The sequence below is a fragment of the Alcanivorax hongdengensis A-11-3 genome, from assembly GCF_000300995.1.
Taxonomy (GTDB): Bacteria; Pseudomonadota; Gammaproteobacteria; order Pseudomonadales; family Alcanivoracaceae; genus Alcanivorax; species Alcanivorax hongdengensis.
The window spans coordinates 1-41,024 of the sequence record NZ_AMRJ01000029.1; the positions used below are offsets into that span (position 1 = coordinate 1).

Consider the following 41,024-nt stretch of genomic DNA (forward strand, 5'->3'; position numbering starts at 1 on the left):
GGGGTAACCCCCGATAGACCGGGACATCCGGGAAGAATTCCGGTACAATGCATGCCCCTTTCTGCGCCAAAAGCGCAGCCAATACGACTCTTTAGACGAATGAGGAGTGCATGTCCGATATCAGCCTTTCCGACCGCGTACAACGCATCAAGCCGTCTCCTACCCTGGCCATTACCGCCAAGGCCGCAGAACTGCGTGCCCAGGGGAAAGACATTATTGGGCTGGGTGCCGGTGAGCCGGATTTCGATACCCCGGATCATATCAAACAGGCCGCCATCGAGGCGATCAACGCCGGTAAAACCAAGTACACCCCGGTGGACGGCACTCCTGGTCTGAAGAAAGCCATTATCGACAAATTCAAGCGCGATAACGGCCTGGATTACGAGCCGGGCCAGATCCTGGTCTCCAGCGGCGGCAAACAGAGCTTCTTCAACATGGCCCTGGCCCTGCTGAACGACGGCGACGAAGCCATCATCCCGGCCCCTTACTGGGTGAGCTACCCGGACATGGTACTGGTTGCCGGCGGCGTGCCGAAAATCATCGAAACCGACGTCAGCAGCCGCTTCAAGATCACCCCGGAGCAGCTGGAAGCGGCAATCACGCCGAAAACCCGCCTGTTCGTGATCAACAGCCCGTCCAACCCCTCGGGCATGGCCTACTCCATCGAGGAACTGGCCGCCCTGGGCGAAGTGCTCAAGAAGCACCCGGACATCATGATCGCCACCGACGACATGTACGAGCACATCCTGTGGACCGGCAAGCCGTTCGTGAACATCGTCAACGCCTGCCCGGAGCTGTACGAGCGCACCGTGGTGATGAATGGCGTCTCCAAGGCCTACTCCATGACCGGCTGGCGCATCGGCTACGCCGGCGGCCCGCAGAAGCTGATTGCCGCCATGAAGAAGGTGCAGTCCCAGTCTACCTCCAACCCGGCTTCCATCAGCCAGGCCGCCGCGGAAGCCGCGCTGGCGGGCGATCAGGGCTGCGTGGACGAGATGGTCAAGCACTTCAAGGAGCGCCACGACTGGCTGACCTCCGCCCTGGACGCCCTGCCCGGCGTGACTTGCGCCAAGGGTGACGGCACCTTCTACGCCTTCCCGGACTGCTCCGAGGCCATCGGCAAGCTGGACGGCATCGACAACGACACCGATCTGGCCGCCATGCTGCTGGAAGTGGCCGAAGTGGCCGTGGTACCCGGCTCCGCCTTCGGCGCCCCGGGCTGCATCCGCCTGTCCTTCGCCGTCGGCCTGGACACGCTGAAAGAGGCAGTGAGCCGGATCGAGAAGGCATTGGCTAAATAAGCAACAAACGAACCCCCGGGGTGTTGACGCACCCCGGTCACCCCCCTAATATACGCGCCCACAGACATTCCGCCTTAGCTCAGTTGGTAGAGCAAATGACTGTTAATCATTGGGTCGCTGGTTCGAGCCCAGCAGGCGGAGCCAAATAGAAAGGGCCTACCCATCGGGTAGGCCCTTTTTCTTTGCCCCAATGATTGGTCGCCCTGCGGTCGACAGTTAATCATTGGTGAATTCAGCGAATTCACCTAGTTCGAGCCCAGCAGGCGGAGCCAAATAAGAGAAGGGCTTATCCATCGGGTAAGCCCTTTTTCTTTGCCACAATGATTGGTCGCCCTGCGGTCGACGGTTAATCATTGGTGAATTCAGCGAATTCACCTAGTTCGAGCCCAGCAGGCGGAGCCAAATAGAAAGGGCCTACCCATCGGGCAGGCCCTTTCTATTCTCAATCGTTGAATGCCCTCCCTGATCATCTCTGAGCCAACCATTACCCCCTCACACCAAACCGTGAGACCACAACGAAATTGTGGACACCGCAGAGCATGATAGAATCTGTCAGCTTCACCTCAGAAAGGTCCGATGGAGACTGGGCTTGTCATTATCCACAAGAAATGAACTGAACATGCAGCAGGAACACATCAACATAAGCCCATCCCGCCACAATCGCTGGTACGAGCAAATCCTGCTCAACCCTTTGTTTGGCCACTTCTGGGCTTTGACGGCCATCATTCTCGGTGCGCAACTGATCAGCTATCAGGCCTGGCCTCAGAATGAAAACCAGAGCATGACCCTCGGACTGTTAGGGCTATGCTATGTGATCGCTGTTTACCTCGGAAAAAATATTACCAAGTTTGCAGGCGGCAAGGCCCTGACTTACATCCTGGCAACCACCCTGATTTCTGTTGCCGTAGTGCTGACACTCGTACTTTTTATGCGGTTAAGCTATGCCCGAACCTCATTGTTTGCCGGTGTATCGATACTGCTGGCCACGCAAACATTAGCTCTTTTCATCAACAGGCGTTTTCGCAACCTCAAACTGGCATGCATTCCCACAGACGGTATTGAAGAGATCATGCCCAACAGCTCCAAAAATCTCGAGTGCAGAATGCTAACCAGCCCCGACCTGGGCGCAACCCGCTATGACGGCATAGTAGTCGATATGGATGCCAAGCTTGATGATCAATGGATCCGGTTTATCAGTCACTGCAACATTGCCGGACTGCCGGTTTTTAATGCCCGGAAAGTGACAGAATCTATCCATGGAAAAGTAAACCTGGCTACCCTTCAGAGCACCGACCTTGCAAATCTCCAACCCCAACCGGTTTATCTGGCAGCAAAGCGTGCATTTGATATTGTGATGACGCTTGCGGCCGCTCCGCTGCTTATCTTGATCTGCCTGGTAGTTGCCCTTCTGATCAAACTTGATTCCCCTGGCTCTGTCATCTTTGTCCAGCATCGAATCGGCAAAGGAAACCAGGTTTTCCGCATGTACAAGTTTCGATCAATGCGGCCCCAGAGTGAAAACGAAACATCGCCGCAGTTTGCTGATAAAGATGCCCACCGCATCACTCGCCTGGGCTCCTTTATCCGCAAATTCAGGGTTGACGAATTACCGCAATTTTTCAATATATTGAAAGGTGACATGAGTCTTATTGGTCCGCGTCCTGAACAACCTGAATTCGTAGAGCAATTTGAAGATGAAGTCCCCTATTACAGCTATCGCCATATTATTCGCCCCGGAATCACTGGCTGGGCGCAAGTAAACCATGGATATGCAACCAACACGGAAAGCACCCGGGAGAAAGTAGAGCATGACTTTTACTACATTAAGCACATTTCTCCTGCGCTGGATTTCCTGATTGTCATGCGAACCTTGAAAACCATGGCTACGGGCTTTGGTGCATTATGAAAGGCGCAGAACCCTCACTCTCTCCGTCCGTTAGTGTCTATATTCCCACGTACAACCGCCCCGCCATGCTGAAGCGAGCCGTACTATCCGTGCTTGCACAAACTCATAATAATATTGAAATCCTTGTTGTTGATGACGGCTCAAGCATCGAAAACCAGGGAGAAATCAAAAAACTAGCGGAGCAACTGGGGTTTTCCGTTATCACTAACGAAAACAGTAAGGGCGCATGCGGAGCGAGGAACACCGCGATCAAATATGCCAGGGGTGATTATATTACCGGGCTCGACGACGACGATGAATTTCAACCGGAAAGAATCGCTGAACTCATTGAACGTTTTCAGCCTGCTCAATACTCATGTATTGCCACCACATCATCGGTGATTACCTGCACTGGCAAGATCATCAGAAATGCAGACTCCGGAGAAATCAGTCTCGACTCGTTACTGCATTACAACAAGATTGGCAATCAGGTCTTTACCCTCACCGAGCGATTGCGGGGAATCAACGGGTTCGACGAAGCAATGCCCGCCTTCCAGGACTATGACACCTGGGTAAGACTGGTGCATAAATATGGTCCGGCCCTGAAAATCAAATCCCCAAGCTACATTACCCATACCGAGCACGAACAAAGAATATCCAGCTCCAGCACCAAAAGAGTTCAGGCAGCAGAGCGTTTTCTTGGCAAACACAAGCACCTGATGTCGAAACAGCACCTCAAATCATTTCAACTGATAATGATGAAGCTTAGCGGAGAGAAACCTTCAGCCACCTCCCTATTAAGGGTGGTTTCCCGTGAAAACTGGAAATCCGCACTGACTTTTTATATGGACAGCTATTTCCAGAGGCCGGCAAATGTCCTGAGAGCCATCCTAAGCAGAGTGAGTGGCAGACTATGAAGCCAACAATCACTCTCGCTGTTAGCACTATAGGCGACAAGATAGACACAGCCCTCGAGCTGCTAGAGCCATTTCGTGACGAAGAAGGCCTGGAGCTTATTGTGCTTGCTCAAAAATCACCCAACCGACTAAAAACTCAAATAGATACTATCAAGTCGGAAAAAAATATCAGGCTGATCCCACTTGACTCCGTCGGCTTGAGCAAAAGCCGCAATGCGGCAATAAAGGCAGCAACCGGTGATTATATCTGGATTCTTGACGACGATGTCTCTATCGAAAAACATCATATCCAGATCATCAAGGATGCATTACACGACAAGCCTGACCATATTCATATCGGCCAGATTGAATGCTCTGACTGCAAAGGTTTCTACAAAGACTACTCCAGGTCCCGCAAAGGCAGACTCGGCTTACTCCGAATCAGCTCCATTGAGATACTCGCTCCGACGAGAAAAATCCGCGAGTACGGAGTTGTGTTCAATGAAAGTATTGGGTTAGGCACATCGCTGCCCTCTGGAGAAGAAAACGTATTTCTGCTTGATTGTCTTAATGCCGGGATTCCTTTCAATTTCATCAATAAAACCATTATCGGTCACCCCTGCAACATCGAAGAACGGCAACCCCGGCATGCATGGAAAAACCCTGCCCAACTTCAGTCAAAAGGCAACATCGCGAGGCATGTTGGAGGTTTCAGCGGTCTCGCCCTGCTAGCGCTCTGGGGCTCGAGAGCCTTGATTTATACCAAATCAATCAAAGCCATTTACTCGATATTGAAAGGCTATACATCACCACCTTCAAGAGTGTCACAGGACAGCCCGTGAAGATCTCGCCTACCGTAAGTATCATTACTCCCTGCTTCAACGCAGAAAAGACACTGGAAAATACAGTAGCTTCAGTTCTGGCTCAAAGCTACCTGGAGTGGGAACTCATACTCATTGACGACCATTCAACCGACACCACCTATACTCAAGCAATGCGTTATGCAGAGGCAGACCCTCGCATTAAGGCCGTCCGCATGGAAACCAATGGCGGAGCAGCTAAAGCACGAAACCGTGGCATCGAAATGGCTCAAGGGCGATATATCGCTTTCATAGATGCGGATGATCTATGGCACACAGATAAGTTGAAAACCCAAATTGCGCTAATGGAAGCCAACAACTGGGCATTGAGCTTCACAAGTTACAAGAGAATTGATGGTGTCGGAAAACCATTAAGCAATGTAGGCGTACCTCACAAGGCAACGTATAAAAAGTTGCTAAAAACCAACTACATTGGCTGCTCCACTGCAATCTATGACAGTAAGATTGTTGGAAAAGTGTTAATGCCTGATATCAGAAAAAGGCAAGATTTTGCACTTTGGCTAAAACTGTTAAAAATATGTGAATTTGCTCATGGCATAAGGGAACCTCTCACCACATATCGAGTCCATAAGAACTCGCTTTCTTCTAACAAAGCGAACAGTGCTCGCTACAACTGGCATATATACCGAAATATTGAAAAGTTAGGTCTCCTGAGAAGCTGCTATTACTTTGCTCATTATGCCACGAGAGGATTCCTCAGAAGCAAAATGCCAAATATTGCATTGCTGCTAGGTTTTCTTCATCGAAGCTCACATCAGGGGTAACCCCTTTCCTCCAACAGAAGTGGAGCCAAATGCAATCGAACCAAACCACCATCTCCGTCATTATTCCTGCGTACAACGTTGAAAACTACATCGCCGAATCTCTTAAATCTCTGGTAAACCAAACCGTTTACCCTGATGAAGTGATCATTATTGACGATGGCAGCACTGACTCGACACTGAAAATTGTCGAGTCATTCGAATTTCCATTCAAATCCACTGTTATTTCCACGGAAAACAGGGGCCAAGGCCAGGCACGCAACCTTGGAATGGAGAAGTCCGAATCAGACTATCTGTATTTTTTTGATTCCGATGACATCCTGGACTCAAGATTTATTGAATTTGCCAAGGAGAAATCCTCACGCTCCCCTTCGCCGGACCTCCTCCTTTTTTCGGGAGAGGTATTTCACGATGGTGAAGACCTTATGGGAACACGAATTTCAAGCTATAAAAGGGGGTTTTCCGGTGACGGACTCAGTGCCGAACAAACTCTTTCAGCATTTCTGAATGAGGGCAGATGGGATGTGGGGGCAAGCCTGTATATGGTGAAGCGGGAGTTAATGACGAAGAACGGCCTTTCCTTTCATTCTTGGCACCATGAAGACACCCAGATTTTCTATCAACTACTTTCACTGGCAAGTCGGGTCACGGTAAGCAATGAGGTATTCTTCTATCGAAGAATAAGAAGAAACTCCATCATGACGATGGGTTTTAATAAAAAACACGCAATCGGGTCAAAACTACTCATTGAATCTCTGATCGAAATTGCAAATGCACGAAACAGCACCAACTGGAAAGATTTCATTACACGATCGATGAAGCTTTCTATTGAGCCCTATATCAGGTCTTGCCGATATTCAGGAACAAAAATCGACCTCAGCATTATTATGAAAATGCTATCCCAAGCCAAAAGTCCCAAGCTTTATTTATGGACGACTCTTATTTTAATTAACAAAGATGCCATCAATATCATCAGAAAAATAAAAAAATAGTAGCCCGAATTACATTCTTCCGAAAACCCAGGATTTAACACCGAGATATTTATAAAGCAGGTAGAAAAGCAAAACATTCCAGACAAGCAGGCCTACGGAAACGCCAATTGCTGCACCAACTGAACCATAAGACGGTATCAGGGCAATACAAAGAAGGATGTTGATCAACAATGAAGCAGCTTGCCCTATAAGCGTTATTTTTTCATGGCCAGTCATAGAGAGGAAAAGACCGACCTGGCCAAAGAAAACATTAAATAGCTGACCGATCGTCAATATCACCAGTGGTGCATAGGAAATGGCGCCATATTCAAGACCAAAAACCAGGTTGACCAGCTCTTCGCCATAGAAGATAAACGCCAACGCGCAAGGAAATGACAACAGCAATGCGCCCTGGGAAGATCTCGTTGCCAAGCGCTGCAGCGAGGCTTTATCTGAATTACTCCAGGCCGCAACCACATAAGGTGCCATGACCAAGCCGATCAGAACCAGTGGTAAATTAACGAGCTGAGCGCCCTTATCCGCCACTCTCATCGCTGCCACCGACTCGTTCTCTCCCATCACCCCCAGCAGGACAATACCGACATTAGAGTTGAGCACACTGACAATGTTTATAAGTGAAAATGGCACAAGTGCCGCCAACCATTGTTTCCGCTTGAAAAAGGCGTGAACGCCGCCAAGAACGGAAGGCTGCTTCCTTTTCAGGATTGCTGTTGAAAACAGAAATATGATCAGAAGCGCTGCAGCTTGAGAAAGCATGACATGCTCTTTCTCAAGCGCTCCTGCAAATAGCAGGATTGTCACCCCCATTAATACAATCAGAGGCTGTAGAACCTGGCTTGGCAGGATCGCCCAGAACGGTTCCTTCAACCCTCTGAACGCCCCGTCCCTCACGGCATTCAGCCCAACCAGTGGCACCAAAAGAATCACATAGGGAAGTAAACCCCACTTTTCTTCAGAAGGAATCCACCCCGCCATGGCAAGGCATAGGTAAACAACAACCAGTACAGTTGAAACGAGAATGACCCACTGATATGCGGATAACATTACTCCTTTGTACAAAGGCCAATTTCCAACGTGCTTATTGGCTGCCACCTCCCGGGTAAGCAGCGCGGTGACCCCGCCGGACACCGGTAAGGCCAACAGAGGCACCAGAGCCATTGCAAAGGAGTATTGCCCAAAATCGTTGGCCCCCAAAAGCCGGGCAAGAATCACGCTAATGGCAAGGGCCAACGGAATCGAAAGCGCCTTAACAAGCCCGACCTCTAACAATTTCTTGATAAAAGGGCGTTTAAGAATTTTCTGTACGTCCAAGAGCGCCTCTTCCGGTATTCAGACTACTAGGCACAACAACGCCATCACCGTTTTCTGGGGAAAGCCGCCAGTATCAGGCATATCCATCAGGGTTCTGATGCTGCCAGCGCCAATGATCCGCACACATGTCCTCAATACCGCGCTTGGCTTTCCAACCCAAAACCTGCTGGGCAAAGGCGGGATCTGCATAGCAACTCGCCACATCCCCCGGTCGACGCTCAACAATGCTATGGGCTACAACGCGTCCGGAAGCGGCGGAAAATGCATTTACCATCTCCAACACGCTGTAACCGCGCCCTGTACCAAGATTCGTTGTTACCAGACCGCCCTTCGATTCAAGCGCCTCCATGGCAGCCAGATGCCCCTCTGCCAAGTCCATCACGTGAATATAGTCCCGGACACCGGTTCCATCCTTGGTGGGATAGTCCCCACCAAATACATTCAGCTTTTCCCGTTTCCCTACCGCCACTTGAGCAATGAACGGCATAAGGTTATTCGGAATGCCGTTGGGGTCTTCCCCTATTTCACCGCTTTCGTGAGCCCCAGCAGGATTGAAATAGCGAAGCAGTGCAAGCCGCCAGGAGTCGTCACTCTGATACAAATCGCGGAGCATATCTTCAATATGCAGTTTGGTCGCACCGTAGGGATTGGTGGCACTCAGAGGAAAATCCTCACGGATAGGCACACTGGCCGGATCACCATAAACCGTTGCCGATGAGCTAAATACCATGGTCCGCACACCCGCATTGTCCATGGCTTCCAGCAACCTGAGCGTGCCGGTGACATTGCAATCGTAATACCGCAGGGGCTGCGCCACGGACTCCCCCACCGCCTTGAGGCCAGCAAAGTGAATCACCGACGAAATATCATGCTCGTTGAACAGCTGCTTCAAACAGCCACTATCGCGGATATCGCCTTCAATAAATTCCAGAGACTTGCCTGTCAGCCTCTCCACTCTATTAAGGCTTTCCCGGCTGCTATTACTCAGGTTATCCAGCACAACCACCGAATAGCCTGCTTCCAGCAAAAGCAGCACTGTATGAGAACCGATATAACCTGCACCGCCGGTGACCAATACTGATGACATAGTACCTCCAGGAAGTTATCGCCAATCGAAAATCACTTCCGCCTTCTTGATGTTCTTCTAGTCTGTCACCTCTGACAAAGCAACAGATTCAAGGGTAACCAAACCACAGAGAGCCCCAGTGGGGCCCTCTGTTTGAGAAAATGCATGCGCATTGCTATGCAGACGCCATCGCCTCTTTCACATTCTTCTCGAACAAGTCACGAATTCGCGCCAAGGCATCTTCATTCACGGCCTCGTAGCGCAAGACCAGCTTGGGCGAGGTATTGGACGCCCGACACAGACCCCAGCCATCCGCATAGTCCATACGAATGCCATCAATAACACGGCGCTCGCCCTCGCCGAAGTCCGCATTGTTCTGCAGATATTCCACGATACGGAATTTGTTCTCGTCCGTCACATTGATATTGATTTCCGGGGTAGTGCAAAGCACCGGGTAGCGGCCAAATAGTGCCTCCGCCCCCCCATCCGTCCGGCTGATGATACCCAGAATCCTGGCAGCTGCGACCAACGCATCATCAAAGCCATACCAGTCTTCCGCCAGGAAGATATGGCCACTCATTTCCCCGGCCAGCAAGGCACCGGTCTCCTTCATGCGGGCCTTGATCAGGGAATGGCCCGTGCGCCACATTTCCGGCTCGCCGCCAGCGGCCTTGATGACATCAAACAGGGCTCCGGTACACTTCACATCGAAGATAACCTTGGCGCCCGGGTGCCGGCTGATCATGTCTTCGGCCAGGGCCATCAACAGGATATCCGGGTAAACCACCTCCCCCGCTGGCGTCACTACACCAACGCGATCACCATCACCGTCGAACGCCAGCCCAAGATCAGCTTTCTCGGCTTTTACACTGGCGATAAGATCCTGAACATTCTTCAGATCACCCGGGTCCGGGTGATGATTCGGGAAGGTACCATCCACTTCGGTATACAACGGCACTACCTCACAGCCCAGCGCCTCCAGCGCCTGCGGCGCCTGCACACCGGCAACCCCATTGCCGCAGTCAACCACCACTTTCAGCGGACGTGCCAGTGAGTGTGCCGCCAGGAATGCCGACTGGTAAGCCTCGAGAATCTCCCGCTCCTCATAGGCTCCCTCGCCGCTTAGTAGATCACCGTCCACAATACGCTGATACAGCGCCTGGATGGTGTCTCCGGACAAGGTTGTACCATTGATGACAATCTTGAAGCCGTTGTAATTAGAGGGGTTATGGCTACCGGTAAGCATTACCCCGGAATTGAGACCTTCCAGATAGTGTGCTGCGAAATACAGCGCCGGGGTGGGCACCATGCCTACATCCACCACGTTACAACCAGCAGCACGGATGCCATTACTCAGAGACTGAGCCAATGCAGGCCCGGACAGTCGGCCATCGCGGGCCACGGCAATACTGCGCTGCCCCTGGGCCAGTACTTCAGAGCCGATTGCCCGACCGATCTGAAAAGCTATTTCATCGTTCAACGTGTCGTTATAAATACCGCGAATATCGTATGCCCGAAAAATCGAGGCAGGAATAGGATGGCTCATGGCGAATGTCGTCCTGATTTATAACGCAATGGGTAAGAGGCAATCATACGTGAAACGGGGAGGTGTAGCAGTTACCCGGTAGAGGGGAAAGAGTGCGAAAATATTAAGGCACTGACAGCGTGTCTCTGGGTGGGGCTTGATCTCCATGCTCCAGCATACAGAGACTTGCCAAGCCGACCTACGACCTGACGTCCCTACTGCTGTTTGCCCGAAACATGCCGTGCAAGGGCTAGCGAAGATGAATCAAGATTAGCCCCAGACTCAGGGTGCCTCAGTACCTCCAGCATGTCGGTCGCAATAATTTTGCCCATTTCCACACCCCATTGATCAAAGGGATTAATGCCCCAGATCACCGCCTGAACAAAGACTTTGTGCTCATACATTGCCAGCAAAGCCCCCAATACCCGAGGGGACAACTCATCGAGTACCAGAGTGGTACTGGGCTGATTACCTCGGTAGCGCTTGTAGTAAGGAAGGGCAAGTTCTGGGTCCAGAGCTCTTTCTCCCAGCGCCAGCAATCGAGACTGGGCCAGACAGTTGGCGTTGGACAAGGCGTGCTGCGCATCCAGCTCTCTGACCGACCCGGAGTGCACAGCCTCGGTATAGCGACGAGCCGTCATTAGAAACTCGCAGGCAATCGGCTGGGTTCCCTGATGTAACAGCTGAAAGAAGGCATGCTGGGCGTTGGGTCCGACTTCCCCCCAGATTACCGGGCAAGTGTTGTACTCCACTGGCTCACCGGAGCGGGACACACTTTTGCCATTGGACTCCATCTCCAACTGTTCCAGATAAGCAGGCAGGTGTTTGAGGCGGCCATCGTAAGGCAGCACCGCTCGCGCCGATATGTCCAGGAAGTTGATGTTCCACACATCCACCAACGCCAACATGACAGGAATATTCTCTTTCCAGGGAGAGGTTCTGCAGTGCTCATCCATCTCGTGGGCCCCGGCAAGAAACTCACGGAAGCCATCCATGCCGACAGTGAGCGCTATGGGCATACCAATAACCGACCATAGCGAATAGCGCCCCCCGACCCAGTCCCAGAAAAGGAGCTGGTTGTTCGGCATTATCCCCCACTCGGACATACGCTCAGGGCTGGCGGAAATACCAATGAAGTGACAGCGCAGCAGAGAGGTGTCGTCATAATCCAGCCGCAACCCCCTGGCCAGCCACTGCCGTGCAGTGCCGGCATTGTGTAGCGTATCCAAAGTGGTGAACGACTTGGAGGAAACAAGAAAGAGGGTGGTCCTCGGATTCAGCTCCTGCAGCAACTGTGACATCTGGCTGCCATCCATGGAAGACGCGAAATGGATTCGTGGTCGTGTCAGCCCCTCTTCGGGAAAACGGGACTGCAACGCAAAGGCCGCCATCAACGGACCAAGGTCAGACCCTCCAACACCAATATTCACAACATCGGTGATCGCATCACCCAGCACACCGCGCCAATGCCCCCGGAGGATGCGGTTCACCATCCCCTCCATGAGCTGCAACTGCTCATGGACTGCAGGCGCAGTGTCTGCGGGCTCACGAAGGAACCAGTGCTTGGCAGAGCGGCGCTCAGTACAGTTGACCTCCGCTCCGCTAAACAGCGCATCCATCCAGTGCTTCAACTGACGCTCGTCGGCCAGTTTCACCAACAGGTCACGGCTATCATCCGTCAAACGCTGCTTGCTGAAATCCGCCAGTAAGCCAGCACTTTCCAGGCTGAAACGATCAAAGCGATCTTTATCTGACGCGAACATATCCGCCAGATGCAGCGATTTCTCTTGTTTGGCACGTTGCGCCAACTGAGACCAGATTGAACTGACAGTGAGAACGTCCTGTTCAGGCACCATGGCTAACGCCCTATTCCTCTATATACCAGCCCATTCTCTCTGACAAAGGCGGGATCATAAATGTTACGGCCATCCAGGATCAGCGGCTCACGCATAATTTGCTTTAAACGCTGCCAGTCCGGGCTCCAGTAGGATTTCCATTCGGTAACCAGCATCAGTGCATCCGCCCTCTCTACAGCCTCATAGGGATCGTCACACAACGTTATCTCACCCCGCCCCTGGGCCCAGTGCTCCAGCTCCGTCAAGGCTCGGGGATCATGGGCTGTCAAGGAAACGCCCTGCGCCCAGAGGGCCTCTATGACTTTCAGAGCCGGAGCATTATCAATGCGGTGTGTGCCCGGCTTGAAGGCCACGCCCCACAACGCCACCTTCTTGCCTGCCACATTACCGTGATGAAATTGCCAGAACTTCCGGAACAACACCTCTTTCTGGCGTTCATTTGTCTGTAACACCTGTTCCAGCAGACCCGGCTCGGAGGAGCGCTCATGGAGTGTATCCACCAGAGTGAGTACGTTACGACTCAAGCCGGGCCCACCGAAGCCGCAACCGGGGTACAAATAGGACTCACCAATTCGAGGATCGGCCCCCATGGCTGTTCGAACCACATCAATATCCACCCCCAGGGATTCTGAAAGACTGGCCATGTCATTCATGTAACTGATTCGCGTCGCCAGGATCCCGCTAATGGCCAGCTTGGAGAATTCAGCTTCTCGCAGGCTCATCACCTGAATCACATTTTTGCGGCGATTGAAGGGGCGAAGCAATTCACGGACAAGGGTTTCACCTTCGCCCTGTTCACTGCCAAGCAGAATGCTATCCGGACGGGTAAATGTCTGAATGGCATTCCCCTCCTGAATCAGATCCGGCAAGGCCACAAGTGCCGAATTGGCATTCACATTTTTGATAATGCCGCGCAAATGCTCCGCGGTCCCGACCGGGCCCATGGTCTGATTGACTATGACCTCACAGGCGTCCGAAGCTGCATGCCTTGCGACTAGCTTTTCAGCGACGGTTTCTTTCCCGGGCCGCAGCGCCAGGAATACTGCACTTGGTACTTGGGAAGAGGAATCATCCAGAAAACCGGTCGTCAACCGGCCACTATCCCGTTGTTCCGTATACAGGCGGCCCAGCCCCTGTTCCTGAAAAGGGGGGACGCCCTCAGCCAACCGGTCCCGGGATTCAGGCTCAAGCACACACCAATACACCTGGTGACCCGTCTGAGCCATGGCAGTCGCCGTCACCTGAGCACACAATGTGTCACCGTAAACCGTTATCTGCATGCGTCCCTACACCATTGATACGTTTATGAGTCACCCTCGGGCCGAAATACCCGCCAGAGAGAACCCATGTTTCATACGACGAGCCATCCATCGTATTATCGGCAACCCTCTACCTCGTTGTCATAACTTACACGACCAGCTCTTCCGCCATCATAGCGCGGACTTGCTCACCAAGCTCCGCATGCCGGGCAGCATAATGAAAAACCGCTCGCAGATAGCCCGCCTTGTTTCCACAATCAAAAGTACGGCCTCGCATGGCATAGGCCTCCACTGAAGAGGTCTCCAGCAGTGTGGCAATCGCGTCAGTGAGCTGTATCTCACCGCCCGCGCCTGGAGGAGTGTCAGCCAAAATCGACATGATCTTGCCGGGCAAGACATAGCGCCCCACTACCGAAAGGCGGGACGGCGCATCCTCGATGGCGGGTTTTTCCATCACTGCCACCATTGAAGCAGACTCACCTGCGCCTGGAACCTCCCCTTTCAAAGCCACAATGCCATACTGGTCAACACGCTCGGCGGGCACCTCTTCCACCATGATCTGGGCAGCACCACTGGCGTGATATTTTTCCACCATGACACCAAGATCTTCCGCACAACCAGCGCAATCGACCAGTACATCCGGCAACAACACCGCAAACGGCTCATCGCCCACCACCGGGGCGGCACATGCCACTGCATGCCCCAGACCTAGCGCCTGGTGCTGACGAACGGAAATGACACTTACATCCCCTGGCAGAATATCGCGCACTTCTGACAGAAGAGCATGCTTACCCTTCTCTGCCAGCTGGTGCTCAAGCTCAAACTGGGTGTCAAAATAATCCTCAATGGCACCTTTTGACGAATGGGAGACCAGAATGATTTCCTTGATACCGGCTCGGACAGCTTCCTTTACCACATACTCGATCGCGGGACGATCCACGACCGGTAACATTTCTTTGGGAATGGACTTGGAAGCCGGCAGCATTCGCGAACCGAAACCCGCAACGGGCAATACTGCTTTATTAACCATCACGCCCTCTTCTCATAAATTGCTGGCTTAACCACATCAGAAACAGCCCAAGAGCCATTCCGGCAGCATCATTGGCCATATCATTCCAGGATGTGGAGCGACCCGGTATCCATAACTGAACCACTTCGATCAAGGCGCCAAGGGCCAACACCGAAAGCACTACACGAAGCATCGGCACCCCGCTCCACCGTAGCAAGAGCGCAATCAGAGCACAAAAGACGAAGTGAGCGTAGGGATCCACGCCGCGCAAGTAAAATGTCTTGCTGATGGTCTCACGGAGCGCACCGGGCAACATGGCACCAACCACAAACAGCCCGGTCACCACAACCAGCAGGCTGAGCCGCCAGGGGCACTTCGCATGAAAACGCCTAATCACTGCCGAACAGGTCGCGGGTATAGACTTTTTCTGCATAGGGGGTTAGCTCTTCGACCATACGGTTAGAGACAATGACATCGCAGGCGGCGGCAAATTCCGTAAAATCGCGCATCACCACAGAGTTGAAAAAGGTGTCGTCTGGCAACGCCGGTTCGAACACGACAACGTCCACGCCTTTTGCCTTGAGACGTTTCATTACCCCCTGGATCGAAGAAGCCCGAAAGTTGTCCGAGCCTGCCTTCATAACCAAACGATAAATTCCCACTCTTTGCGGTTTACGACGCAGTATATCTTCTGACACAAAGTCCTTGCGGGTGCGGTTGGCATCCACGATAGCCTGAATCATATTGTTGGGCACATCCTGATAATTGGCCAGCAACTGCTTGGTATCCTTGGGTAGACAGTAACCCCCATAGCCAAAGGATGGATTGTTGTAGTGATCGCCAATACGGGGGTCCAGGCAAACCCCGTCGATAATCTGCCGGGTGTCCAGGCCATGACAAGCCGCATAGCTATCCAGTTCATTGAAATACGCCACCCGCATGGCCAGGTAGGTATTGGCAAACAGCTTGATAGCCTCTGCTTCCGTGGAGTCGGTAAACAACACCGGTACATCCTCACGTATAGCCCCCTCGACCAGTATCCGGGCAAACGTACGAGCGGCTTCACAATGGGCACCGACAACAATTCGGGAAGGATAGAGGTTATCGTGAAGTGCCTTTCCTTCCCGAAGAAATTCGGGAGAAAACAGGATGTTACTGACACCAAGCTGTTCTCGCAGGGAGGCGGTATAGCCTACCGGAACCGTAGACTTTATAACTATTGTTGCATATTTGTTGATCGCCAGCACATCCCTGATCACCGCCTCAACAGTATGGGTATGGAAAAAGTTGGTTTGCGGGTCATAATCCGTGGGAGTCGCCACCACCACAAAATCCGCCCCTTCAAAAGCCTCTTTCTTGTCTGTGGTAGCCATCAGATCCAGAGGCTTGTCCGCCAGGTAGGACTGAATCATCTCGTCCTCAATGGGTGAGACCCGGCGCTGCACTTTTTCTACCTTTGCCGAATCGATATCCAGCGCCACCACGCTATGGTGCTGGGCCAGCAGCACCGCATTGGAAAGCCCTACATAACCGATTCCGGCAACCGCAATCTTCATTCTCGTCCCCAACCGTCAGGCAACAATCCGGCCATCCTGACCAGATAAGGAAAAGCCAGTCAGTATACCGCCCCCGTGGCACAACCGACACCACCACAGAGGCTTCCAGCCAACGTCCAGCGCCCGCAGCCAGAGAGCATGCCCTGGTGCCCGGCGTTTACGACCTACAGCAAATTTACATGCCCTAAATACAAAAAGGCCGTACCCCACCTCGGGTATGGCCTGTTGTTTAACACCCCACAAACGCGCTCCGGCTAAACATCTGGTAGCAAGGCTGCCTGCAAGCGAAATGCCTGCAGGCAAGCGCCACCACACTGCGGAGCGGGGCGCCAGATCAGACGATCGCGGCAATCAGCTGCTTGACGCAGGCTTCGATATCATTCTCGGCGGTATTGATCAGCACTTCGGGCTTCTCCGGCGCCTCGTAGGGGCTATCAATACCAGTGAATTCCTTGATGATGCCCTGGCGAGCCTTCTGGTACAGCCCTTTGGGGTCACGCTTCTCGCACTCTTCCAGGGGCGCATCCACGAACACCTCGACAAACTCACCATCCTCGAACAGCGCACGGGCCGCATCACGATCAGCACGGAACGGGCTGATAAAGGCCGTTACCACGATCAACCCGGCGTCCACCATCAATTTGGCCACCTCGGAAACACGACGAATATTCTCGGTGCGGTCTTCATCGCTCATGCCCAGGTTCTTGTTCAGGCCATGACGCACGTTGTCGCCATCCAGCAGATAGGTATGCTTGCCCTGCTCGGTGAGCGCCACTTCCAGGGCATTGGCCAGCGTCGACTTGCCGGAGCCAGACAGCCCGGTCAGCCAGATGCACCGGGGCTTCTGATCCTTCACCTTGGCACGGTCGGCCTTGCTCACATTGGACTCATGCCACACGACGTGGGCTTTGGATTCGTTTGCTTTTTCCTGGTACGGAGACGACATAATTACCTCGCTTTGTTCGAAGGGCAGCCCCAAGCCTCAAGCTACAAGCTACAAGCTGCAAGGAAAACCACACCGGACTGCCAGCCCGGCACCATGAATAAATCACTGCATTCGTCTGATAATCGCGAACAGCATTCGTGACAACTGCTCAACTTCTTCAATCCATCGGATCCCAACAGCCTCCGAGATGTACCCAATGCGACTACCAATATGCACCTGCGTCCTCAACTCGCCGGCAGATCCTTTCGCATAATTCAGAAATAACGCTTTCTCTCTATCTGAATTCCTCTCATAACCTTCAGCTATGTTGGAAGGCAACGACAGTGAAGACCTAGTAATCTGGTCTTTAAAACCAAAATCACGATGACCTGAAAAGTGCTCATAGATCTCAACACTCAATTCGACAGAGCGTTGCCAGATCTCCAAATTCTCAAACCGCATCCCTGCTCCTTATAAAAGCTTCCATCCTTGGAAACTTTTTCAGTTTTCTATATCTCACAAGCGTAGCTTGTAGCTTGTAGCTTGTAGCTTGTAGCTTGTAGCTTGTAGCTTGTAGCTGTATAGCTTGTAGCTTGTAGCTTGTAGCTAAAACCCCCAAACCATCGGTATCACCGTCAACGTAATCACTGCCACCACCAGACTCATGGGAATGCCGATCTTCAGATAATCCCGAAAGGAGTACCCCCCCGGGCCCATGACCATCAGATTGGTCTGATAACCCAGTGGCGTCATGAAGCTGGCCGATGCAGCGAACATCACGGCCACGATGAAGGGCATGGGGCTGACCCCGAGTTGTTCGGCAACACCAATCGCTATCGGGAACACCAGAACGGCCGCCGCATTATTGGTAATCAGCTCGGTGAACGTGGCAGTCAGCAAATACACGATCACCAGCGCCATAAACGGCGACAAGCCGCTGGCGGGCAAAATATGAGAAACAATCCAGGCCGCTGCGCCACTGGCCTCCATGGCACGCCCAAGGGCAAACGAGGCACCGATCACCACCAGCACCGGGAGATTCACACTCACGTTCATGCGTGAGCGGTTAACCGTGACACAGCCCAGCGCCAGCATCAGTCCCGCCGCAACCATCGCAGCCTCCAGCGTAGACGCCACGCCCAGGACATTAGCCATTACCATGGCAACCAGTATGCCCACAGCCACGGGCGCACGACGAAAATCCGGGGGCGTGGAATCCTTCAGGGGGCTGACCAGCATGAAGTCCCGGCGATAGCGATACTGTTCAACGAACTGCTCACTGGTTTCCAGCAACAGCGTATCACCAACCCGCAGCATCAATTCCCCGACCTTGCCCGGCACCCGCTGACCATTGCGGCTGATACTGAGAATGGCCGCCTGGTACCGGGTTCGGAAACCGGTTTCCTTGACCGTTTTACCAATACCGGGAAATTCCGGACTCAGCACCACCTCAACAAGATGACGCTGATGATTGTTGAGAGCCAACTTGTGAGCCCCGCCATGGGCGGCCTGAAGACCATTGATTCTCTGCAACTCTCGGGCACATTCCGGGGCGCCCACGAAAGCCAGCAAGTCACCTTCCTGCAGCGTCATCTCCGGGCCCACCGCCGTGAACAAGCGGCTACCGCGCTGAATGTCAGTGAGATAACCAAACGTCAGGTTACGCAGCCCCGCATCCTGGATGGTGCGCCCGGCCAACGGGCTGCCTTTGCCGACCAGCATTTCCACATGGTACTCACGGGCATGCTCCCACTGTGCCACCATCCCCTCTCGCTCTGGCAGCAAAAAACGCCCCGCCAGCAACATGAAACCTGCCCCCCCCAGCAAAACCGGGATACCAACCCAGGCCACATCGAAAATACCGAAGGCCGGTAACCCCTTCTGCTGAACAAGTCCGTCCACCACCAGGTTGGTGCTGGTACCAATCAGAGTACAGGTTCCACCCAGAATGGCCGCATAACTCAACGGCAGCAGCAATTTCGACGCAGACAAGCGCAAGCGCTGAGCCCACTCCTGTACCGCGGGAATCATCATCGCCACGACCGTCGTATTATTGAGAAAAGCACTGAGAATCGAGGCCGGCGCGATCAAACGTAACTGACTGGAATAAACGGATTTGGGCTGGCCAAGCAGGCGATGGGCGATCCAGTAAATGGCCCCCGTGTCCCGCAGGGCGGCAGCCACCACATACAGCGCGGCAATGGTCATCAACCCCGGGTTGGCAAAGCCGGCCAGCGCCTGCGCAGGAGAGACAACCCCGGTTACCAGAGTCATCACCAGCGCGGCCATCATGGTGATATCCGCCGGGACACGGTTACTGGCCAGAGCGGCCAGCACAGAGCCGACAATCAACAGGGTAATCAGGATATCAAAAGTCACGAAACGGGCCCCTTGCCGGCACCTTTTTTAAAGAGGGAAGATGAAGAGCGCATTTTACAGCGAATAGGCCATATAAAAAGGGTCTGCTTAGGTCAAAGCGTTATAAGATGAGATTCAACAACCGCCCCACAAAACGCGTGGGCGTGATGACGCCACCCCACTCAATCAATAACCCCACCCCACCCCAGCCCTCCCCTTGCCAGGGGAGGGAGCGAAAGGTCCTCCCCCTCAACGAGGGGGAGCCAGAGGAGGTCACTTCAATCGAATCCAACCGACCTCACCGCAGCCCTCCCCTTACCAGGAAAGCAAGCGAAAAGTCCTCCCCCTCAACGAGGGGGAGACAGAGGGGGTCACTTCAATCGAATCCAACCGATCCCACCTCAGCCCTCCCCTTACCAGGAAAGCGAACGAAAGGTCCTCCCCCTCAACGAGGGGGAGCCAGAGGGGGTCTCTTCAATCGAGTCCAACCGACCTCACCTTATCCCTCCCCTTGCCAGCGGAGCGAGCGAACGGTCCTCCCCCTCAACGAGGGGGAGCCAGAGGGGGTCTCTTCAATCGAGTCCAACCGACCTCACCTTATCCCTCCCCTTGCCAGCGGAGCGAGCGAACGGTCCTCCCCCTCAACGAGGGGGAGCCAGAGGGGGTCACTTCAATCGAGTCCAACCGACCCCACCGCAGCCCTCCCCTTACCAGGGAAGCGAGCGAAAGATCCTCCCCCTCAACGAGGGGGAGCCAGAGGGGGTCACTTCAATCGAATCCAACCGACCCCACCGCAGCACTCCCCTTACCAGCGGAGCGAGCGAAAGGTCCTCCCCCTCAACGAGGGGGAGCCAGAGGGGGTCTCTTCAAGCGAATCCAACCGACCTCACCTGAGCCCTCCCCTTACCAGGGGAGCGAGCGAATGGTCCTCCCCCTCAACGAGGGGGAGCCAGAGGGGGTCACTTCAATCGAATCGAACCGACCCCACCGCAGCACTCTCCTTACCAGGGGAGCGAACGAAAGGTCCTCCCCCTCGTTGAGGGGGAGCCAGAGGGGGTACTCAATCCGGCAGATTAGCAGCCGCCAGTCTAGGCAATTGCCGGAACTGCAGCGTTTCCAGCGGCTTGTCGCCACTGGAGCCAGGCTGATAGCCGGCCACATAACTACGCAGCAACGCCTTGATAGCTGCCTTGTCGCCTTTTTCCAGGGCTTTGCGGAAAGCCTCCAGAGCAAACTGGATTTCATCCCAGCTCAGACGTTCTTCAGTGGCCTGCATGATCATTTCATGCTCGGTGCCGACACTGCACTCTCCAATCAAAAGCTCTTCGTAAAGCTTCTCGCCGGGCCGCAGGCCGGTAAAGGCGATCTCGATGTCCCCATTCGGGTTCTGCTCATCCTTAACAGACAGCCCCATAAGATGAATCATCGTCTTTGCCAGATCCAGAATCCGAACCGGCTCGCCCATATCAAGAACAAAAACCTCACCGCCTCTGGCCATGGCCCCCGCCTGGATCACCAGCTGAGACGCTTCAGGGATCGTCATGAAATAACGGATCACATCAGGATGAGTCACCGTTACCGGCCCGCCCTTTTGAATCTGATCACGGAACAAAGGCACTACCGATCCGGAAGAGCCCAAGACATTACCGAACCGGACCATGGAAAAAATGGTGTCTGAACCGCGATCCGCCATGGCCTGTAGCACCAGTTCCGCGAAGCGCTTGGTGGCCCCCATCACATTGGTCGGGCGAACAGCCTTGTCGGTGGAAACCAGAATAAAATGTTTCACCCCGGCGGCTTCCGCTCCCTGAGCGGCCTCAAGCGTGCCCACGATGTTGTTGCGCACCCCCGCCGAAGGGTTGTTTTCGACAATCGGCACATGCTTGTAAGCCGCCGCATGGTAAACCGTATCAATACGGTATTCCCGGCATACACGCTCGACATGACCGCGATTGATCACCGACCCCAGCATGGATTTCAGTTCCACCTGCATGCCAGACGCCTTGATGGACTGGGCCAACTCCTTCTCGATGGCATAGAGACTGAATTCACTCTGCTCGAAAAGAATCAGGCATGCCGGCTTGAGCTTGAGAATCTGCCTGCACAGCTCACTGCCGATGGACCCCCCTGCCCCGGTTACCAGCACATGCTTGCCACTGATGCAGCGGTGCAGCAGATCAGCGCGCGGCGGCACCGCATCCCGGCCCAGCAGATCTTCAATGGAAATATCTCGGACTTCTTCGATGCGGGCCTTACCACTGGCAATATCCGTGAAGGCCGGCACCGTCTGAACGCGCAGATTAAGCGTCTCAAGCCAACGCACGATCGCCATACGCCCCGCCTTGCTAAGGGTCGGCACAGCCATCAAAACGGCCGTCACCCGCCCGCTCTTTGCGGCAACTTCCAGAGCCTTGCGCCCAACCACCGGCACCCCGGCCAGCAGGGTGCCCTGCTTGTTGGACGCATCATCAACCACCATGGCAGGGAAAAACTCCGCGCTGGATTGCAGGGCCGCAACCAGCTGGGCACCGGCAGCACCAGCACCAAAAACGGCCACTGGCTGGCGATCCAGCGCCCCGCCCAGGACATACACCAGGAAACGCCGCATCAGGAATCGGCTGCCCGCAAGGTAAAGCAGACTCAGCGCCCCCCAGATGAGAAACACGGACCGTGGCACCGTAACCTCGGGAAGCATGTAGGAGGCCGCCGCCAGCATACACACCGATATTGATACGCCCACAAACATGGACCAGGCCACCTCGGCGCCCAGATATCGGACAATAGACCGGTAAAACCCGGCCAGGTACAAGACAGGAATCAAGGTGACGGGAGCTGCAACAAACAACCAGTGATCATGAATCGCCGGCGATAACTCATTGAGCCGCAAGGCAAAAGCCAACCAGACCATCATAGGAATGGCGACCAGGTCAGCCGCCAGCATGATCCCGCGCTTGCCAGTCCGTGACATTGAAATCAGGCGGGAAACCGGAGGGTAAAGCATCTTACTTGGCATCGGGGTCCTTCCATGTGACCAATAGGGTCAATACATCAGCGCAAAAGTTAACCAAAAGGGCATGACCCAACCTACACCTTGAGGCAGGTGAGACATTATAGACTCTTTTGCCCATTATCCAATTCCCACAACACAATGAACCTTGTTCAGCCGCAACCGTGACATATCCTGCCAGGATCTATTCACAACACGACAATACGCAGCACATCGACACAAATTTTGCGATTAATTACATACCGAGACAGGGCCCACCTTCGATCGCCCCTACCTTAATAGAACGCCGGGCCCCAACACCATCCTCCCCCTCAATGAGGGGGAGCCAGAGGGGGTAATCATCCTAAACTCAAAACACCACATCTCAAACGGCCGCAACACTGCGAAGGATACCCTCAAAATATGACAGCCAGAAATGGGAGCGCCGCAAAAGAGAAACGGAAACGACAGCAGGAAAAACGTCAGCTAAACCGCCTGACAACCTGCTCGATAACAGAGCATGTCTTCTCAATCTCGGCGGCAGAAAGTGTTGGATGCACCAGGAACATCAACGATGACTCCCCCAGCGCCCTAGCCACAGGCAATCGTTCCTGCGGGCCAAGGCCAAGATCCGTAAACGCTTTCTCTAGATACACCTCAGAACAGGACCCAGAAAAACACGGCACACCTTCCGCCACAATCGCATTCATAATTCGGTCACGGACCTCAGCGGCTACTGACTGCCCAACCACCGCCTCATCAACAAACACATAGCACTTGTAACCCGCATGCCCAATATCCTCCGGCACCACCGGCACGCGTAATCCAGGTAGAGATGCCGCTGTTTCCCATATTGCCTGGCAATGGGCCTGGCGCACGGAGGTCCACTCCGGCATCCTCTGCAATTGAATACGACCAATGGCAGACTGCATTTCGGTCAAACGCCAATTAGTCCCTACAGATTCATGTAGCCAGCGAAACCCTGGCGGATGCTCACGTTCATACACCGCATCCCAGCTTTTGCCGTGATCCTTGAAGCTCCACATGCGTGACCACAGCTCACGATCATTACAGGTGACCATGCCACCCTCGCCGCCGGTGCTCATGATCTTGTCCTGACAGAAAGACCAGCAACCCACATGGCCCAAGCCTCCCACGGGCTTGCCCTTATAAGTTGCGCCATGAGCCTGGGCACAATCTTCAATCACAAACAGCCCGTGCTGTTCAGCCAGCGCCATCATGCCATCCATGTCACAAGGCCAACCGGCCAGGTGCACACACACAATCGCCTTGGTGTTCGGAGTAATCACCGCAGCAACGGTGTCAGGAGTAATGTTCTGGGTATCCGCATCCACATCAGCAAACACCGGTGTAGCACCGGCATTGATCACTGACGTGGCAGACGCCAGGAAAGTACGCGGCGTCACCACCACTTCATCACCGGCACCAATACCCAGCCCCTGCAAGGCCAGATCCAGCGCCAAGGTGCCGTTGGCCACCGCAATGGCATACTCGGTACCGGCAAAGGCAGCAAACTCTCGCTCGAATTCACGCCCTTCCTGGCCGGTCCAATAATTCACCTGATTGGAAAGTAACACGCGAGAAACCGCATCGGCTTCTTCCGGGGTAAAGGAAGGCCAGGGAGAAAACGGGCCGTTTAGCATAGATCGTACTCTTATAAAGCCATTAGAGCGCTGAGCAATCAGCCCAGAACCGTTGCAAGGATGTAGCGTAGATCACCGGAGAAAGACCAGTCCCGAATATACTGGAGATTAATTTGTACTTTATCGGGATAAATGACTTCACGGTTATAACGTTCAGGATCATCCTGCGCAGCCAGAATTTCCTCCTCATCCCGATATTTCAAGGTAGCAGGCCCAGTAATACCAGGGCGAAGGGAAAGGACCGCCCGGTCTTCACCTTCCAGCCTGTCTGCATATCCTGGAACATCCGGTCGCGGTCCAACAAAACTCATCTGCCCCAGCAGAACATTCCAAAGCTGGGGTAACTCATCAATTTTTGTCTTCCTAAAGAAAGCGCCCAGAGGGGTAATTCTGGGATCGCCAGACTGCGTTACCGTAGTGGTCGTCTTATCATCAGGCCGCATGGTCTTGATCTTCACTACTTTGAAGACTCTTCCACCTTTCCCCACCCGACTCTGGATAAAAAAACCGCTGCTGCGGGTATCCAGCGTAGCTGCAATGTAGGCAATAAGAATTAGCCACCAGACAGCCATCAGCCCGGCAAGAGCAACCAGAAAATCAAACGAGCGCTTTAGAAACGACTGCACCGGTGACAACGCAAGTTTAGAGATAGTCATAACGCCTCAGGGTGTCCCCAACCAGCTCTTCGAGTTGCTTCACTTTCGCCTCTCCCAGGGATTGCCGCCCCTTCCCAAGGCTTTTGGCGGAAACCCCTGACACAGCACTGGATATCGACTCGTCGGATACCTCTCTTCCCATAAAGTCGAGAATCCGCTTTAGTTCTTCCTTCGGGGCCCGGACAAAATCCTCGTAACGAATACGGAGCACTTTACCCTCAGGCATAGTGGAGAAGGCATTCTCTGATTGCTCTACACACTTTTGCCATTGGAGTGCGCAAACCTCATCCAGATCATGTTTCTGGAGAATATCCTGCATATCATCCAAAGCTGGCCCCCAAAACGCGAGGCGCTTTTCCTTGGAAAAGAAGCGATAAAAACGCGCCCAAAAGTAGCGTAATGCGTAATAAGGCAAGTCCATTTTGGGAACAAAACGGACTTTTTCGAGGATGTAGGGAATATCCAACTTGGCTGTCCACCGCAACTTGGCAGAGCCAGTAGCATCAATGCCGTCCCTGTAGATAAAAAGATATTTGGCTTCAGGGACAACGGCATCAACAAAGGGAACCCGCAATGAGTTTGCGCAGGTTTTCTCTACCACAACTTCGGCGGCAGTCTGTTTGGCGATATGCTCAAAACGGCCACGAATATATTTCTTTACCGCTGGAGAAGCCTGATCAGCCGGGATCTCATCAGACGGATAACGGACATTACCGTGCCGCCAGATGTAGTTAATTTCATCGCAAGGCCATGTATCAACACCTTCAAAGGTCGTTAATACATCCCGCAGCATATTCGTTCCTGAGCGAGGCGCTCCAATAATGACTACGCTTTCCATATATTTCCTTACTTAAGAACGAATCAATTCAGAAATTTTAAGTGAGAGCTTATCAAAATCATAATTTTCAAGCGCATAAGCTCTGCCTTTCTCACCCAAAGAAAGACGCTCTTCAGGTGTCATCTCGTAAAGATCAACGATGGCCTTGGCTAATTTTCTAGCATCCTCTGCGGGAATAGTGACTCCTGCACCAGACGCCTCTATTGGGTCGCAACCACCTGAATAGGAATGAATCACCGGTCTTTGAGAATAGAGATACTCCGGTATTTTGTTTGCACCAATACCAAAGTCATACAAATCATCATCAAGCCACCCTAAATAGAGTGCATCAAATAATGACAGAGCACTTTGGACTTGAGACTTTGCAACAGGCGCCAGGAAAGTAAAGTTGCTCATGTTCGCGTCCGCAACGCGGGACATGAGGTGCTTCTTCTGCTCACCCTCGCCTATAGCAACAAACCCGATATCTGGATGTGACTCCTTGATTAAATCAGCCGCCTCCACAAGAACATTGATCGCATTGACTTTACCAATCGCCCCCGTATAACCCACAACGAACTTCCATTTCTTGATTTCATCCTGAAAGCTAGATGGCAACGGGTCAGGAGAAGATACCTCGCCAACCAAAACGCCGTTCGGAACCCATACGAAGTTGTCAGATTGGCCAGCCATATTCGCTATATGCTTCCCGGCTCCTTGAAGGTTTGAAATTAATACATCCGCATTTTTATAAGCTCGTCGCTCCACCCAATACATAAAACGTATCAATGGATTATTTTTAGTGTAGCCTCCCAGCTTTTGCAGTGTTAAAGGCCATATATCCCTGATTTCGAAGAAAAGCTTTGCACCAAATTTCTTCGCCAATCGCTCCGCGCCCAAGTAACCAATAAGGGATGGTGAGGAGTAGTAAACGGCATCAGGCTTTTCAGATAAGAAAGCAGGAAGAAAACGCAAGTAAAAGGCGAAAAGAAACCAGTTCAAAATACGGACAGGACTTCCTGACCCTAAATACTTAAAAACCCTAACCCAAACAATATCAAATCCATCTTGCTCACTAGTAGTAAATCTATTAGTGACAAGGGGAGGCTTGCGCATTTTATGCCCAAAACTTGCTGAAACCAAAGTGACATCGAAACCCTGTGAAGCAAGGCTCCGAGCCAAATAGTAGTGACGCCCTCCCATACCCACCTCAGGAGTTGATGCATACTGATTAATAATCCAAACCCTAGCTTTGGAGGTCATGCCACACCCTAAATATAATCAAAGAAAACAACCACAAACAAAAAAAATGCAGGACCAACTAAAAATAAATTTACAACATGAGCCCCAACAATCGAATAAGAAACCGAAAAAACAGATTTTTTATTTTCGTATCTTACAGATATCTTGGGATCAAGATAAAAAGCCAACGCCAAAGTACCAAGAGCATTAACAAACCCTGTCGTCTGGAGAATAACTGGGGAGAGATCAGGGAATTTTAGCGAGACCAAATTAACCACAAAAACGGAAGCCCCATAGAAAAAAAATATCCAAACAGCAGGAATAAAAACACCATAATCCATCGACTTTAATGCAGAAAAACCTCTATACGGCCAAATTTTTTCAATCACATCTCCCTTCCATTTTTTGCGATTTGCATAACCATTTCTAACTGCCTTCCACAACCCAACACCATCACCATAGCTTGATATAGCTGCACAAAAGAATGAAACAAGAGGAACTCTTATTGCAAAACACAACGTTACAGAGATCATGCCTAGAAAATAAGAACCCGCGATTGCTAGCACCACCAATTCCGCCCCCCCTTTCAATGCCGCAAGCCCGACAAAAGGTGGGTAAGTAACTATGAGAACTCTTTTTAATGTTGCAACCATTACCTGAAATGAATATGCCAATCCATTGAGCCCAATAATTGAGCCAGCCATCCTAGGCATTGCTGACAAAACATCCAAAAAAACAAACAACCCAAAGGAAAAGGAAACAATCCAAACTATATACATTTATCATTCCTCTCCAAATAGAACCTACGGTCAGCAATTAAGAACCCCATAGAAAAAACCAATAAAAACCGCAAATATGACAAATCCCCACTAAAGCTACTGCATAAAACAAAGTATATAATCGATATTTTTGACAACCACCCCCCCCTAACGAACAGATACAAAATAACAGTCAAGAAAACGCCAAGACCAACAATCCCCATTTCCGAGAGAATTTCAAAAAATATATTATGCGGATACCAGTATTCCATTTCTGAGAAGTGCTTCCAGTTCCCTATTCCAACACCCCAAACTGGGTACTCCATGAAGATCCTCAGCGAAACATCCAACATTTCCAGCCTTGCCGAAATTGAGCCCGCATCCGCCTCTGAAACATCCCCTTTTATCAATCTTGAAAACACTGAAAACCTAGAAAAATAATCAGCTATATCGCCACTATAAAGATAAGAAAACAGGGCAAACGCAGCCGCTATCACCGCCAAGTCTTTTATGCGCAGCCACTTGTATGAAACAACAAGAAAAACCGCAGAAAATGCAACCACAGGCCCTTTAGACTTTGTCCACAGCATCGCAAAAACAAACGCAATTAAAACAGGATAAAGGACTTTTTTATTATGACCTTCATTTAAAAGGTAAATGGCAAGAACTGCGCAATACCCCATAATCCAACCATAAACAATCGGACCATTAATAAAATACCGAACAGACCTATCAAAGAATCCAAATTTTGCTTTATAAAGAACCGTCAAAAAAAGAAACATTAGGGCCACAATCAAAAAAACAAAAATTGCCCCATCCTTCCCTATTCGCCCCATCAAAAAAGAGAGCAAAGGCCCCACAATCAAAGTAATTAAAATTGCACCCTCAATTTTCTCAATAGCATAACCGGGCTCCTCTGCTCTAAAAAGAGAAACAAGCAAGCAAAAAGAAACCGGAACACAAAGAAAAAAATAATCTCTAAACCTCGCAAAAACACCTAAACCTTGCACAGCCAACAGCATGGAAAAAAAATAAATGAACGCGATAAAAACCACAAATAAAGCGTCATCTCCAACTGGAAAAACAGAACCAGTGGCCAGCCCCAAATAAACTGAGACACCAAGGAAAAAACAAACCCATATTTCCTTACCAAGGAAGGACCTCACTGCGAAATAACCTCTTGCAAATCCAACTCACGACCGCCTTTATCTATTACCAACCACTCTATCAATAGGACAAATGGCATCTAAGGGAGAAGTCAATCGCCCAAACCCCCACACCTAAAATTCCAGCCCAAAAAACTACACAGCCACCATTAAAGTTACTATTGATGCTACATCGTTGTGGTTGTGAGCGTTGCTTACTTGACGCCTCGGAGGTGCTCGTTTTCTTGGTTAGCTGCCCGAGTTTGACTTGCGATGAATTTCATTCCTGCAAGACCAAATTCAACGCAGTTACAATTTGAGCCTGATCTGACTCAGACAGATAAGGATGCATGGGAAGACTCATCACCTGCTCTGCCATGCGATCACCGACTGGGAGCGACGCCACTGTGTCTTCTACCGCCGGCTGTCGATTCAGCGGGATCGGATAATGCACCGCAGTGGGGATACCCTGCTCTTTGAGCGCTGCTTGTACAGTTTCCCGGTTATCCACCCTTACGGTGTATTGAGCCCAGGCGCTGGTGTTGTGGCTTGCCACATAAGGAACCTCAATACCCGCAGCGCCAAGCTGTTCGGTATAGCGCTCGGCGACTTGTTGTCTCAGGCTCAACTCTTCCGCAAAGATGTCCAGCTTGGGCAGCAGAATAGCGGCTTGCAGAGTATCCAGGCGGCTGTTCACGCCCACGCGAATGTGGTGATAGCGGCGGTCCTGGCCGTGACGGGCGATTTGCCGCAGGATCACGGCCAATTCGTCATCATTGGTGAAAATGGCCCCGCCATCGCCATAGCAACCCAGAGGCTTGCTGGGGAAGAAGCTGGTGGTGGCCACGGTGCTCAGGTTACAGGAGCGCTTGCCTTTATAGGTGGCCCCAAAACTCTGGGCGGCATCTTCGATAACAGGAATACCATGCTTGTCTGCGATGGCATTAATGGCATCGAAATCGGCGCACTGGCCATAGAGAGAAACCGGGATAATGGCCTTGGTGCGCGGGGTGATGGCCGCTTCCAGTTTTTCCGGGTCCAGATTGTAGGTTCTGGGATCAATATCCACATAGACTGGCTTGGCCCCCAGCACGGCAACCGTTTCTGCTGTGGCAATATAGGTGAAGCCGGGGGTAATGACTTCATCACCCGGGCCAATACCAAACGCCATCTGGGCGATTTGCAGCGCATCGGTACCGTTGGCGCAGGTGATGCAGTGCTTTGCGCCAGCGAACGCGGCCAGTTTTTCTTCCAGCTCTGCCACTTCTGGCCCCAGGATATACTGGCCATGGGCCAGTACCCGCTGAATGCTTGCATCAATTTTGTCTTTAATGCGCGCTTGCTGGGCGGCGAGATCGATAAACTGCATCAGGCTTCACCTTTTTCCAGAATGCCGTTGCTGAGCCGGTAAATGGCACCGGTATGCTGGCAGCGTGTTTCGCCGTCGCCAGTGACGGGAAGATCCAGCTGCTCACCGAACTCGCTCATCCAGCCGATTTGCTTGCCGGGCACGCCCACCATCAGGGCATAGTCCGGGACATCTTTATTGATGACCGCGCCTGCGCCGACAAAAGCAAAACGGCCGATAGTCACACCGCAGACGATGGTGCAATTGGCCCCTAACGTAGCGCCCTTTTTCACCAGGGTATCGCGGTACTCATCCTTGCGTTCGATCAGGGAGCGAGGGTTATACACGTTGGTGAAGACCATGCTCGGGCCACAGAAGACACCTTCTTCCAGGTGCACGTTGTCGTAAACCGATACGTTGTTCTGGATTTTGCAGTTATCCGCAATAGTGACCTTGTTGCCGATAAAGACGTTCTGGCCCATGGAGACATTCTTGCCAATGCGCGCGCCGCCGCACACATGAACGAAATGCCATACACGAGAGCCCGCGCCAATTTCTGCACCCTCATCAACGATGGCGCTGGCATGTACCTGATAGTCCATGATTCGGGCCTCCGTTAAAGCAGACGTGACAGGAAGGGGTGGCCTTCGCCCGCGTCAGCCGCCACGGCGGGAGCGGTACGAATGTATTCCACGGTTTCCACACAATGGCGGGCATCTTCAATTCCGTAGCCATTGCCTTTGAGGATTTCTTCGTAGCTGATGGTGTGCAGGTCTGTGAAGCCCTGGGAGAACTCGATTTCTTCGCCATCCACGGTGATGGAACGGTAGGTGGGCTGCTTGCCTTTGACGCTGTCTGGCAGATCATTGGCATCGATAGACAGGAACCAGGGCACCCGGGCTTTTTCGTATTCCAGATAACCTGCGGCCTTGTTCTCGGTGGCATAGTGCAGCACGTTTTTCTGCAGCTTGCCGAACACGAAGTGCAACATATCGAAGAAATGTACACCGATATTGGTGGCCACACCAAAGGATTTGCGCGGATCGCCTTTCCAGCTTTCCATGTACCATTTGCCGCGTGAGGTGATGTAAGTCAGCTCGACTTCATACTTGCCGCTTTTGTTTTCCTTGGCTACTTTGTCCTTGAGCCCCAGGATGGCCTGGTGGTGACGAAGCTGCAGGATGTTGTAGACCTTTTTGTCGGTTTCCTTTTCTACCAGTGCCAGCTCATCCAGCAGGGCGGCGGTGGGGACCAGCGGCTTTTCACAGATGACATCACAGCCCAGGCGCAGGCCTGCGGCAATGTGCGGATGGTGCAGGTAGTTAGGCGAGCATACGGCCACATAATCCAGCGCGGTTTCCGGATTACGCTTCAAGCGCCAGGCATGTTCCTGAAAACGTTCGAACTCGGTAAAGAATTCACTCTCAGGAGAGATGGAATCGATGATGCCAACGGAATCGTTGATGTCGTAACCCACGGACAGGTGGTTACCGGTTTCCTTGATGGCTTTCATGTGCCGCGGTGCGATATAGCCGGCGGCACCGATCAGTGCGAAATTTTTCATCTTCATTAGTCTGCTTTCCACTCTCTTGATTAGGCTTTGATCACGGTTTTATTGGCTGCCCGGTATTTTCCACGGGTATCCACCAGGATGGGGGCATGCTCAAGAATCAGTTCGTAATCAAACCGGTCATGGTCTGTTGCCAGTACGACAGCATCAAAACTGGCGAGATTCTCCGCCGTCAGCGGTTCGCTGGACAGCTCGAAATGGTGTTCGCGCATTTTGGGAAAATGGAGCACGTGGGGATCGCTGTAGGCAACTTGAGCACCTTTGGCTTCCAGCAGTTCCATAATCGCCACAGAGGGAGATTCACGCATATCATCCACGTTTTTCTTGTAGGCGATTCCCAGCACCAGCACCCTGCTGCCCTTCAGGGCTTTGCCTTGATCGTTGAGGCCATCCATGGTTTTCGACACCACATACTCTGGCATGGCCTGATTTACCTCACCGGAAAGTTCGATAAAGCGGGTGTGCAGGCCGTATTCGCGGGCTTTCCAGGTCAGGTAGAATGGGTCGATGGGTATACAGTGCCCACCCAGGCCTGGGCCGGGATAATAAGGTGTGAACCCGAAGGGTTTGGTCGCGGCGGCATCCACCACTTCGAAAATATCGATACCCATCCGGTCGGCTACCACCTTCATTTCATTCACCAGGCCGATATTCACGGCACGATGGATGTTTTCCAGCAGTTTGGTCATTTCCGCGACCTTGGTGCTGCTCACCAGTACCACCTTATCGATAGCTGGCTTATAAAGGGCCTCACCAACGGCACGGCAATTTTCAGTGTGCCCTCCCACGACTTTGGGGATAGTGCGCGTTTCGAAATTAGGGTTGCCCGGGTCTTCCCGTTCTGGCGAGTAGACCAGAAAAATATCCTCACCGGCTTTCAAGCCACTATCTTCCGCGCGTGGCAACAACTCTTCTTCAGTGGTACCAGGGTATGTAGTGCTTTCCAGCGAAAGAAGATGACCAGAACGAAAATGGGGTTTCAAAGCATCCACTGTATTAATCACGAAACTCATATCAGGCTCGCGATATTTATTCAATGGAGTGGGAACACATAGTATAAGTGCATCACACTCTCGCGCCCGAGCAAAGTCATTAGTAGCTTCAAAACCTGATTGACAAGCACTTTGTATTTGAGAAGCATGGATATGTTCGATGTAGGTCTCACCCCGGTTTAACTTTTCTACCTTGCCGACATCAATATCAATTCCAATTACACGAAACCCGATAGCATTATATCGAATCATAAGTGGCAGGCCCACGTACCCTAAACCAACTATACCGATAACCGCCTCTCTGGTTTCGATTTTTTTGAGGAGAGCATCCTTGTAGCTCGACATGTTTTCATTTCTCCTGTTTTTCTGTGAGCACCTCATCTTTGCGTTTAGCTATCGCTGCGGTACTCGTAACTATAGTAGCCATATTCAGTCGAAGTGCGACGTTCCAAGCAATTAAGAATTGCGCCTTTTACTTCAACATTGTTCTGGGCGAATCGCGTTAGTGTCACGTCCACTTCCTTGGCAGAATTAACGCCATAACGGGCGATAATCAGGCTGGTACCGGCCTGCTGGCCGACGATTGCAGCATCCGTTACCGCCAGAATCGGTGGGGTGTCCACCAGCACTAGATCATAATCCTGAGACAATGCTTGCATTAGCTGACTAAAGCGCGGGTGCATCAATAATTCAGAGGGGTTTGGCGGAATCTGGCCGCGAGAAATAAAGTCCAGATTATCAATGGAAGAATGTTGCAATACGGACTGGATTTCCTGCTGGCCAGAAAGAAAGTCGGACAAGCCCTTTTCATTACTATTGCCAAAGTAGCGATGCAAATGCCCCTTGCGCATATCAGTATCAATCAGTACTACTCTCTGCCCTACCTGTGCCAGTACCGCCGCCAGGTTTGCCGAAACAAAGGATTTGCCCCCCCCCGGGCTCGGGCCGGAAATCATTAGCACTTTGTTACTCGCTTCCATCATCGCGAAATGCAGACTGGTACGCAGACTGCGCAATGCCTCAATGGCAAGATCTGCGGGATCCGTCAATGCCAATAATTCCAGCGGAGTATGCTTGTCTTTCTTGCGACGACGTTTAAGGGCAGCTAGGCGATCCACTGTCTGCTGTTGCTCAGAAAGCGGAATCGCGGCATAGACGGAAATACCCTGTTCTTCCAGCTGCTCGGGACTTTCGACACCTTTTTTCAGCGCGGCATTGAGTAACACATAACCCACAGAGCCCATTGCACCCAACATCGCGGCCAGGACCGCCAGCAAAAGTTTTTTCGGTTTTATCGGTTCTGGCTGCACGAGGGCATCATCAATAATACGAACACTGCCGACCGTGCTGGCCTTCATGATGCGCAGTTCCTGCACTTTATTTAAAAGGCCTACATAAATCTCCTGGTTTACCTCGACATCGCGCATCAGTCGCAGTACTTCTTGCTGCGTTTCCGGCAATGCCTTGATCTGTTTATTGAGATCCTGTTTCTCATTTTCCAGTGAGGCTCGTTGCTCAATAAGTGTGCGATAGGCCGGGTGCTCCTTGGTAAAACGAGCAGCCACCTCGCTTTCCTTGATTTTCAGCTCATTGAGCTTGCCCTCGATGGCCACCAACCGCTCCAGTACGGACTGGGTCTCCATGGAAATATCCACGGACTCACTCTTCAGCCGGTAGTCATTGAGCTTTTGTTCAGCACTATTGAGCTTGTCTTTGATTTTAGGCAACTGGTCATCAAGAAAGTCGAGGCTGTTTTCGGCTTCCGCAGACATGCGCTTGATATTCTGCAACAAATAGGTCTGATTGATGGCATCCAGTATTTTGCGAATACGCTCTTTATTGGTGCCGGTAATACTGATGCTGATAATGCCGGTACCTTTACCCTGCTCAGAGAGTGAAAGCCTGTTACGCAGGTTATTTACGGCCTCTGCTCTTGCCTGTTTGGTCAGTAAGATGACTTCATCGCCCTGCTGCCACTCGTTAAGCACCAGTGAGACACGGCCATCCTGGCTCTTCAGAGGCTGGCTCGCCGGCCCCGTCGCTATCAGCTCATCATCCAGATATAGCGCTGGCTGGCCATCGTTGTTGACCAGCGTAAAGTCCTCGCCTTCCAGGTCTTCAGAGACATCGAAGGCTTTGACGGTCAGGAAGGTATCACTGTCCCGGTAGCCGGCAAACAGGGGGACGGGGACAAAGGGGCCAACCGGATCAGGGGCCGTGAAGCGACCCAGCAGTGGCATACGGTCCGGCCGAACGTTGATATCCATTTTCAGTTGATCGATGACCTGGCCCAGCACCATGCGGGAGCGGATCAACTGGATTTCCGCATCGGCGGAGGATTCCTGGGAAAATAATTCGTTGAGCTCGTCAAAGCCGGGCATGCCCCCCTGTTTTTCCTCGACCTGCAGCAAGCCGTCGGCCTTGTACACCGGGGTAGCCAGAAAACCATAGGCCAACCCCAGAAGCAGCGCCACCAGGGTGGTGCCGACAATCAACCAGCGATGGTCAACCAGTAAACCCCAGAGACGCTGAAGGTCGATTTCATCGTTCATGGCGGCCATTCGCCCTGCCTTTTTTTGTGGTTGATCACTCATTACTTGTTGTTTCCCCACATCAAATTTTGTTGGCCCAGGCCTCGGTGGCCTTGTGCATCATCGGATATATCTGCTCAAACACATCCCGGCTGCGTTTGTAAGGGTCGGGAATGTCGTGACCGCCATTCCAGTGACTGAGCAGAAACGTCTTGCCGCTGGCTTGTGGATACTGCTGGATCAGGCGATCACGCTGACGGGTTTCCATCACCAGAATCAGGTCGGCCTCTCGGCACAGATCGCCATTGAGCTTGCGGGCTACATGGGGGCCGCATTCCAGGCCGTTCTCCCGGGCAACATCCCGGGCGGTGGCATCCATGTCTCGCCCCTCAAGGCCAATCAGCCCTGCCGAACTGACCTGCTTGCCCGGTTTTAGCTGGGCAAGCAGTGCCGCTACCGTTGGACTGCGGCAGATGTTGCCATCGCAGAGAACCAGAACCCGCTCAAACATTATTCGTCCAGGTCCCTGACCCGATCCGCCGCCAGTGCACCGTAATAGATGGTCTGGAAGGTCGGCAGGATGTTCTTGATTACACGATTCCAGCGGGCGATGGGCGATGTCGTTACGTAGACAATATCGCGGCTGTGCAGGTGGAAGCCGTCCGCCAGAATCAGCGCCGTGGCGTCTTTGGCATTAAGCTGATAAAGGTCTACCTGATGGTCGCTGTCGGCCGGCGCCCGGCGCAACACGAAGATTCCGGAGGCATCTGCGGTATCTTCGGTATAACCACCGGCAGCCGACAGAGCTTCAGCCAGGGTCAGACCATTACGCGTCATGGGGACTGGCTTGGCCTGGGCTACCGCGCCCATGACAAAGACCTTGTTGTCATCGTTGCGGGCCACGTTAACCACATCCCCGGGACGTAACAGAACGTTGTAGGCCGGGTTGCCCTGCTGATACACCGCGCGCAGCGACAGGTGGTATTCCTTACCGCCGCGGCTGAGCGTGACATCCTGCCAATCGGCAAGCTCATTGAGGCCGCCGGCGGCGTTCACGGCGTCCAGCAATCGCAGAGGCACATTGGTTACCGGGTAGGCGCCAGGCTGATTGACCGCCCCGGTGACATAAACCCGCTGGCTGCGGAAGGCGGCGACTGTCACATCGACCTGCGGGTTTTCAATGTATTCGGAGATTCGTTTGGCGATCAGATCACGAATCTCGGTGACCTTGAGCCCGACGACTTTGATCTTGCCCACGTAGGGATAAAAGACGGTGCCATCATTGTGCACCCAGTTACCGGATTCCGACGGGCTGCGCATGGAGCCCGCGGGGATGGTCAGTTCCGGGTGATCCCAGACGGTGATCTGCAGTACATCACCGATACCAATGGTGTAATCGTAATCCCTGGGCTCCTCAAGCAATTCAGGGGCAGGCTGCGACTTGCTATCGCCGGCATCCCCATCGAGGACGTTGGTGGTAATGGCGTGAACCTGCACCACATCCGGCAGGGGCTCGGCCTCTTCACTGCCGTCATCTTCGTCCACAAACCAGCCCGGCGAAGTGGAAATATGAGAGCCCGGTACAATGGTACAACCGGATAGACCTGCCAGCAGGGCGAACATTAGCAGTTTTTTCATGGTTATCTGCATAAAGAATCAGCTTTTATTACCAATTGATATTGCGCGTCCATTGGGCGCCGACGGTATAGCGCTCGCGCTTGTCGAAGAAAGTGACCACCGGCTCATCCGTCACGGTGGCAACCCAGGCCAGGCGTCCTCCTAGCAAATCGTGTTCCAGGCGCAGTTGCGCCAGGTCCACATCTTGTTCGGTGGCTGCCTGCAAAATTTCAGCGCCATCGTTAACCACTACTGCCCGCTTCTTGCCATCCTGATTCAGGGTCGCGTGGGACAGGTTGGCAGCCACGGTGACGCCATTACGGAAGAATTGCTGCACACCCAGCGTGATGGCACGGCCATCCCCTTCCCAGCTGGTGGCCATATTGCGCCCATAATAGCGGAAGCCGCTCTGGTAGGTGCTGTGCTCGTACGCAGTATTGAAACGTTTGTTACCGGACAGGCTGCCGGCGACGGCATCTGTCGCTTCCACGAAATAGCGCTGCGAGCCGGCCCCAAAGGCAGTGACCAGATCCAGACCCGCCAGGGTAGAGAATTTGGAAGGCAAACCATTTGCTTCGTCTTCGCCCATGGCCTGGCCGTAAAGGCCTAGTGGCAGGCCTGCCGGGGTCATGGAATAACGGAAATCAAAGCCGGCAATCTGATTGCTGGGGTCCTGGCCCGGCTTAAGGCCGGACGTTTCACCGTTATCGCGCCCAATCAGCGCATGCCAGAAGGCTGACGCATCCTGTGGGCGCCCCTTCCCTCCCCATTGTGCCAGGCGTGTCAGGCCGATCTGCAGCGACCGCAAGGGGCGAAACACAAAACGCGCGCCCAGCAGCTTGGCATCCGGGATGGCGCGATTCTGTTCCAGCTGACCGGCAAACAGCTGCAGATCCCAGGGGCCTATCCAGTGGAGCCAGGGGGTTTCGGGGGCATAGGGTATTTGTCGTGACAGCCACAGGCCCGGTACCGGGCGTGCATTGTTGGACAAGGCCAGTGAGCTTTGCCAGCCCGGGCCCCACCAGCGATCGATCGCGCCAACGCCAAGCTGCCAGTTACCGACCACACCGGCCAGGTAGGTATCGTCAGCCCGGATTTCCTGGGTATCGCGATCCCCATCCACATAGCTGACCGCCAACTGCCCGGCCCAGCGCTCGCCCATGCCATAGACCGTCACCTCACTGGCAAAGCGGTCTTCCGGCACACTGCCGTAGCCATTGAAGAGCGGTTCCTGATTGGCGCCGCCGATGGTGACCATGCTCCCGCGGGTCTGGCTGCGAGTTTGTTCCAGTGCGTTCTGAAGATAGCGGGCGTGGGCGTTGGCACACTGGCTGGCCCGGGGCTCGGGCAGACGGGCCTGAGCAAGGCGGTAACTCTTCATCACCGCTGCCCAGCTAATCGGCCAGGTCAGGGTCAGGCCATCCAGACACCCCTGGCTTTGCAGGGCCTCCACATGGTGGCGGGCTGTCAAATCCCCCGCCGGGATCCAGGGCGTTGCTGCATGGCTCAGAACGGGCAGGGAGGCCGCGAGCAAACACAAAGCACGACCGGGGGACTTAAGAGACTGCAGCACCGGGGACATCCTATCCAGAGGGGTGTTGGCGATCGAAGAGCCGGATTATGGGCTCTGGTTGTTGTCATGAATATGACAATCGGGGGCATTTTACAGTTTGTTTACTGCAATGCGAACGATTATCACAGATTGTACGGTTCGTTGACGGAAATATGAGCATTTACCCCCTCTAGCTCCCCCTCATTGAGGGGGAGGACTGTCTCCCCCCCTGCCAAGGGGAGGGTTGGGGTGGGGTCGGTTTGGGTGGCACCCCCCTCTAACTCCCCCTCGTTGAGGGGGAGGATCTGGCTGCCTCCCCTGCCAGGGGGAGGGTTGGGGTGGGGTCGGTTTGGGTGGCACCCCCCTCTAACTCCCCCTCGTTGAGGGGGAGGATCTGGCTGCCTCCCCTGCCAGGGGGAGGGTTGGGGTGGGGTCGGTTTGAGTGGCACCCCCTCTGGCTCCCCCTCGTGGAGGGGGAGGATCTGGCTCCCCCCCTGCCAGGGGGAGGGTTGGGGTGGGGTCGGTTTGAGTGGCACCCCCTCTGGCTCCCCCTCGTGGAGGGGGAGGATCTGGCTCCCCCCCTGCCAGGGGGAGGGTTGGGGTGGGGTCGGTTTGGGTGACACCCCCTCTAACTCCCCCTCGTTGAGGGGGAGGATCTGGCTGCCTCCCCTGCCAGGGGGAGGGTTGGGGTGGGGTCGGTTTGGGTGACACCCCCTCTAACTCCCCCTCGTTGAGGGGGAGGATCTGGCTGCCCCCCCTGCCAGGGGGAGGGTTGGGGTGGGGTCGGTTTATCGGATTTTTGCCGGGCGTGTTGGCAGGGCGGCTAATGTCCGGCGTATGTCATCCAGCACGCCGTCGATATTCTGCATGACATCCTGATTGGTATAGCGCTTCACCCTACATCCACATGCTTCCAGGAAAGCCGTTCTGCCCGCGTCATAGTTCCCGGCGCCGGGCTGATAATGACTGTCACCATCCACTTCCACTACCAGGCGCTTGCCCGGGCAGTAAAAGTCGACGATGTACTCACCAATGCCATGCTGCCGCCGGAACTTGTCGCCCAGCTGGCCGGCTCGCAGCCGCTGCCACAAGAGTCGCTCCGGGGCCGGCATTTTGCTGCGCAAGGCCTGCCGGCGATGCTTGCCTGAAATTCGATTGAAGAGACGGGGCATGAGAAAGGAAGCGCCCGGTGAGCCGTTCACCGGGCTGTCAGAGGCGTTACTGGACCGTTATCTGGCTGCGCATGCCTGCCAGGGTCTTCTCACCGATGCCCTTGATGGCCAGCAGTTGATCGGCGCTAGAAAACGGCCCCTCCGCCTCACGCCAGCTGATGATGGCATCCGCCGTCTTGGGGCCCACGCCCTTGAGCTCCTCCAGCTCGGCCTTGTCGGCGGTATTGATGTTGATCTTGCCGGCTTGGGCCTGTACCGGCGCCGGCGAGGCCTGAGCCGCCGGACTGGAAGCCTGGGCGGCCTGGGCCGGGTTGAGCAGCACCAGGGCTACAATGGCGAGGGTCAGTTGGCATATCCGTTTCATGAGTCTTCCTTGTTTTGCTTATCGGGAACCCATGACACTACGGCACCGGCAAGCCGGCCTTTATCGGTTTACGCCGCAGGGAAACGTAAGAGACCTAGGCAAGGCTTTGTAATATGTCGTCCACCACTTTTGTAGGCTCGGCAGCCTGGGTAATGGGACGACCAATGACCATGTAATCCACCCCGGCATCCCGGGCCTGCAACGGGGTGAGCACCCGGCGCTGGTCACCGGCGTCGCTGCCGGCGGGACGAATGCCCGGGGTCACCAGGCTGAAGGCCTGCCCACAGGCTTCCTTGAGCATGGGCGCTTCCCGGGCGGAGCAGACCACACCGTCCATGCCGGCGGTTTTGGCCAGCTCGGCCAGGCGGCGCACCTGTACAGCCGGGTCGTCATGGATGCCGATCTGTGCCAGATCGGCGGCTTCCATGCTGGTGAGCACGGTCACGGCGATCAGTTGGGGGCGCTGGCCATGATTGGCGATGGCCTCGGCGGCGGCTTCCATCATGCGCTGCCCGCCGCTGGCGTGGACGTTGACCATCCAGATACCCAGGTCCGCAGCGGCGCGGACGGCGCCAGCCACGGTGTTGGGAATATCGTGGAATTTCAGGTCCAGAAAGATCTCGAAGCCCTTGTCGTGGAGGGCTTCGACCACGGCCGGTCCGCTGCGAGTGAAGATTTCCTTGCCCACTTTGACGCGGACTTTTTGCGGGTCCAGTTTGTCGGCCATGGCCAGTGCCTGCGCCTGATCCGGATAATCCAGGGCGACGATAACGGGGCTGGTGGTAGGCATGGAGGACTCCGTGGTGAGCATGGTCTGGTGGGCGCGTATGGTAGCAGTTTGCCGGGCGTCGGCCACCCCCTCTAACTCCCCCTCATTGAGAGGGAGGACCTGGACTCCCTCCCCTGCCAAGGGGAGGGTTGGGGGGGGGTTGGGTGTTTGAGCAGCCAGGGTGGCGACCCCCTCTGACTCCCCCTCATTGAGGGGGAGGAACTGGGCCCCCTCCCCTGCCAAGGGGAGGGTTGGGGTGG

General features: G+C 53.6%; 35 protein-coding genes and 1 tRNA gene. 7 read left to right on the forward strand and 29 right to left on the reverse strand.

The annotated features are described in order from the left end of the window. Positions 1 to 110 precede the first annotated feature (110 nt). From A11A3_RS14305 to A11A3_RS17300, 7 genes are all read left to right on the forward strand, one after another. Complete coding sequence (locus A11A3_RS14305) at positions 111 to 1,301, forward strand: pyridoxal phosphate-dependent aminotransferase (RefSeq protein ID WP_008930037.1); 1,191 nt, start codon at positions 111 to 113, stop codon at positions 1,299 to 1,301. A 68-nt stretch (positions 1,302 to 1,369) separates the two neighbouring features. Beyond that, positions 1,370 to 1,445 (forward strand) — tRNA-Asn (locus A11A3_RS14310). A gap of 475 nt (positions 1,446 to 1,920) precedes the next feature. Further along, complete coding sequence (locus A11A3_RS14315) at positions 1,921 to 3,207, forward strand: sugar transferase (RefSeq protein WP_008930038.1); 1,287 nt, start codon at positions 1,921 to 1,923, stop codon at positions 3,205 to 3,207. Next, on the forward strand, positions 3,204 to 4,103 hold the full coding sequence (locus A11A3_RS14320) for a glycosyltransferase (protein WP_008930039.1): 900 nt from the start codon (positions 3,204 to 3,206) through the stop codon (positions 4,101 to 4,103). Before A11A3_RS14315 ends, A11A3_RS14320 begins: the two co-directional genes overlap by 4 nt. After that, entirely contained in the window at positions 4,100 to 4,924 is an 825-nt protein-coding gene (locus A11A3_RS18085) for a glycosyltransferase (protein WP_008930040.1), read from the forward strand. The genes A11A3_RS14320 and A11A3_RS18085 overlap by 4 nt, the downstream gene beginning before the upstream one ends. After that, positions 4,921 to 5,727, forward strand: a complete 807-nt coding sequence (locus tag A11A3_RS17555) for a glycosyltransferase family 2 protein (protein ID WP_008930041.1) — start codon at positions 4,921 to 4,923, stop codon at positions 5,725 to 5,727. Before A11A3_RS18085 ends, A11A3_RS17555 begins: the two co-directional genes overlap by 4 nt. 29 nt (positions 5,728 to 5,756) lie before the next feature. After that, positions 5,757 to 6,716 (forward strand): glycosyltransferase family 2 protein, encoded by a 960-nt coding sequence (locus A11A3_RS17300; RefSeq protein ID WP_008930042.1) that lies wholly within the window; start codon positions 5,757 to 5,759, stop codon positions 6,714 to 6,716. A gap of 9 nt (positions 6,717 to 6,725) precedes the next feature. Here A11A3_RS17300 and A11A3_RS14335 read toward each other — a convergent pair whose 3' ends face one another. From A11A3_RS14335 to pyrF, 29 genes are all read right to left on the reverse strand, one after another. Continuing rightward, positions 6,726 to 8,027, reverse strand: coding sequence for a flippase (locus A11A3_RS14335; protein WP_008930043.1), 1,302 nt, complete (start codon positions 8,025 to 8,027; stop codon positions 6,726 to 6,728). Positions 8,028 to 8,100: 73 nt separating this feature from the next. Further along, positions 8,101 to 9,114: a UDP-glucose 4-epimerase GalE gene (gene galE / locus A11A3_RS14340; RefSeq protein ID WP_008930044.1), complete on the reverse strand. Its 1,014-nt coding sequence runs from the start codon at positions 9,112 to 9,114 to the stop codon at positions 8,101 to 8,103. Between the two features lie 154 nt (positions 9,115 to 9,268). After that, entirely contained in the window at positions 9,269 to 10,639 is a 1,371-nt protein-coding gene (locus tag A11A3_RS14345; protein ID WP_040297242.1) for a phosphomannomutase/phosphoglucomutase, read from the reverse strand. 194 nt (positions 10,640 to 10,833) lie between these two features. Beyond that, positions 10,834 to 12,474, reverse strand: a complete 1,641-nt coding sequence (pgi, locus tag A11A3_RS14350; RefSeq protein ID WP_008930046.1) for a glucose-6-phosphate isomerase — start codon at positions 12,472 to 12,474, stop codon at positions 10,834 to 10,836. Positions 12,475 to 12,476: 2 nt separating this feature from the next. Next, on the reverse strand, positions 12,477 to 13,754 hold the full coding sequence (locus tag A11A3_RS14355) for a UDP-glucose dehydrogenase family protein (protein WP_008930047.1): 1,278 nt from the start codon (positions 13,752 to 13,754) through the stop codon (positions 12,477 to 12,479). A gap of 127 nt (positions 13,755 to 13,881) precedes the next feature. Next, positions 13,882 to 14,763, reverse strand: coding sequence for a UTP--glucose-1-phosphate uridylyltransferase (locus A11A3_RS14360; RefSeq protein WP_008930048.1), 882 nt, complete (start codon positions 14,761 to 14,763; stop codon positions 13,882 to 13,884). Continuing rightward, the gene (locus tag A11A3_RS14365) at positions 14,756 to 15,175 is read right to left on the reverse strand and encodes a VanZ family protein (RefSeq protein WP_083851777.1); all 420 of its coding nucleotides are present in this window, start codon (positions 15,173 to 15,175) and stop codon (positions 14,756 to 14,758) included. The genes A11A3_RS14360 and A11A3_RS14365 overlap by 8 nt, the downstream gene beginning before the upstream one ends. Continuing rightward, positions 15,132 to 16,298 carry a nucleotide sugar dehydrogenase gene (locus A11A3_RS14370; protein ID WP_008930050.1) on the reverse strand — a complete coding sequence of 389 codons (1,167 nt, stop codon included), beginning with the start codon at positions 16,296 to 16,298 and terminating at the stop codon, positions 15,132 to 15,134. The genes A11A3_RS14365 and A11A3_RS14370 overlap by 44 nt, the downstream gene beginning before the upstream one ends. 334 nt (positions 16,299 to 16,632) lie before the next feature. Next, positions 16,633 to 17,244 (reverse strand): adenylyl-sulfate kinase, encoded by a 612-nt coding sequence (gene cysC, locus A11A3_RS14375; RefSeq protein WP_008930051.1) that lies wholly within the window; start codon positions 17,242 to 17,244, stop codon positions 16,633 to 16,635. Positions 17,245 to 17,346: 102 nt separating this feature from the next. Beyond that, the gene (locus A11A3_RS14380) at positions 17,347 to 17,685 is read right to left on the reverse strand and encodes a four helix bundle protein (RefSeq protein WP_008930052.1); all 339 of its coding nucleotides are present in this window, start codon (positions 17,683 to 17,685) and stop codon (positions 17,347 to 17,349) included. 144 nt (positions 17,686 to 17,829) lie between these two features. After that, a complete protein-coding gene (locus tag A11A3_RS14385; RefSeq protein ID WP_008930053.1) occupies positions 17,830 to 19,602 on the reverse strand; it encodes an SLC13 family permease in 1,773 nt (590 codons plus the stop codon). 1,039 nt (positions 19,603 to 20,641) lie between these two features. After that, complete coding sequence (locus tag A11A3_RS14390; protein ID WP_008930054.1) at positions 20,642 to 22,522, reverse strand: polysaccharide biosynthesis protein; 1,881 nt, start codon at positions 22,520 to 22,522, stop codon at positions 20,642 to 20,644. A gap of 527 nt (positions 22,523 to 23,049) precedes the next feature. Further along, complete coding sequence (locus A11A3_RS14395; protein WP_008930055.1) at positions 23,050 to 24,231, reverse strand: DegT/DnrJ/EryC1/StrS family aminotransferase; 1,182 nt, start codon at positions 24,229 to 24,231, stop codon at positions 23,050 to 23,052. 38 nt (positions 24,232 to 24,269) lie between these two features. Next, entirely contained in the window at positions 24,270 to 24,887 is a 618-nt protein-coding gene (locus tag A11A3_RS14400; protein ID WP_008930056.1) for a sugar transferase, read from the reverse strand. After that, a complete protein-coding gene (locus A11A3_RS14405; protein WP_040297244.1) occupies positions 24,874 to 25,725 on the reverse strand; it encodes a sulfotransferase family protein in 852 nt (283 codons plus the stop codon). Before A11A3_RS14405 ends, A11A3_RS14400 begins: the two co-directional genes overlap by 14 nt. A gap of 12 nt (positions 25,726 to 25,737) precedes the next feature. After that, complete coding sequence (locus tag A11A3_RS14410) at positions 25,738 to 26,967, reverse strand: glycosyltransferase family 4 protein (RefSeq protein ID WP_040297245.1); 1,230 nt, start codon at positions 26,965 to 26,967, stop codon at positions 25,738 to 25,740. An 8-nt stretch (positions 26,968 to 26,975) separates the two neighbouring features. Then, complete coding sequence (locus A11A3_RS17820; RefSeq protein WP_157375737.1) at positions 26,976 to 27,725, reverse strand: hypothetical protein; 750 nt, start codon at positions 27,723 to 27,725, stop codon at positions 26,976 to 26,978. Next, entirely contained in the window at positions 27,716 to 28,870 is a 1,155-nt protein-coding gene (locus tag A11A3_RS14415) for an O-antigen ligase family protein (protein ID WP_008930059.1), read from the reverse strand. The genes A11A3_RS17820 and A11A3_RS14415 overlap by 10 nt, the downstream gene beginning before the upstream one ends. A 259-nt stretch (positions 28,871 to 29,129) precedes the next feature. Continuing rightward, the gene (locus A11A3_RS14420; RefSeq protein WP_008930060.1) at positions 29,130 to 30,218 is read right to left on the reverse strand and encodes a DegT/DnrJ/EryC1/StrS family aminotransferase; all 1,089 of its coding nucleotides are present in this window, start codon (positions 30,216 to 30,218) and stop codon (positions 29,130 to 29,132) included. After that, positions 30,218 to 30,799 (reverse strand): acyltransferase, encoded by a 582-nt coding sequence (locus tag A11A3_RS14425; protein WP_008930061.1) that lies wholly within the window; start codon positions 30,797 to 30,799, stop codon positions 30,218 to 30,220. Before A11A3_RS14425 ends, A11A3_RS14420 begins: the two co-directional genes overlap by 1 nt. 14 nt (positions 30,800 to 30,813) lie before the next feature. After that, entirely contained in the window at positions 30,814 to 31,761 is a 948-nt protein-coding gene (locus A11A3_RS14430) for a Gfo/Idh/MocA family oxidoreductase (RefSeq protein WP_008930062.1), read from the reverse strand. 29 nt (positions 31,762 to 31,790) lie between these two features. Next, the gene (wbpA, locus tag A11A3_RS14435) at positions 31,791 to 33,104 is read right to left on the reverse strand and encodes a UDP-N-acetyl-D-glucosamine 6-dehydrogenase (protein ID WP_040297247.1); all 1,314 of its coding nucleotides are present in this window, start codon (positions 33,102 to 33,104) and stop codon (positions 31,791 to 31,793) included. A 44-nt stretch (positions 33,105 to 33,148) separates the two neighbouring features. Next, positions 33,149 to 35,353, reverse strand: coding sequence for a polysaccharide biosynthesis tyrosine autokinase (locus A11A3_RS14440; protein WP_040297248.1), 2,205 nt, complete (start codon positions 35,351 to 35,353; stop codon positions 33,149 to 33,151). Between the two features lie 19 nt (positions 35,354 to 35,372). Further along, on the reverse strand, positions 35,373 to 35,801 hold the full coding sequence (locus tag A11A3_RS14445; protein WP_008930066.1) for a low molecular weight protein-tyrosine-phosphatase: 429 nt from the start codon (positions 35,799 to 35,801) through the stop codon (positions 35,373 to 35,375). Further along, positions 35,801 to 36,940 carry a polysaccharide export protein gene (locus tag A11A3_RS14450; RefSeq protein WP_008930067.1) on the reverse strand — a complete coding sequence of 380 codons (1,140 nt, stop codon included), beginning with the start codon at positions 36,938 to 36,940 and terminating at the stop codon, positions 35,801 to 35,803. The genes A11A3_RS14445 and A11A3_RS14450 overlap by 1 nt, the downstream gene beginning before the upstream one ends. A 16-nt stretch (positions 36,941 to 36,956) precedes the next feature. Beyond that, complete coding sequence (locus A11A3_RS14455; protein ID WP_008930068.1) at positions 36,957 to 38,378, reverse strand: capsule assembly Wzi family protein; 1,422 nt, start codon at positions 38,376 to 38,378, stop codon at positions 36,957 to 36,959. Between the two features lie 869 nt (positions 38,379 to 39,247). Further along, positions 39,248 to 39,631 carry an endonuclease domain-containing protein gene (locus A11A3_RS14460; protein ID WP_008930069.1) on the reverse strand — a complete coding sequence of 128 codons (384 nt, stop codon included), beginning with the start codon at positions 39,629 to 39,631 and terminating at the stop codon, positions 39,248 to 39,250. A gap of 46 nt (positions 39,632 to 39,677) precedes the next feature. Next, a complete protein-coding gene (locus A11A3_RS14465; protein ID WP_008930070.1) occupies positions 39,678 to 39,995 on the reverse strand; it encodes a ComEA family DNA-binding protein in 318 nt (105 codons plus the stop codon). Between the two features lie 94 nt (positions 39,996 to 40,089). Continuing rightward, positions 40,090 to 40,785 carry an orotidine-5'-phosphate decarboxylase gene (gene pyrF, locus A11A3_RS14470; protein WP_008930071.1) on the reverse strand — a complete coding sequence of 232 codons (696 nt, stop codon included), beginning with the start codon at positions 40,783 to 40,785 and terminating at the stop codon, positions 40,090 to 40,092. Positions 40,786 to 41,024: the final 239 nt, after the last annotated feature.

Bases quoted from the DNA above. Each gene is read 5' to 3' on its own strand.
- A11A3_RS14445 (WP_008930066.1), bottom strand. From the start codon at position 35,801: ATGTTTGAGCGGGTTCTGGTTCTCTGCGATGGCAACATCTGCCGCAGT.
- pgi (WP_008930046.1), bottom strand. From the start codon at position 12,474: ATGGTGCCTGAACAGGACGTTCTCACTGTCAGTTCAATCTGGTCTCAG.
- A11A3_RS14450 (WP_008930067.1), bottom strand. From the start codon at position 36,940: ATGCAGATAACCATGAAAAAACTGCTAATGTTCGCCCTGCTGGCAGGT.
- A11A3_RS14465 (WP_008930070.1), bottom strand. From the start codon at position 39,995: ATGAAACGGATATGCCAACTGACCCTCGCCATTGTAGCCCTGGTGCTG.
- A11A3_RS14345 (WP_040297242.1), bottom strand. From the start codon at position 10,639: ATGAGCCATCCTATTCCTGCCTCGATTTTTCGGGCATACGATATTCGC.
- A11A3_RS14400 (WP_008930056.1), bottom strand. From the start codon at position 24,887: ATGACTATCTCTAAACTTGCGTTGTCACCGGTGCAGTCGTTTCTAAAG.
- A11A3_RS14430 (WP_008930062.1), bottom strand. From the start codon at position 31,761: ATGAAAAATTTCGCACTGATCGGTGCCGCCGGCTATATCGCACCGCGG.
- galE (WP_008930044.1), bottom strand. From the start codon at position 9,114: ATGTCATCAGTATTGGTCACCGGCGGTGCAGGTTATATCGGTTCTCAT.
- A11A3_RS14305 (WP_008930037.1), top strand. From the start codon at position 111: ATGTCCGATATCAGCCTTTCCGACCGCGTACAACGCATCAAGCCGTCT.
- A11A3_RS14425 (WP_008930061.1), bottom strand. From the start codon at position 30,799: ATGGACTATCAGGTACATGCCAGCGCCATCGTTGATGAGGGTGCAGAA.
- A11A3_RS14460 (WP_008930069.1), bottom strand. From the start codon at position 39,631: ATGCCCCGTCTCTTCAATCGAATTTCAGGCAAGCATCGCCGGCAGGCC.
- A11A3_RS14440 (WP_040297248.1), bottom strand. From the start codon at position 35,353: ATGAGTGATCAACCACAAAAAAAGGCAGGGCGAATGGCCGCCATGAAC.
- A11A3_RS14370 (WP_008930050.1), bottom strand. From the start codon at position 16,298: ATGAAGATTGCGGTTGCCGGAATCGGTTATGTAGGGCTTTCCAATGCG.
- A11A3_RS14365 (WP_083851777.1), bottom strand. From the start codon at position 15,175: ATGCAGAAAAAGTCTATACCCGCGACCTGTTCGGCAGTGATTAGGCGT.
- A11A3_RS14395 (WP_008930055.1), bottom strand. From the start codon at position 24,231: ATGCTAAACGGCCCGTTTTCTCCCTGGCCTTCCTTTACCCCGGAAGAA.
- pyrF (WP_008930071.1), bottom strand. From the start codon at position 40,785: ATGCCTACCACCAGCCCCGTTATCGTCGCCCTGGATTATCCGGATCAG.
- cysC (WP_008930051.1), bottom strand. From the start codon at position 17,244: ATGTCGTCTCCGTACCAGGAAAAAGCAAACGAATCCAAAGCCCACGTC.
- A11A3_RS14320 (WP_008930039.1), top strand. From the start codon at position 3,204: ATGAAAGGCGCAGAACCCTCACTCTCTCCGTCCGTTAGTGTCTATATT.
- A11A3_RS14405 (WP_040297244.1), bottom strand. From the start codon at position 25,725: ATGGAAAGCGTAGTCATTATTGGAGCGCCTCGCTCAGGAACGAATATG.
- A11A3_RS17820 (WP_157375737.1), bottom strand. From the start codon at position 27,725: ATGTATATAGTTTGGATTGTTTCCTTTTCCTTTGGGTTGTTTGTTTTT.
- A11A3_RS14420 (WP_008930060.1), bottom strand. From the start codon at position 30,218: ATGCAGTTTATCGATCTCGCCGCCCAGCAAGCGCGCATTAAAGACAAA.
- A11A3_RS14315 (WP_008930038.1), top strand. From the start codon at position 1,921: ATGCAGCAGGAACACATCAACATAAGCCCATCCCGCCACAATCGCTGG.
- wbpA (WP_040297247.1), bottom strand. From the start codon at position 33,104: ATGTCGAGCTACAAGGATGCTCTCCTCAAAAAAATCGAAACCAGAGAG.
- A11A3_RS14360 (WP_008930048.1), bottom strand. From the start codon at position 14,763: ATGGTTAATAAAGCAGTATTGCCCGTTGCGGGTTTCGGTTCGCGAATG.
- A11A3_RS14355 (WP_008930047.1), bottom strand. From the start codon at position 13,754: ATGCAGATAACGGTTTACGGTGACACATTGTGTGCTCAGGTGACGGCG.
- A11A3_RS17300 (WP_008930042.1), top strand. From the start codon at position 5,757: ATGCAATCGAACCAAACCACCATCTCCGTCATTATTCCTGCGTACAAC.
- A11A3_RS18085 (WP_008930040.1), top strand. From the start codon at position 4,100: ATGAAGCCAACAATCACTCTCGCTGTTAGCACTATAGGCGACAAGATA.
- A11A3_RS14410 (WP_040297245.1), bottom strand. From the start codon at position 26,967: ATGACCTCCAAAGCTAGGGTTTGGATTATTAATCAGTATGCATCAACT.
- A11A3_RS14390 (WP_008930054.1), bottom strand. From the start codon at position 22,522: ATGCTGGCGGCTGACCTGGTCGCCATTCCTATGATGGTCTGGTTGGCT.
- A11A3_RS14380 (WP_008930052.1), bottom strand. From the start codon at position 17,685: ATGCGGTTTGAGAATTTGGAGATCTGGCAACGCTCTGTCGAATTGAGT.